General features: G+C 33.1%; 52 protein-coding genes and 1 other RNA gene (1 of these 53 running past the window's edge). 23 read left to right on the top strand and 30 right to left on the bottom strand.

Annotated features, from left to right (window positions below; genetic code table 11):
- The 5 genes in view from AAYQ05_RS21050 to AAYQ05_RS21030 are tightly spaced (at most 28 nt apart) and all read right to left on the bottom strand, a layout consistent with a single transcriptional unit that may run on beyond the window.
- Positions 1-167, bottom strand: the 5' end (the start) of a protein-coding gene (locus AAYQ05_RS21050; protein ID WP_343545231.1) for an ABC transporter ATP-binding protein. The gene continues 577 nt to the left of window position 1, outside the view; the window shows 167 of its 744 coding nt (coding positions 1-167); the start codon lies at positions 165-167; its stop codon lies beyond the left edge, outside the window.
- Entirely contained in the window at positions 157-1,107 is a 951-nt protein-coding gene (locus tag AAYQ05_RS21045; protein ID WP_343545230.1) for an ABC transporter ATP-binding protein, read from the bottom strand. The genes AAYQ05_RS21050 and AAYQ05_RS21045 overlap by 11 nt, the downstream gene beginning before the upstream one ends.
- Before the next feature lie 11 nt (positions 1,108-1,118).
- Positions 1,119-2,021 carry an HlyD family secretion protein gene (locus tag AAYQ05_RS21040; RefSeq protein WP_343545229.1) on the bottom strand — a complete coding sequence of 301 codons (903 nt, stop codon included), beginning with the start codon at positions 2,019-2,021 and terminating at the stop codon, positions 1,119-1,121.
- An 11-nt stretch (positions 2,022-2,032) separates the two neighbouring features.
- Positions 2,033-3,271: a TolC family protein gene (locus tag AAYQ05_RS21035; RefSeq protein WP_343545228.1), complete on the bottom strand. Its 1,239-nt coding sequence runs from the start codon at positions 3,269-3,271 to the stop codon at positions 2,033-2,035.
- A 28-nt stretch (positions 3,272-3,299) separates the two neighbouring features.
- The gene (locus tag AAYQ05_RS21030; protein ID WP_343545227.1) at positions 3,300-3,923 is read right to left on the bottom strand and encodes a TetR/AcrR family transcriptional regulator; all 624 of its coding nucleotides are present in this window, start codon (positions 3,921-3,923) and stop codon (positions 3,300-3,302) included.
- 286 nt (positions 3,924-4,209) lie between these two features.
- Between AAYQ05_RS21030 and AAYQ05_RS21025 the strand changes: the two genes are divergently transcribed.
- Positions 4,210-4,977 (top strand): DUF2490 domain-containing protein, encoded by a 768-nt coding sequence (locus AAYQ05_RS21025; protein WP_343545226.1) that lies wholly within the window; start codon positions 4,210-4,212, stop codon positions 4,975-4,977.
- A gap of 1 nt (position 4,978) precedes the next feature.
- On the opposite strand, the gene AAYQ05_RS21020 is transcribed toward AAYQ05_RS21025, so the two are convergent.
- Entirely contained in the window at positions 4,979-5,968 is a 990-nt protein-coding gene (locus AAYQ05_RS21020; protein WP_343545225.1) for a YheT family hydrolase, read from the bottom strand.
- Between the two features lie 259 nt (positions 5,969-6,227).
- Here AAYQ05_RS21020 and AAYQ05_RS21015 point away from each other — a divergent pair, with 259 nt between their 5' ends.
- The gene (locus AAYQ05_RS21015) at positions 6,228-7,598 is read left to right on the top strand and encodes a sensor histidine kinase (protein WP_343545224.1); all 1,371 of its coding nucleotides are present in this window, start codon (positions 6,228-6,230) and stop codon (positions 7,596-7,598) included.
- Positions 7,599-7,685: 87 nt separating this feature from the next.
- On the opposite strand, the gene AAYQ05_RS21010 is transcribed toward AAYQ05_RS21015, so the two are convergent.
- Together AAYQ05_RS21010 and AAYQ05_RS21005 are read right to left on the bottom strand one after the other, a co-directional pair.
- Positions 7,686-8,378, bottom strand: a complete 693-nt coding sequence (locus AAYQ05_RS21010; RefSeq protein ID WP_343545223.1) for an SIMPL domain-containing protein — start codon at positions 8,376-8,378, stop codon at positions 7,686-7,688.
- Between the two features lie 51 nt (positions 8,379-8,429).
- Positions 8,430-9,068 carry a rhomboid family intramembrane serine protease gene (locus tag AAYQ05_RS21005; protein WP_343545222.1) on the bottom strand — a complete coding sequence of 213 codons (639 nt, stop codon included), beginning with the start codon at positions 9,066-9,068 and terminating at the stop codon, positions 8,430-8,432.
- A gap of 120 nt (positions 9,069-9,188) precedes the next feature.
- Between AAYQ05_RS21005 and AAYQ05_RS21000 the strand changes: the two genes are divergently transcribed.
- The gene (locus AAYQ05_RS21000; protein ID WP_111377205.1) at positions 9,189-10,061 is read left to right on the top strand and encodes a lysophospholipid acyltransferase family protein; all 873 of its coding nucleotides are present in this window, start codon (positions 9,189-9,191) and stop codon (positions 10,059-10,061) included.
- A 222-nt stretch (positions 10,062-10,283) separates the two neighbouring features.
- Here AAYQ05_RS21000 and glmM read toward each other — a convergent pair whose 3' ends face one another.
- Positions 10,284-11,672 carry a phosphoglucosamine mutase gene (gene glmM / locus AAYQ05_RS20995; RefSeq protein ID WP_198856239.1) on the bottom strand — a complete coding sequence of 463 codons (1,389 nt, stop codon included), beginning with the start codon at positions 11,670-11,672 and terminating at the stop codon, positions 10,284-10,286.
- A gap of 206 nt (positions 11,673-11,878) precedes the next feature.
- Here glmM and AAYQ05_RS20990 point away from each other — a divergent pair, with 206 nt between their 5' ends.
- The 9 genes from AAYQ05_RS20990 to AAYQ05_RS20950 all read left to right on the top strand — a co-directional run bounded on the left by AAYQ05_RS20990 (position 11,879) and on the right by AAYQ05_RS20950 (position 27,808).
- Entirely contained in the window at positions 11,879-12,463 is a 585-nt protein-coding gene (locus AAYQ05_RS20990) for an acyl carrier protein phosphodiesterase (RefSeq protein WP_343545220.1), read from the top strand.
- Between the two features lie 21 nt (positions 12,464-12,484).
- Positions 12,485-14,173, top strand: a complete 1,689-nt coding sequence (gene ggt / locus AAYQ05_RS20985; protein ID WP_343545219.1) for a gamma-glutamyltransferase — start codon at positions 12,485-12,487, stop codon at positions 14,171-14,173.
- A gap of 73 nt (positions 14,174-14,246) precedes the next feature.
- Complete coding sequence (locus AAYQ05_RS20980; RefSeq protein ID WP_281633170.1) at positions 14,247-16,031, top strand: chloride channel protein; 1,785 nt, start codon at positions 14,247-14,249, stop codon at positions 16,029-16,031.
- 64 nt (positions 16,032-16,095) lie between these two features.
- Entirely contained in the window at positions 16,096-17,049 is a 954-nt protein-coding gene (locus AAYQ05_RS20975; RefSeq protein ID WP_343545218.1) for a Fic family protein, read from the top strand.
- Between the two features lie 100 nt (positions 17,050-17,149).
- The gene (gene uvrA / locus AAYQ05_RS20970) at positions 17,150-19,981 is read left to right on the top strand and encodes an excinuclease ABC subunit UvrA (RefSeq protein ID WP_343545217.1); all 2,832 of its coding nucleotides are present in this window, start codon (positions 17,150-17,152) and stop codon (positions 19,979-19,981) included.
- Positions 19,982-20,081: 100 nt separating this feature from the next.
- The gene (locus AAYQ05_RS20965) at positions 20,082-20,990 is read left to right on the top strand and encodes a hypothetical protein (RefSeq protein ID WP_343545216.1); all 909 of its coding nucleotides are present in this window, start codon (positions 20,082-20,084) and stop codon (positions 20,988-20,990) included.
- Between the two features lie 445 nt (positions 20,991-21,435).
- Complete coding sequence (locus AAYQ05_RS20960) at positions 21,436-22,164, top strand: LOG family protein (RefSeq protein ID WP_111425481.1); 729 nt, start codon at positions 21,436-21,438, stop codon at positions 22,162-22,164.
- Positions 22,165-22,455: 291 nt separating this feature from the next.
- Entirely contained in the window at positions 22,456-25,203 is a 2,748-nt protein-coding gene (locus AAYQ05_RS20955) for a gluzincin family metallopeptidase (protein ID WP_343545247.1), read from the top strand.
- Positions 25,204-25,393: 190 nt separating this feature from the next.
- Positions 25,394-27,808, top strand: a complete 2,415-nt coding sequence (locus AAYQ05_RS20950; protein WP_343545215.1) for an alpha-ketoacid dehydrogenase subunit alpha/beta — start codon at positions 25,394-25,396, stop codon at positions 27,806-27,808.
- A gap of 179 nt (positions 27,809-27,987) precedes the next feature.
- Here AAYQ05_RS20950 and kdsB read toward each other — a convergent pair whose 3' ends face one another.
- Together kdsB and AAYQ05_RS20940 are read right to left on the bottom strand one after the other, a co-directional pair.
- Complete coding sequence (kdsB, locus tag AAYQ05_RS20945; RefSeq protein ID WP_343545214.1) at positions 27,988-28,722, bottom strand: 3-deoxy-manno-octulosonate cytidylyltransferase; 735 nt, start codon at positions 28,720-28,722, stop codon at positions 27,988-27,990.
- Between the two features lie 212 nt (positions 28,723-28,934).
- A complete protein-coding gene (locus AAYQ05_RS20940; RefSeq protein ID WP_343545213.1) occupies positions 28,935-29,747 on the bottom strand; it encodes a class I SAM-dependent methyltransferase in 813 nt (270 codons plus the stop codon).
- A 425-nt stretch (positions 29,748-30,172) separates the two neighbouring features.
- On the opposite strand from AAYQ05_RS20940, the gene AAYQ05_RS20935 reads away from it, so the two are divergent.
- Complete coding sequence (locus tag AAYQ05_RS20935) at positions 30,173-31,504, top strand: outer membrane protein assembly factor BamB family protein (protein WP_343545212.1); 1,332 nt, start codon at positions 30,173-30,175, stop codon at positions 31,502-31,504.
- A 95-nt stretch (positions 31,505-31,599) separates the two neighbouring features.
- Here AAYQ05_RS20935 and ygiD read toward each other — a convergent pair whose 3' ends face one another.
- On the bottom strand, positions 31,600-32,430 hold the full coding sequence (gene ygiD / locus AAYQ05_RS20930) for a 4,5-DOPA-extradiol-dioxygenase (RefSeq protein WP_281633178.1): 831 nt from the start codon (positions 32,428-32,430) through the stop codon (positions 31,600-31,602).
- Positions 32,431-32,529: 99 nt separating this feature from the next.
- Entirely contained in the window at positions 32,530-33,939 is a 1,410-nt protein-coding gene (locus tag AAYQ05_RS20925) for an ATP-dependent DNA helicase (protein ID WP_343545211.1), read from the bottom strand.
- Positions 33,940-34,233: 294 nt separating this feature from the next.
- Between AAYQ05_RS20925 and AAYQ05_RS20920 the strand changes: the two genes are divergently transcribed.
- Positions 34,234-35,055 carry a DUF3822 family protein gene (locus AAYQ05_RS20920; protein ID WP_343545210.1) on the top strand — a complete coding sequence of 274 codons (822 nt, stop codon included), beginning with the start codon at positions 34,234-34,236 and terminating at the stop codon, positions 35,053-35,055.
- Positions 35,052-35,657 (top strand): RsmD family RNA methyltransferase, encoded by a 606-nt coding sequence (locus AAYQ05_RS20915; protein ID WP_281633181.1) that lies wholly within the window; start codon positions 35,052-35,054, stop codon positions 35,655-35,657. Before AAYQ05_RS20920 ends, AAYQ05_RS20915 begins: the two co-directional genes overlap by 4 nt.
- A 96-nt stretch (positions 35,658-35,753) precedes the next feature.
- On the opposite strand, the gene AAYQ05_RS20910 is transcribed toward AAYQ05_RS20915, so the two are convergent.
- Positions 35,754-37,868, bottom strand: coding sequence for a TonB-dependent receptor domain-containing protein (locus AAYQ05_RS20910; protein ID WP_343545209.1), 2,115 nt, complete (start codon positions 37,866-37,868; stop codon positions 35,754-35,756).
- Positions 37,869-38,007: 139 nt separating this feature from the next.
- Between AAYQ05_RS20910 and AAYQ05_RS20905 the strand changes: the two genes are divergently transcribed.
- Together AAYQ05_RS20905 and AAYQ05_RS20900 are read left to right on the top strand one after the other, a co-directional pair.
- Positions 38,008-39,366, top strand: coding sequence for a sensor histidine kinase (locus AAYQ05_RS20905; RefSeq protein WP_343545208.1), 1,359 nt, complete (start codon positions 38,008-38,010; stop codon positions 39,364-39,366).
- A 10-nt stretch (positions 39,367-39,376) separates the two neighbouring features.
- Positions 39,377-40,066, top strand: a complete 690-nt coding sequence (locus AAYQ05_RS20900) for a response regulator transcription factor (RefSeq protein WP_343545207.1) — start codon at positions 39,377-39,379, stop codon at positions 40,064-40,066.
- 24 nt (positions 40,067-40,090) lie between these two features.
- On the opposite strand, the gene AAYQ05_RS20895 is transcribed toward AAYQ05_RS20900, so the two are convergent.
- Positions 40,091-40,633, bottom strand: a complete 543-nt coding sequence (locus AAYQ05_RS20895) for a hypothetical protein (protein ID WP_343545206.1) — start codon at positions 40,631-40,633, stop codon at positions 40,091-40,093.
- A gap of 179 nt (positions 40,634-40,812) precedes the next feature.
- On the opposite strand from AAYQ05_RS20895, the gene AAYQ05_RS20890 reads away from it, so the two are divergent.
- Positions 40,813-41,007, top strand: coding sequence for a hypothetical protein (locus tag AAYQ05_RS20890; RefSeq protein WP_129747656.1), 195 nt, complete (start codon positions 40,813-40,815; stop codon positions 41,005-41,007).
- A gap of 168 nt (positions 41,008-41,175) precedes the next feature.
- Here AAYQ05_RS20890 and AAYQ05_RS20885 read toward each other — a convergent pair whose 3' ends face one another.
- Complete coding sequence (locus AAYQ05_RS20885; RefSeq protein WP_343545205.1) at positions 41,176-42,423, bottom strand: cation:dicarboxylate symporter family transporter; 1,248 nt, start codon at positions 42,421-42,423, stop codon at positions 41,176-41,178.
- A 30-nt stretch (positions 42,424-42,453) separates the two neighbouring features.
- Positions 42,454-42,794, bottom strand: an RNA gene (gene rnpB, locus AAYQ05_RS20880) — RNase P RNA component class A.
- Between the two features lie 124 nt (positions 42,795-42,918).
- Between rnpB and AAYQ05_RS20875 the strand changes: the two genes are divergently transcribed.
- Positions 42,919-43,212 (top strand): SH3 domain-containing protein, encoded by a 294-nt coding sequence (locus AAYQ05_RS20875; RefSeq protein WP_008467915.1) that lies wholly within the window; start codon positions 42,919-42,921, stop codon positions 43,210-43,212.
- Positions 43,213-43,310: 98 nt separating this feature from the next.
- Here AAYQ05_RS20875 and AAYQ05_RS20870 read toward each other — a convergent pair whose 3' ends face one another.
- The 7 genes from AAYQ05_RS20870 to AAYQ05_RS20840 form a co-directional block, all read right to left on the bottom strand.
- Entirely contained in the window at positions 43,311-43,604 is a 294-nt protein-coding gene (locus AAYQ05_RS20870) for a type II toxin-antitoxin system RelE/ParE family toxin (protein WP_343545204.1), read from the bottom strand.
- The gene (locus AAYQ05_RS20865) at positions 43,597-43,845 is read right to left on the bottom strand and encodes a type II toxin-antitoxin system ParD family antitoxin (protein WP_343545203.1); all 249 of its coding nucleotides are present in this window, start codon (positions 43,843-43,845) and stop codon (positions 43,597-43,599) included. Before AAYQ05_RS20865 ends, AAYQ05_RS20870 begins: the two co-directional genes overlap by 8 nt.
- 131 nt (positions 43,846-43,976) lie before the next feature.
- A complete protein-coding gene (locus tag AAYQ05_RS20860) occupies positions 43,977-44,348 on the bottom strand; it encodes a LysM peptidoglycan-binding domain-containing protein (protein ID WP_343545202.1) in 372 nt (123 codons plus the stop codon).
- A gap of 6 nt (positions 44,349-44,354) precedes the next feature.
- The gene (locus AAYQ05_RS20855) at positions 44,355-44,831 is read right to left on the bottom strand and encodes a BON domain-containing protein (RefSeq protein ID WP_343545201.1); all 477 of its coding nucleotides are present in this window, start codon (positions 44,829-44,831) and stop codon (positions 44,355-44,357) included.
- 110 nt (positions 44,832-44,941) lie between these two features.
- Positions 44,942-45,424 (bottom strand): hypothetical protein, encoded by a 483-nt coding sequence (locus AAYQ05_RS20850; protein WP_343545200.1) that lies wholly within the window; start codon positions 45,422-45,424, stop codon positions 44,942-44,944.
- Between the two features lie 23 nt (positions 45,425-45,447).
- The gene (locus AAYQ05_RS20845) at positions 45,448-45,843 is read right to left on the bottom strand and encodes an NIPSNAP family protein (protein WP_343545199.1); all 396 of its coding nucleotides are present in this window, start codon (positions 45,841-45,843) and stop codon (positions 45,448-45,450) included.
- 13 nt (positions 45,844-45,856) lie between these two features.
- Complete coding sequence (locus tag AAYQ05_RS20840) at positions 45,857-46,654, bottom strand: hypothetical protein (RefSeq protein WP_343545198.1); 798 nt, start codon at positions 46,652-46,654, stop codon at positions 45,857-45,859.
- Positions 46,655-46,796: 142 nt separating this feature from the next.
- Between AAYQ05_RS20840 and AAYQ05_RS20835 the strand changes: the two genes are divergently transcribed.
- From AAYQ05_RS20835 to AAYQ05_RS20825, 3 genes are all read left to right on the top strand, one after another.
- The gene (locus tag AAYQ05_RS20835) at positions 46,797-47,453 is read left to right on the top strand and encodes a hypothetical protein (RefSeq protein ID WP_343545197.1); all 657 of its coding nucleotides are present in this window, start codon (positions 46,797-46,799) and stop codon (positions 47,451-47,453) included.
- Between the two features lie 61 nt (positions 47,454-47,514).
- Positions 47,515-48,600 (top strand): DNA polymerase III subunit gamma/tau, encoded by a 1,086-nt coding sequence (dnaX, locus tag AAYQ05_RS20830; protein ID WP_343545196.1) that lies wholly within the window; start codon positions 47,515-47,517, stop codon positions 48,598-48,600.
- Positions 48,601-48,854: 254 nt separating this feature from the next.
- Positions 48,855-49,271 (top strand): DUF8439 domain-containing protein, encoded by a 417-nt coding sequence (locus AAYQ05_RS20825; protein ID WP_343545195.1) that lies wholly within the window; start codon positions 48,855-48,857, stop codon positions 49,269-49,271.
- Between the two features lie 51 nt (positions 49,272-49,322).
- Here AAYQ05_RS20825 and AAYQ05_RS20820 read toward each other — a convergent pair whose 3' ends face one another.
- The 6 genes from AAYQ05_RS20820 to AAYQ05_RS20795 all read right to left on the bottom strand — a co-directional run bounded on the left by AAYQ05_RS20820 (position 49,323) and on the right by AAYQ05_RS20795 (position 54,741).
- On the bottom strand, positions 49,323-49,901 hold the full coding sequence (locus tag AAYQ05_RS20820; protein ID WP_343545194.1) for an NAD(P)H-dependent oxidoreductase: 579 nt from the start codon (positions 49,899-49,901) through the stop codon (positions 49,323-49,325).
- Positions 49,902-50,081: 180 nt separating this feature from the next.
- On the bottom strand, positions 50,082-50,642 hold the full coding sequence (locus AAYQ05_RS20815; RefSeq protein WP_343545193.1) for a Crp/Fnr family transcriptional regulator: 561 nt from the start codon (positions 50,640-50,642) through the stop codon (positions 50,082-50,084).
- 3 nt (positions 50,643-50,645) lie between these two features.
- Positions 50,646-51,227 (bottom strand): TMEM175 family protein, encoded by a 582-nt coding sequence (locus tag AAYQ05_RS20810; RefSeq protein WP_343545192.1) that lies wholly within the window; start codon positions 51,225-51,227, stop codon positions 50,646-50,648.
- Between the two features lie 20 nt (positions 51,228-51,247).
- A complete protein-coding gene (locus AAYQ05_RS20805; RefSeq protein WP_281633193.1) occupies positions 51,248-52,138 on the bottom strand; it encodes a Ppx/GppA phosphatase family protein in 891 nt (296 codons plus the stop codon).
- Positions 52,139-52,171: 33 nt separating this feature from the next.
- Positions 52,172-54,250, bottom strand: coding sequence for a polyphosphate kinase 1 (gene ppk1, locus AAYQ05_RS20800; protein WP_343545191.1), 2,079 nt, complete (start codon positions 54,248-54,250; stop codon positions 52,172-52,174).
- 5 nt (positions 54,251-54,255) lie between these two features.
- Positions 54,256-54,741, bottom strand: a complete 486-nt coding sequence (locus tag AAYQ05_RS20795) for a SixA phosphatase family protein (protein WP_281633195.1) — start codon at positions 54,739-54,741, stop codon at positions 54,256-54,258.
- A gap of 846 nt (positions 54,742-55,587) precedes the next feature.
- Between AAYQ05_RS20795 and AAYQ05_RS20790 the strand changes: the two genes are divergently transcribed.
- Positions 55,588-57,671 (top strand): choice-of-anchor L domain-containing protein (locus AAYQ05_RS20790; protein WP_343545190.1); only part of this gene is annotated, 2,084 nt, incomplete at its 3' end.

Here is a 57,671-nt window from a genome sequence, read left to right as displayed (position 1 = left end):
AAAGAAAGTCCGCAGAGAATTCGCATAGCCGTAGTTTTTCCTGCACCATTGGCTCCTAAAAAACCAAAAATCTCCCCTTCATTCACTTCAAAACTAATTTTATCAACCGCCTTGAAATCTCCAAATTGTTTGGTCAGATCTTTACAAATTATAGCTTTATTTTCCATCTAACATTTCTTTTGGTTCTTTAGAATTGTCTTGTTCTCGCATTAGACGAATAAAACTGTCCTCAATAGTAGGTTCTGTTTTTTTTACTTCTAAATCTTCTGGATTGTATTTTTGAGCGATAGTTTTAATTTTTTCTTCATCTGCTTTCTCTGAGACTAAAGTAAGATGAAGAAATTCTCCAAAAGCATCACAATTTTCGATTTCTTTTTCAGTTCTAAGATTTTGCAAAAGCTTATAAATATTTTTTGCTTTGACCGCAAAAAGTGTTTTAGGAAAACTTTTTATAATTTGCTGTGGCTCATCGACTGTCATTATTTTTCCGTTTTGAATAAGAGCAATGCGGTCGCATAATTTTGCTTCATCCATGTAAGGAGTTGACACTACAATTGTGATATTTTGCTTTTTAAGTTTTGCCAGCATTTCCCAAAACTCACTTCTTGAAACTACATCAACACCAGTAGTGGGTTCATCTAAAAATAACACTTCAGGTTTATGAATTAGCGCACAGCATAAAGCCAATTTTTGTTTCATTCCTCCCGAAAGTTTTCCAGCACGTCTGTCATTAAAAGGTTTTATCTGATCGTAAATATCTTTAATCAGATCATAATTTTCTTCAATTGTAGTACCGAAAATAGTGGCAAAAAATTCGAGGTTTTCTTTTACTGTCAAATCCTGATATAAAGAAAATTTTCCAGGCATGTAACCTACTTTATTTCTAATTTCCTGAAACTCTTTTACAATATCATGACCTTCAACAGTTGCTGTGCCCCCTTCTGCAAGAAGCAATGTCGTTAAGATTCGAAAGATTGAAGTTTTTCCCGCACCATCTGGGCCAATTAGTCCAAAAAGTTCTCCTTTCTTCACTTCAAAAGACACCTCATCTACAGCGACAAAATCACCATACTTTTTAGTAATATTTTTTAATGTAACTGCAGGCATAAATTATTGTTTTATTTGGACCAAAGGACTTCTCCGTACATACCAATTTTCAAATATCCATCATTTTTCACCCTTACTTTTATAGCATAAACCAAGTTGGCGCGTTCGTCTTTTGTCGGAATTGTTTTTGGAGAAAACTCCGATTTGTCCGAAATCCAGCCAATTGTTCCCTGATATTCTTTGTATTTCTTTTCGCCTTGATCAATACGCACTTTTACCTGCTGTCCCATTTTTATTTGAGGCAATTGTGCTCCTGTAATATAAGCTCTCAAATCAAGTATTTCAAGATTGGCAATTTTATATAACGGTTTTCCAATTACCGCCATTTCGTATTGCTCAGCATATTTTGCCAAAACGGTTCCTTTTATCGGATTCACAATTACACTTTTACTCAATTGATCTTCAATTCCTTTTAACTGAACACCAACCGTATTTCCTTGTTGAGTTAAATTTTCATTTGTAGTTTCCAATGAGCTTTTCTGAGCCTTTATCTGAGCTTGTAGAGCAGCGACTTTAGAATTTATATCATCTAATTGTTTTTGGGAAGCCACTCCGCCTTTTACCAATTTTTCAGTTCTATTTCGGTCTAAAATGGCATTATCAAGCTGTCTTTTTAAACTTTCGGTCTGAATTTGTATTTGCGGCCTTCCGCTAAGAATCGCTTTTTCATTCTGGCGTAATTGCATTTTGTTTATAGCAAGTTGTGTACTATCTATAAAACCTACTTTTTGTCCTGCTTTTAATTGCTGACCTTCTTCTACATTTAATTGTAAAATCTGTCCGTTTGCTTCTGCTGACATAATGGTTTCAACAGCTTCAAAAGATCCTGAAGCATCAAAATCATTTTCTTTATCGTTGCAGGAAAACATGAATATTGCTGGAATAAGAAAATATAAAAGCTTTATCTTTTTCATAATGTATAGTATTAATTTCCTTTGATTGTCTGATACTCGTATTCTGTCATAAGCAATTGAATTTCGTGCAATGCTTTTTCTGCACGTGCATTTCCCTCTTTTTCGGTTGCATTCAGCAAATCGATCAATGGGCCAGCGCCAGTGTCGTATTTCAGCTGATATCCTTCGCGAATAGTCTGACGAAGTTTTACAATTTCATCATCGTCTTTCAAAATGGCTTTTTGTCTTTCGATATCTGCTGTTTTTTGATTCATTTGAAATCTCGTATTAAATAAAAAAGTTTCTTCCTGCAATTCTATTTTTTTCAAATTCTGCTCTTTCAGCTGTTTTTCATTGGAGTTTTTATACAACCCGTTTATGTCCCATCCAATGCTTAATCCGGCAACGCCAACCGTAGAAATTTTATTAGCGCCTAAATTAATCCCTGGTGCCAATGCGATACCCGCTCCTAATAATCCGACTTTGGGCATAAGACTTACTTTCTGCATATCAGATTGTGCAGTTACCAGATTACGCTGATTGGCAAAAAGCTGCTGCTCGGGACGTTTGATTATGGTGTCAATACTGGAAGAATTTAAAGGCTTTCCCAATTTTTCCTGATTGATATTTTTCCCAATCAAATAAGAAAGCATGGTTTGATAGCCCGATTTAGTATACTCAAAGTCTTTTTTCTGTCTGCTGAGATTGAGCTGTTCGGCTTTCATTTCATCAACATCAGTTTTATATGCTAAACCATTTTCATGAAGTTTTTTAACCTTATCAATATTATTGGCAATAATACTGTTTTGTATCTGCAGCTGTTTCAATTGCTCGTCGATAAGCAATATGCCAAAATAAAGCTGATTTACCCGAGAACGTAAATCGTAAAGCGAAACTTCTAGAGAAGCTTTATCAATCTCTGAAGAGGCATTAATTATCTTTTTCTGTGTCTTAGTGGCTCCTCCATCCCAAATAACCTGATTGACTTGCCCGAGACCAATAAACTTAAATTTGCTGTCATTACCAGAACCACCCAAAGTTGGGAAATCTCCAAAAACATATCCTTCAATTGCAGTTAAGCTTATCTGAGGCAAATAGGCTTTATTCGCATTACTCAAAGTATATTCTTTACTTTTTTCTATTAGCTCATATTGTTTGATTAAAGGATAATTTTCAACGGCAAGCTGATAACTCTGATCAATTGTCAAAGTCTGTGCCTGTGAAGTTATAAAGAACAAGATTCCTATATATTTAAAGTATAATTTCCTCATCGTATATAAAATTAACTTCTAGTTAGTATTAGACAGCTGTAAACATCATTTTAATCCATATTGGAATTTTTTTCTTACGCTCTTGCATTAAAGCATGAAACTGAGAAATTTCAAGATTTTTACTTCCCATAATTATTGGTTTTGCTATAAATGGAAAAACCACTAATCCCATTACATTCATTATAAAATGCAACGGATTCGGCTCTGCTATTTCTTTATTTTGAACTGCTTTCTGAAATTGCTGAATAAAAAACGATTCATTCACGATTTCTTTAATTGGCAGTCTCTTTAAAAGTCCTTCTGGATTATTGCGGATTTCAGTTAAAATAAAGGTTGGAATTTCTGGTTCTACGCTGATGAAATCAATATATCGCTCGGCAATAATTTGCACTTTTTGCTCCAAAGAAGTTTTTTCATCATTCAAAATCACTTTCATACTTCCAATAAAACCAGATAAAGTTTCGGTCATTATGATTTCAAAAAGTTTAGCCTTACTTCTAAAATAATAATTAAGCAAAGCAAGATTCAAATCGGCTTCTTCGGCAATATCTCTCGTTCGGGTTGCTGAAAAGCCTTTTTTATAAAAAACAGTTTTGGCCGCCGTTTTTATTTTTTCTTCTGTAGTTGAATCTTTTTTCTCTGAAACACTCATTTCTAATAATTTACATACAAATATAAATTATTTTAAAATACTTTAAACAATAATTTTAATCAAATGATTAAATATTTTGATTAATATATAAAAACAATTAGCTAAAAACATTTTTAAACTCCAAAAATAAAAACACAAAATACTGATTTAAAGAGCATTAAACTTCTTGTTTAATTCAAATATTCTCATTAAAAAACAATATCTTTACTTGTACTAATTGTTTCCATAATTGCCTTAGACTGATTCAAAAGAAATTTATTTTTAACTAATTTCTAGCGTTTTTAATATGAAAAACAATTTTATCAGATTGCTAATTATATTGTTCTCTTTAAGCATATTAGGACAAACTCAAAAAAAAGACATTAACCAACAGCTTCAGACCTGGGTTTCTATCAATACGGTGACCAAATTTGCAGATCATTGGGGTGTGATTGGTGATTTTCATATCAGGCGAAATGATTTTGTTTCCGATCCGAGTTTTTATTTTATAAGAGGCGGTATCAGTTATATACCAAATTCAAACATTTCTCTAAATCTAGGATATGCGCACATGTGGCTTGCTCCATCAAATACCGATTGGAGTACTTTTTCGGATGAAAACAGAATTTATCAGCAGGCTCAGTTAAATACAAAATTTGGAAATGTAAGCATTTTGCAACGTTTGCGAAATGAACAGCGCTGGCAGGAAAAAATCGTCAATGATAAATCCAGTGGCGATTGGCGCTTTACCGATAGAATTCGCTATCTGATGAGTTTCACTTTCCGAATTTCCGATAAAAAATCGTGGCCTCAAATGGTCCTTTCAGATGAAATTTTACTGCATTTTGGAGAAGAAGTTGTTTACAATACTTTTGATCAAAATCGATTTTTTATCGGAATCAAAAAAAATATCAATCCTAAATGGAGTTATGATTTTGGATATATGAATGTCTATCAGCAAAAATATTCTGGCTATCAATATGATATGAATCACACGATACGATTGTTTTTTTATCTGAGTACTAGCATTAGAAAAAAAGCGCCTTCTGAGATTGAGAATTCTGGAGATGAATAAATTAAAGATTCCCTAAATTCAAAGTATCATTAGATTTGAAAGATTCAAAAAACTCAAAAGCTCTTTTCTCGGCATAAGAATATTCAGAATCACGAAGTGGAAAAGCACAATGTCCACCATATTTTGGAGTTTCCAAATAAACAAATGCACTGTTTTTGGCGATAGTTCTCGGATAGCATCTTTCGCCCAAAAAAGGATCGTCTAGCGAATTTATAATCAAAACCGGAGTAGTAATATCTTTAAGTGAAAACTCTGGAGAAACACGTTCGTAATAATCATCACGGCTTGCAAATCCATGCAAGGGAGCCGTAAAATATTGATCTACTTCATCAAAAGTTGAAATATTATCAATTTGATCACGGTTGATAAAATCAGGAAATTGTGCAGCTTTGTATTTCAGTTTCTTCTTAATATCTATTGTAAAATTCTTTAAATACACTCTGTTAAAACCTTGCTTAAGCACTTCTGCGCTTGTCGCAATATGAGTAGGAACAGAAATAGAAACCGCTGCTTTTATACGTTCATCGATTTTTGTCCATCCTAAATAATTAAGAAGCTGAACACCTCCCATTGAATATCCTATTAAATAAATATCTTCAAATCCTTTTTGCAATGCAAACTGAACCACTTCATCAAGATCGTCAATTGCGCCATGATGATACAGTCTCGGAAGACGATTCATTTCTCCGCCACAAGTACGATTGTTCCAAGCAAAAACCGAAAACCCTTTTTGCAGAAAATAGGCTGCACAACTGTTATTATACGTTCTGCGCGAATCTCCTTCTAAGCCGTGGCATAAAATAACTGCTTTCTTAGAGTCATTTAGAATATAGTCGATATTGATAAAATCACCATCATTTAACTCATGCTTATCTCTTGTATATTTTGGAACTTCAAATTTTTTAAACAAAGCAGCATAAATAGTAGAAACATGCCTATTGCGATGAATAATAGAAGGAGAAATATATTCTGATTGTTCAATTAGTGGCATAACAAAGCGTTTTTATGGTACTTATTACAAATCTAAGAAATCAATATGTAAATTAATTCTTAATTTTATTTTTCTCTCTTTTTCAGATAATTTATCTCTATGTAAATTTAAAAAAACCTTAGAATACAAAAACAGATTCAACTGAAAATTAACTGTTAAATATAGAGAAACAGCGCCCTGCGTACGCTCATAGCGGGTTTGAATGTTTACTTTATTCGTATATTTGTAAAATCGATTTCTAAAAAGCAAAATCCAATAAATGTTTGAACTTTTACAAGTAGATCCAAAAACTATTTTTCAACTTTATTTCTGGGGTAATTTTTTTACCTGCATCCTTATTTTTAGTTTTTCTTTTTCGTATGCCACTAGCGATAATAAGAAAATACTAAAATGGTTTGGGTTAGGCAAATTAATACTTACGCTCGCTTGGATAATGGCTCTTTTACGCAATATTATTCCAGATTTTGTTTCTATCAATATTGCCAATTCCATGATTTTTGGAGCCTGCTGCTTTGAAACGATCGCCATGTTATCGCTCATTAAAGCGCAAGCAAAGAGACTTTTTCAGATCCAGATTGCCATTACCTCTGTAGCAATATTATTTTTTAATATTGCTACGCTTTTTGATGCAAGCATGAATACTCGAGTAATAATTGGTGGCGTTGGTATATTTGCCATTTATTTATTGCCTACTATAACTTATTTTACAGAAAAAGAAAAAAGCTTTTTTAAGACTTTCTATGTTATGTGTTATATGGCATTTGAAGTTTTAATCGCAATAAGAGCGGTTCACAGGTATCTTTATCCCCAAAATTTAATTATTTCAAATGACACTCTGGATAGCTTGTACAGCATTTGCCTATTTCTTTTGACTTTAATTGGAATCGTAGGTTTTTTGCTTTTGGTGAAAGAAAGACAGGATAATAAAATCAAAAAGCTTTTAAGCGATAAAAACCAATTTTTCTCTATTATTTCTCACGATTTAAGAGGTCCTTTAGGATCATCGGTTTCATTATCTGAAATTTTGCTTGAAAATATAGATCAATACAGCCGTGAAGAAATTAAGGAAATATCGGAAATGCTGCATGATTCAAATAAGAACATTTACAAATTGCTTGAAAACTTATTGGAATGGTCGCGTGTCCAAACCGGAATGATTACTTTTAATCCTAAAAACATATTGCTAAATGCTTTAATCGAGGAGAATATCGAATTGAGTAAAAATGTGGCTTTAAATAAAAATATTTCAATCTTATTTGAATCGGACGAACTTGTAGAAACGGCAGCTGACCAAAATATGATCAGTACGATTTTACGAAATCTGCTGAGCAATGCCATAAAATTTACGGACAAAAACGGCGAGGTTAAAGTCAAACTGCTGAAAGCAAATCAAAAAGTGGAAATTTCTATTACAGATAACGGAATCGGAGTTCCAGACGCGATAAAAGAAAAGTTATTTAAAATTAACGGAAAGGTATTGCAGAAAGGAACAGAAAATGAACTTGGAAGCGGACTAGGATTGTTGCTTTGTAAAGAGTTCGTAAGTATTCATGAAGGAACCATTTGGGTAGAAAGTGAAATGGGGAAAGGAAGTTCATTTAAATTTACACTTCCACTACTTTTAAATTAAAATCCAAATTTCAATCTTGAACAAAAAAAAATCCAAATCCCAGTTTGAATTGGAATTTGGATTTTTATTATTAGAATTTAGAAAAGTTTAGTCTAATACAAAACTCACACTAACATTTGCTGTAATTTCGATTTCGCCAATTGCTAAAGTTTCGTTTGCAGCTCCTCCCATTGAGTCTGCTTCTTTCATTCTCATAGCTGCGTACATTGGCTGTGGACGGTAAATTTGAGAGTTATCAGAAATTGTAAACGCCTTACCTACTTTTTGCCCTAAAACTGAAACGTACTCTTCTGCTTTTGTTTTAGCATCTTTCATCGCCAATTTTCTAGCTTCAGATTCGTATTGCGCTAATTTAGATGTTTCAAAAGAAACTTTGTCGATTCTGTTGATTCCTTGCTGAACCAAACCTTCCATTAACTCATCATACTTAGCCAAATCTTTTACTACGATTTCTACAGTTTGTGTAGCATTATAAGAAGTTTTCTTTTTCTCGTAATCGTACTGTGGATTTAGAGCTACTTGTTTTGTTTTGAAATCTGCTGTTGGGATATTCATTTTTTTGATGAATTTTAGAACAGCATCCATCTTTTCGTCATTTTGCTTTTTGACGTCTTTAGCATCATTCCCTTTTGTTTCAACCGAAGCTGAAATACAAACCTGATCAGGTGCTACTTTTACTTTTCCTTCCCCGTTAACATTGATTAGAGGAACTTGTTTGATTTCTTGGCCGTAAGACATAGTCATAAACATGATTGTTAAAAATAATACTAGTTTTTTCATTTTTGTTATATTTTAATGTTTAATTGAAACTTTTCAAAAGTTGTGCCAACATTACAATTTCCCCAATTTTGCCATTCCAAAAAGTATCAAAATTGGTATTGCAAGGAGGATCACCATCATTGTATGGTCTGTAATTAATGATGGCATTTTTATCAAAGTGATCAAATACCCACCTATAGCGCCCCCAAAGTGCGCTGTATGCCCAATATTGTCATTTTTGGCTTTCATTCCATAAATTGAGTATAATAAATACAAAATTCCGAAAAGATAAGCAGGCATCGGGATGATAAAAAATATTCCAAGCGTCATGTCAGGTTGCAGCAATATTGCCGAATACAAAACTCCGGTTACAGCGCCAGATGCTCCAACGGCTCTATAGCTATAATCGTTTTTATGGAATAACATAGTAAGAAGGCTTCCGAAAATTAAACTTCCGAAATAGACCAAAACAAAAGAAAAATTTCCGAGCCAGTTTAAAACAACGGGGGCAAAAAAATACAAAGTCAGCATATTAAAAATTAAATGCATCATGTCTACATGCAAAAAGCCCGAAGACAGCATTCTGATCTGTTCTCCAGAGCGAATACTTCCTACATGAAATTCGTATTTTCTAAAAAAATAAAGATCGTTAAATCCCTTGTAACTAATAACAACGTTCGCAACGATAATCGCTATTAAAATAATATTCATAAGTAATAGTATATTGTGAATTCAGAATTGTAAATATAATCATTCTTAAAGATAAGTTAGCACGAAAGCAAAATAGCAGTCGTTAATCATTTTTAATTTATCTTTGTAAAAAAAATTTACATGCAGTTTCTTGTTTATATTTTGGCCTATCCTCTACTTTGGCTTATCTCTATATTACCATTTCCGATATTCTACTTATTCTCAGATTTTGTCTGCTTTTTGGTATACAGAGTTATCGGGTATCGTAAAAAAGTAGTGCGTGAAAACTTGGCACTTACTTTACCTCATTTAAATGATGCTGAAAGAAAAGTGATCGAAAAAAAATTCTACAAACATATGTGTGACCTGTTTCTAGAAATGGTAAAAACCATGAGCATGTCTCCTGAGGAAATGGAAAGAAGATTTCATGTAACAAACATTGATCTTGTACTTGATTATGCTAAAAGAGGAAAAAGCGTGATTCTTGTGGCTTCACATTATGCAAGTTATGAGTGGCTCTTAACCATTAATCCTAAACTTGGATTTCAAGGAGTTGCTGTTTACAAAAGGCTGGCTAACCCTTATTTTGATAGATTAATTCGAAAAATCCGCTCTAAATACAACACCGAGATGATTGAAACCAGAAAAGCAATTCCAACAATGGCAAAAAACCAGCGAGAAGGCATTTTAAGCCTTTATGGTTTAGCAAGCGACCAATCGCCAAAGATGGAAAGGATTTTTCATTCGATGAAATTTATGGGTGTTGAAGTTCCTGTGCATACGGGTGCCGAAACATTAGCCAAAAAATATGATTTGGCTGTACTTTTTGTGGAGGTTAAAAAGGTTAGAAGAGGATATTATGAGGCTACATTTATTCCTCTTGCTGATAATCCTAAAGAATTTGAAAACTTTAAAATCACTGAAATGTATCTTAAAGAAGTAGAAAAACAAATTCTAGAAGCTCCAGAATTTTATTTGTGGACACACAAAAGATGGAAACACAGAATTGAATAAATTTAATTTTAACACATAGAAACATAGAATTTTATTGTTTTGTTTTAAGATTAAAGAAAAAGCTAGCTTTAACACATAGCTCTATGTGTATTTATTCAAAGTGAAACGCCTTTAATAAGTTCCAAAAAGCTATGTTGCTATGTGTTAATATAAATACAATCAAACAGAAAAAGCCTCTTTAGAAATTTCCAAAGAGGCTTTTTTTATTTAAAGACTGAAATATTAAATTCCAGCAATTACTTTAATCTCATCAATAATTCTTAGTGCTAATTTATCTGCTGCATCTTGAGAAGGCGCTTCAGTATAAATACGAATAATTGGTTCTGTGTTTGATTTTCTTAAATGAACCCACTCTGTTGCAAAATCAATTTTTACACCGTCAATTGTCGAGATATCTTCGTTTTTGTATTTCTCTGTCATTTGAGTTAAAATCGCATCAACATCAATTTGCGGAGTCAATTCAATTTTATTCTTACTCATGTAATATTCTGGATAAGAAGCTCTCAAAGCAGAAACCGGCATTTTTTTATTTGCTAAATGCGTTAAAAATAAGGCAACTCCAACCAAGCTATCACGTCCGTAGTGCAACTCAGGATAGATGATTCCGCCATTACCTTCACCACCAATAATCGCATTGTTTTTCTTCATTAATTCTACCACATTCACCTCTCCTACTGCACTTGCTTCGTAGCTTCCGCCATGCGCTTTAGTAACATCTCTTAAAGCACGAGAAGATGACATATTAGAAACTGTATTTCCTGGAGTTTTGCTTAAAACATAATCTGCACAGGCAACCAAAGTATATTCTTCACCAAACATTTCACCGTCTTCACTGATAAAAGCCAAACGATCTACATCTGGATCTACTACTATACCAAAATCAGCTTTTTCTTTTACAACAAGCTCAGAAATATCAGTTAAATGCTCTTTTAAAGGTTCTGGGTTATGAGGAAAATGTCCGTTTGGTTCGCAGTACAATTCAACCACTTCAACTCCCATTAATTTTAGCAGTTTCGGAATAATAATTCCTCCAGAAGAGTTTACACCATCAACCACCACTTTAAATTTAGCTTCTTTAACAGCTTCGATATCAACCAATGGCAAGTTTAAAACTTCATCGATATGAATATCCATGTAAGCGTCATTAGAAATAACTTCACCCAAACTGTCTACATCAGAAAAATCAAAAGCTTCAGCTTCAGCAATTTCAAGGATTTTTGCTCCGTCAGCTCCACTTAAAAACTCACCTTTAGCATTTAATAATTTTAAAGCATTCCATTGCTTTGGATTATGAGATGCTGTTAAGATAATTCCGCCGTCAGCTTTTTCCAAAGGAACAGCCACTTCAACAGTTGGCGTTGTAGAAAGTCCAAGATCGATTACATCGATTCCTAAACCAATTAAAGTATTAACTACTAAATTATGAATCATTGGTCCAGAAATTCTAGCATCACGGCCAATTACAACTGTCAATTTATCTTTAGCAATATTATTTTTTAAGAAAGTTCCGTATGCTGATGCAAATTTTACAGCATCAACAGGAGTTAAATTATCTCCTACTTTTCCTCCGATCGTTCCGCGGATTCCAGAAATAGATTTTATTAGAGTCATTTTAATGAGTTAGGGTTATTTTTTTACAAATATAAAAAAGTTACTGAGTTACTAAAGTGCTAAGTTTCTAAGATTTCAAATTTAACCTGTAAGAACCCACTTGCATCTTGTCGTTTTTATAACAAAATGATTTAAAAAAGTTTTTATACATTTACTAAATAACTTAGAATCTTGACAGCATTTAGATTCTTAGAAACCTTAAAAAAATGAATTTCTTAGCCCATATATATCTTTCTGGAGACAATGATTTAATTAAAATCGGGAATTTTATGGCGGATGGAATTCGCGGTAAACAGTTTGAACATTTTCCTGAAGATGTACAAAAGGGAATTTTACTGCATCGATTCATTGACACTTATACCGATTCTCATGATATCTTTAGAAAAAGCACCAAACGCCTTCATGAGCGATACCATCATTATGCGGGAGTTATTGTAGATATCGTTTACGATCATTTCTTAGCTAAAAACTGGACACAATATTCTGATGAAGAATTAGCGCTTTTTGTGAAACGTTTTTACAATTCCTTACACGATAATTATGATATTTTAACCGAAAAAACGCAAGGTTTAATGCCTTATATGATTGAAAGAAACTGGCTTTTGAGTTATCGAACCACTGAAGGAATCCAGAACATTTTGACCCAAATGGATAGAAGGTCTAAAAATACTTCGCAGATGCAGTATGCCGTTGAAGAGCTTACTGAATTTTATGACGAATTTGAAAAAGAATTCACACTTTTTTTTGAGGAAATGAGAAAGAAGGCTCAAGAAAAACTACTCTTTCTTTAAGTCAATTTAATTTTATTACACATGAAAAAAATTACGATTTTAATCGCTCTTTTATATATAAGCACCAGTAATGCACAACAGACAACTCCAAATCCGACTGGATTGGTAGTTACAAAAGCAATGGTAGTTTCAGCTCGCGAAGAAGCTTCAAAAATTGGTTCTGATATTATGAAAAAAGGCGGAAATGCTTTTGATGCTATGGTTGGAACAGAGCTAGCTCTTGCAGTTGCTTTTCCGTTTGCGGGAAATATAGGCGGTGGCGGATTTATGGTGTATAGAAAAGCTAATGGCGAAGTCGGTTCTTTGGATTATCGCGAAAAAGCGCCGCTAGCTGCTACAAAAGATATGTTTTTAGATAGTGAAGGAAATGTTATAAAAGGAAAAAGCACTCAAACAGCACTTGCCATTGGCGTTCCAGGAACTATTGCAGGTGTTTTTGCTGTACATAAAAAATACGGCACAATGCCTATTTCTAAAATTCTTGAGCCCGTAATTGCTTTAGCAGAAAGAGGTGTTGTAGTGACCAAAAAACAAGAGAAAAGCTTAAAGGATTATCATGAAAGCATTGTAAAAATAAACGGAGAGGATTCTCCAGCATCAAAAGCTTACAAAGAAAACGATACCATCAAATATCCAGCTTTAGCCAAAACTTTAAAAAGAATTCAGAAAAAAGGAAGAAACGAATTTTATAAAGGTGAAACGGCAAAAATCTTAGTCAATTATCTTAAGGAAAAAGGCGGTATTATTACCATGCAAGATTTAGCCAAATATGAAACCAAATGGAGAAAACCTTTACAATTTACTTATAAAGATTTAAAAATCACTTCAATGGCTCCGCCAAGCAGCGGCGGAATCTGTTTAGCTCAAATCTTAAAAATGCTAGAGCCTTATGATTTAGCCAAAATGGGACATAATTCTGCAGAAGCAATTCAGGTAATTGTTGAAGCTGAAAGAAGAGCTTATGCCGATAGAAGCTATTTTTTAGGCGATCCAGATTTTGTCAAAATTCCGATGAAAGAATTATTAAATGAAAACTATCTTCATGAAAGAATGGCCAGTTTTAATCCGGAAAAAGCAACTTTGTCTAGCGAAATAAAAGAAGGAAAAGTAAATTATGCCGAAAGTACAGAAACAACACATTATTCGATTGTAGACCAATTCGGAAATGCTATTGCTGCGACAACAACCTTAAATGATGGTTATGGTTCTAAATATTATTGTGATGAACTTGGTTTCTTTTTAAATAATGAAATGGACGATTTTAGTGCTAAACCTGGTTCTCCAAATATGTTTGGTCTGGTTGGAAATGAAGCCAACAGCATCGCTCCGCAAAAACGAATGCTAAGTTCTATGACGCCAACAATTGTAGAAAAAAACGGAAAACTTTTTATGGTAGTTGGAACACCGGGAGGTTCAACTATTATAACTTCAGTTTTACAGACTATTTTAAACGTTTACGAATATAATTTAAGCATGCAAGAAGCAGTTAATGCTCCTCGTTTTCATCATCAGTGGCTTCCAGATTTAATTACTTTCGAGCCTAATACTTTTGCATCCAAAACCATAGATAACCTTAAAGCTAAAAGTTATATTATCAACGAAAAACCAACTCCAATTATAGGAAAAGTAGATGCTATTTTGGTTTTACCTGACAATAAATTAGAAGGAGGAGCTGACTTTCGAGGCGACGATAAAGCCGTTGGTTTTTAAGAGTTCTCAGTTTTTTATTTTTTTAATCTAACATTATAAACTAATTTTGTAAGAACGATAATTTTAAAACAGAATGCTAAAAAAATATTTCAGAAGACTCGAAAGCATCATTGCTTTGGCACAATCCTTAATGACTCCAAAGCAGTTTCTTTTTTTGTCAAGCGTTCTTATCGGAATATCTTGTTCCCTTGCGGTTATCGTGCTTAAAACTTTCGCACATAGCGTATTCTCTTTTGCCACCTATATTAATGGAATCCTGAAATTGAGTTTCATTAACAGTATTCTGCCTATCATCGGTATTACATTAACGGTTTTTGTAGTAAATAAAGTTCTTAATGGAAGTATTCAAAAAGGAACTTCACAAATCTTATATGCAGTTGCCAAAAAAGCTAGTATTATTCCGAGAAAGCAGATGTATGCCCAAATTGTGACAAGTTCGTTAACGGTAGGTTTAGGAGGTTCTGCAGGTTTAGAGAGTCCAATCGTAATTACTGGAGCAGCATTTGGTTCAAATTATGCCCAGAATTATAAGATGCAGTATAAGGATCGAACTTTATTAATTGGATGCGGAGTTGCGGCTGGAATCGCAGCAGCATTTAACGCCCCAATTGCAGGAGTTCTTTTTGCTATTGAAGTTTTATTGGTAGATGTTAGTATTTCTGCTTTTACTCCAATTATGATTTCTGCCGCAACAGGTGCTTTGGTTTCAGCAATTGTTTTGGATGAAAGCATTCTTTTAAGTTTCAAAAAACAAGAAACATTTGATTATCACAACATTCCATTTTATGTTATTTTAGGTGTGCTTACTGGATTAGCAGCAATTTACTATTCAAGAAATTTCCAGAGAGTAGAGCATTATTTTGCGAAACAGCAAATCAATCCTTACAGAAAAGCTTTAATTGGTTCATCCCTATTAGCTTTATTAATTTTTATTTTTCCGACCCTGTTTGGTGAGGGATACGAAAGCATCAAAACCTTATCTGAAACCGATCCTGGAAAACTATTAGACAACACATTATTTGCTGATTTCAGAAATAATCAGTGGGTCTTACTTTTATTTATTGGAGCCACTATGATGGTTAAAGTATTTGCTTCAGGATTAACCCTAGGAAGCGGTGGAAATGGAGGAAACTTCGCTCCTTCTCTATTCTTAGGATCGTATTTAGGATATTTCTTCTCTAAACTAGTTACGATGATAGGTCTATCAAAACTTCCTATCAGTAATTTCACTATGGTCGGAATGGCTGGAATTTTAAGTGGTTTATTTCACGCGCCTTTAACTGCAATCTTCTTAATTGCAGAAATTACAGGAGGTTACGGATTAATGATTCCGCTAATGATTGTTTCTTCCATAAGTTTTGCCATTTCTAAACGTTTTGAAAAATATTCGCTTGACGTAAAAGGATTAGCAAAAAAAGGCCATGCCTTTACAAGCAATAAAGATTCTAATATTTTATCGACTTTAGACATCGATTCCATTATTCAATGCGATTATCTAACTGTTCATCCAGATGAAAACATGAGCAAATTGGTAGACTTAATTTCGCATTCTAACCAAGTGGTTTTTGCAGTTGTAAACAATGATAAAGATTTGGTCGGAGTAGTTCATTTTAACGATATTCGAGAAATTATATTTAATTCTTACCGCGTAAAATATACTTTCATTAGAGATGTAATGAAAGCGCCAGCTGCTACAATTTCTACACTAGACAGTATGGAAATCGTAATGCGTAAATTTGAAACTACCAAATCTGCTTTTCTACCTGTTCTAAGAGATGGAAAATACCACGGATTCATTTCAAAATCGATAGCACTTGAAGCTTATAGAACAAAACTTCGTTCTATGACGATTGAATAATCTTTAATATCGGATACGTTAAAAATTTCATTTATCCGATATTAAGAAGTATCTTTGTAGGATTATGTTTAATATTGACCTAACATACCGAGAAGAATTTCAATCAACCTTTGATCGATTGTACCAAAAAAGGCAAGAACTGCAAAACAGCAGACCATTGCCCAATATTGCCTTGAATAAAATAAGAGAAAGTCTTTCTCTAGAATGGACTTATAATTCTAATAGCATTGAAGGAAATACACTCAGTCTCAGAGAAACTCAAATGGTTATTCAAGAAGGAATTACTATTAAAGGAAAATCACTTCGTGAACATTTTGAAACCCATAATCATGATAAAGCTATTGATTACCTATACTCTATTGTAGATGAAAATTACAAACTAAGAAGTATAGACATTCTTTCTATTCATGGTTTGGTAATGCGCTCTATCGAAGAAGATTTTGCTGGAAGAATTCGTAACGGAGGAGTTCGCATTTCAGGTGCTAATTTTATGCCTCCAAATGCCAATAAAGTCTCCGATTATCTAGACGAACTAATTGAGTTTATTAATACAAATCCGTTTGGTTTAAATGATATTGAACTCGCAACAATATATCATCACAAATTAGTCTGGATTCATCCTTTTTTTGATGGAAATGGGCGCACAGTTCGATTAAGCATGAATTTATTGTTGATGCGATGTGGTTTTCCGCCAGCCATTATTCTTAAAAATGACAGAAAAAAATATTACGAAGCGCTTAATCAAGCTAATAATGGTAATTATCAGAAGCTAACCCTTTTAATGTGTCAAGCGCTCGAAAGAACACTCAATATTTACCTAGGTGCGATGCCAGGAAGCACATATGACTATCAATCTATTCAAAATATTGTTAGTGAACCAAATACACCTTACGGCCAGGAATATGTAAGTTTATTGGCCAGAACAGGCAAAATTGATGCTTACAAAGAAGGCCGAAACTGGTACACCACCAAAGAAGCAATAGAAAACTACATGGCAACCCGAAAAAGAAAACGCTAGTTTAAACTAGCGTTTTTTGTTACTAATTGTAACATAAAGTTTTGCTATCGAGCACTAAAAGAACAAATCAAAGTGGTAACTTTGCGTTTTGCTCAAAATTATGTTAGATAAAGACAATACTATTGAAGTTCTTGGTGCAAGAGTTCACAATCTAAAAAATATCGATATATCCATTCCGCGTGAAAAACTGGTTGTAATTACTGGTTTATCAGGTTCTGGAAAATCTTCTTTGGCATTTGATACTATTTATGCTGAAGGTCAGCGTCGTTATGTTGAAACTTTTTCAGCATATGCCAGACAATTCCTTGGCGGATTAGAACGTCCTGATGTAGATAAAATAGATGGACTTTCTCCTGTAATCGCGATTGAACAAAAAACAACAAGTAAGAGTCCGCGTTCTACAGTTGGAACTATTACTGAAATTTACGATTTCCTAAGGCTCTTATACGCACGTGGCGCAGATGCCTACAGTTATAACACTGGCGAAAAAATGGTTTCGTATTCTGATGAACAGATTAAAGATCTGATTATTCAGGATTATAATGGAAAACGAATTAATATTCTTGCTCCAGTTATTAAAGCCAGAAAAGGTCATTATGCCGAGCTTTTCCAACAGATTACCAAACAAGGATTCTTAAAAGTTCGTGTAAACGGGGACGTTCAGGATTTAGTAGCCGGAATGAAACTGGATCGTTACAAAACGCACGATATCGAAATTGTGGTGGACAGAATGGTGATTGAGGACAATCCAGATACTCAAAAAAGATTATCTGAAAGTATCAATACAGCGATGCATCACGGTGAAGATGTCTTGATGATTTTAGATCAGGATTCTAATGAGGTTCGTTATTTCAGTAGAAATTTAATGTGTCCTACAACAGGAATTTCATATCAAAATCCAGAACCAAATTTATTTTCGTTCAACTCCCCAAAAGGAGCCTGTCCTCATTGCAACGGATTGGGAACTGTGCACGAAATCAACGTTAAAAAGATTATTCCAAATCCGAAATTATCTATAAAAGCTGGTGGTTTTGCTCCTCTTGGCGAATATAAATCTTCTTGGATCTTTAAACAATTGGAAACCATTGGAGAAAAGTTCGGATTTAAAATAACCGATCCAATCGAGAAAATTCCGGAAGAAGCGATGCAAATGATTTTGTATGGCGGAAAAGATAAATTTTCTATCAATTCAAAAGATCTCGGCGTAACGAGAGAATATAAAATTGATTTTGAGGGAATTTCTAATTTCATTAAAAATCAATACGATGAAAGTGCCACAACCAGCATAAAACGTTGGGCAAAAGATTTTATGGACGAAATTAATTGCCCTGTTTGCGACGGTTCGCGTCTTAAAAAAGAAGCATTATTTTTTAGGGTAAATGAAAAAAATATCACCGAATTGTGTGATATGGATATTTCAGATTTAACAGCTTGGTTTCAAGATTTAAATAGCCATTTGACAGACAAACAGCTTTTAATTGCTTCCGAAGTGGTAAAAGAAATCAAAGACCGTTTGAACTTCCTGATGAATGTTGGTTTGAATTATCTGGCTTTAAGCCGAAGTTCAAAATCCCTTTCTGGTGGTGAAGCACAGCGTATTCGTCTTGCTACTCAAATTGGTTCTCAGCTGGTTGGAGTTCTTTATATTTTGGACGAACCAAGTATTGGTCTACACCAAAGAGATAATGAAAAACTTATTCATTCTCTCGAACAATTACGCGATATCGGAAACTCAGTTATTGTTGTTGAACATGACAAAGACATGATTGAAACGGCTGATTATGTAATTGATATTGGCCCAAAAGCAGGAAAATACGGTGGAGAAATCATCAGTATAGGAACTCCTAAAGAAACTTTAGCTTCAGACACTATAACCGCTCAATATTTGAACGGTAAAATGAAGTTTGATATTCCGAAGAAAAGAAGAAAAGGAAATGGCAAATTCTTGAAACTGACTGGTGCAACAGGAAATAATCTTAAAAACGTTACGATTGAAATTCCGTTAGGGCAATTAACCTGCGTTACGGGAGTTTCTGGAAGCGGAAAATCTACTTTGATTAATGAAACGCTTTATCCTATTTTAAATGCGTATTATTTTAATGGCGTAAAAAAACCGCAACCTTACAAAAAGATTGAAGGTTTAGAACACATTGATAAAGTTATTGATATTGACCAAAGTCCGATTGGAAGAACACCACGTTCGAATCCGGCAACTTATACGGAGGTTTTCACAGAAATCAGAAATCTGTTTACCATGACTTCTGAAAGTATGATTCGTGGTTACAAAGCGGGGCGTTTTAGTTTTAATGTAAAAGGCGGACGTTGCGAAACCTGTGAAGGTTCTGGTGTAAGAACAATAGAAATGAACTTTTTACCAGACGTTTATGTAGAATGCGAAACTTGTCAAGGAAAACGCTTCAACAGAGAGACTTTAGAAATTAGATATAAAGGAAAATCAATTTCTGATGTTTTGGATATGACGGTTGATGAAGCTGTTCCATTCTTTGAAAATATCCCGAAGATTTACAGAAAAATCAAAACCATTCAAGATGTTGGTTTAGGTTATATTACGCTTGGTCAACAAAGCACAACTCTTTCTGGCGGTGAAGCGCAACGTATAAAACTGGCGGGAGAATTGTCTAAAAAAGATACTGGAAATACATTTTATATTCTAGATGAGCCAACAACAGGTTTGCACTTTGAAGACATTCGCGTTTTAATGGAAGTAATCAATAAATTGGTTGATAAAGGAAATACCATTCTAGTGATCGAACACAATATGGATGTTATAAAACTTGCCGATTATATTATTGACATTGGTCCAGAAGGTGGAAAAGGCGGGGGACAATTGGTTGCTAAAGGTACTCCAGAAGAAGTGGCTCAGAACAAAAAGAGTTATACGGCTAAGTTCTTGAAAAAAGAGCTAGAGTAATAAGAATATCTTTGTCAAAGTTTAAAACTTTGACAAAGATTTAAATATTTCAATAATTTAACAATAATTATTTTATATTTTAGCTTTAAAAAAGCGAAATATGAAAACCACCGTATTATTTATTATAATATCGATATTCTCACTTAACTCTTATTCTCAGTCTCAAAAAGACAGCCTCAATAAAGTTGTTCAAGAACGAATTAAAAAAATAAAGGAAGATCAATCCGAAAACCCCTATTACAGCCAGCAAGAACTCGAAGACAATTATAAAAACGAAATTGATACCTTTCTGGCTTTGGCTCAACCAAGTGAAAATAGTGATTTAGCAAATCATTTCAAGATCTATTTGGAAAAAAGACTTCTAAAAAAAATAGATTTTTCGGCAATTAAATGGTCTGCTTTTTATAAAGAAATTTCAAAGAATAAAACAACTCTTAGCGTTCGATTAACTTTTGAATTAAGCAAAACAGGTAAAGCAACAAACTGCCGTATCAATACCAAAGACAAAGAATTAGAAAAAAACATTATCGAAGTTTTCAAAAAATTTCCATTAGAAAAACTGGGAATAAAAGAGAGTGATAAATTAGGAAAAATCAGCGTGCAGCTATTTACTAAAGAAGATAATGAAGTTGTTATAAAAGCTAGTCAATTTGCTGTAGTTGATGTACCTCCAATACTGAAAGGATGTGAAGACGCTTCGTTATACTGGCAATTAAATAAATGTCTTTATGACAGATTATACGATTACATTGTAAAAAACATTTCATTAAAAACCCTTAATGATCAAGAATCAAGAGGTGAAATCATATTCAGACCACGTTTTACAATTAATAGCGAAGGAAAAATTATAAACGTAAATTCTATTGCACCAAACAAAGTGATTAAAGACGAAATTGATCGTGTTATATTATCCTTTAATGAAACAATAGAACCCGGCAAAAGAAATAATGTTCCTAAAAATACCTATTGTGATACGTTCCGTACTATTATAATAGAAAATTTGAAATAGTAATTTTTTTGATATAAAAGGTCAACAATCCAATCATTTATTGAAATTACGAAAGATCATATTTGAAATTATAATTAATTTTGATTCAAATTTAATTCATTGATAATGAAACGAAAACGCCATATTCATCATTATCGCAACATTACTTTTGGATTATAATTCCTGTTTTTTATAACAATTCTAGAAAAAAGCGTTAATTTAGTGTCCGCTTTTTTTGAAAAATTCACGCTTTTTAAAGAAAACATGTTTCGATTAAACCGAATGTTTATTTGAAACCAACTGCCCTAGCCCTGACGGGAGCGGCATCTCCCGATTTAGAAAAACAAGGCTTTTTAGCCGTAGTTTTTGTTTATCGGGAATATAGTGGACAGGCAGTCCCGATAGCTATCGGGAAGCTCCTTCTTCCGTTTACATAAAAACATAATAATAAATTAAAATACCTAAAATGAGATTAGAAGATTTTGATAATGATGAAGATAAAGTAATTCAGGATCGTTTGAAACAAAGAACGTGGAATGAAATTAAAACCAATGACAGCTGGGCAATTTTTAAAATTATGTCTGAGTTTGTAAATGGTTATGAAGCAATGGGACGTATTGGTCCTTGTGTTTCTATTTTTGGATCTGCGAGAACAAAACCAGAAGACAAGTACTATCAATTGGCAGAAAAAATTGCCTACAAAATCAGTAAAGCAGGTTACGGTGTGATTACAGGAGGTGGTCCCGGAATTATGGAAGCTGGAAATAAAGGAGCGCATTTGGGCGGAGGAACTTCGGTTGGCTTAAATATCGAACTACCGTTTGAACAGCATTTTAATCCGTATATTGATCATGATAAAAACCTGAATTTCGACTATTTCTTTGTGAGAAAAGTAATGTTCGTAAAATATTCGCAAGGTTTTGTAGTTATGCCAGGAGGTTTTGGAACTTTAGACGAAATGTTTGAAGCTATCACTTTGATTCAGACTAAGAAAATTGGAAAGTTCCCAATCATCTTGGTTGGAGTAGAATTCTGGTCTGGCTTGATTGAATGGGTTAAGACTGTTTTGGTAGAAAAAATGCATACAGTAAGCCCTGAAGATTTGAATTTATTTAAAATTGTAGATACTGAAGACGAAGTTGTTGAGGCATTAGATAAATTCTACAAAAAGTACGATTTAAGTCCGAATTTCTAATTTTTCCAACCACAATTAGTGATATAAGCACAGCGCTTAAAGCAATCTTTTTAAATGAACTTATATCACTTATAGGGTTAAAATATACTGCAAATACACAAAAATCGAAAGCTGTTTTTTTAAACAGCTTTTTTTATACTATTTTTACAAAAATCCGTAACTTCAATACATCCGTAACATAAGTATGTCTGATAATTTTTAAGCCAATATTTGAAAGCACTTTATAAAATTATTTGCCTCGTTTTGGTTTTATCATTTTCGATAAAACTAACTGCACAACATCAATCTAAGATGGAAGTGGCGGTAAATCTTGAGCTTAAAACACTGAACATAAAACAGGATATTACCTATCATAATAATACAAACGACACTTTGGTTTCGATTGTGCTTAATGATTGGAATAATGCTTATGCAGACAAAAACACGCCATTGGCTAAGCGTTTTTCTGACGAATTTTACAGAGGTTTTCATTTAGCAAAAGCTGCAGACCGAGGAAAAACTACAATTATAAATCTAACTGATACTAATTTTTCGGCTTTAGAATGGGAAAGAAGTGCGGAGAATCCTGATTATATTACTGTCCGACTGAATCGTAAACTTCTTCCAAACGAAAAAATCGATTTACATCTTAATTACATTGTAAAAATACCGAATGACAAATTCACTCATTTTGGTTTTGATCAAAATGGCGGAATGGCATTAAAAAACTGGTTTTTAAGTCCTGCCCGTTTTGAAAATGGTCTTTTTGTAAAGTACAATAATTTCAATTTGGATGATATTGCAAATGCAGTGAGTGATTATGATGTTGAAATCAAAATCCCAAATCAATATTCTATTGCTACCGATTTAAATTCGGTTTCAAAAGATACTACCAATCAGAATTACAGTATTTATTCTTATTCGGGGCAAAATAGAGCCGATTTTAGTCTTTATATTGAAAAGCAAAATAGTTTTAGAGCATACGACAATGGTTCTTTGGTGGTTCTAACGAATTTAAAAAACAAAAAAATAGACGAGTATCAGAAGGCGATTATTATTAATCGCGTAGTTTCTTATGCTGAGAAATTTATAGGTAAATATCCGCATGAAAAAATCACAGTTTCGCAGATAGATTATGATAGAAATCCATTTTATGGCTTAAATCAGCTGCCATCGTTTATCAGTCCGTTTGAAGATGATTTTATTTTTGAGATTCAATTTTTAAAGACTTTTTTAAACAATTATCTCAAAAACAGTTTGCGCTTAGATCCAAGAAAAGACAATTGGATTTATGATGGAATCCAGATTTACACCATGATGAAGTATATGGAAGAACATCATCAGGATGAAAAAATGCTGGGAAAACTTTCAGACATGAAACTCTTTAAAAGCTATAACATTACCAATCTGACTTTTAATGAGCAATACAGTTATTATTACATGCTAATGGCGCGTAAAAATCTGGATCAGCCTCTCGGAGATCCTAAAAACACGCTGATAAAGTTTAATGAACAAATTGCTAGTAAATATCGTGCGGGTTTAAGTTTGAGTTATTTAGACGATTATCTTAATCACGATATTGTTCCTAAAAGTGTAAAGGAGTTCTATAATCTTAACCAGATTGGACAATCCAATAGATATGATTTTGAAAAAATCTTAACTCAAAAAAGTCCAAAAAATATCGATTGGTTCTTTAAAACTATTATCGACTCTAGAGATATAATCGATTATAAATTTACTAATGTTTCGAAAACAGCAGACAGCATTACATTTTCGGTAAAAAATAAAACTGGAATTTACGCTCCTATTCCGATTTACGGAATTAAAAAGAAAGAAGTCGTATTTAAAGAATGGATTGAGCCTGTTAAAAAAGATTCTGTTTATGAGTTCAGCCGAAAAAATGCGGACAAAATCGTTATCAATTACAATAACGAAGTTCCAGAATATAACCAACGAAACAACTGGAGATCTCTAAAAAATGTTTCACTAAATCGTCCAGTAAAATTTAATTTTGCTAAAGATTTAGAAGACCCAGATTACAATCAAATTTTATACATTCCAACATTAAATTATAATTATTATGATGGCTTTACACCTGGAATTCGTTTTCATAATAAAACCATTCTAGACAAACCTTTTAATTTTGATATTAATCCCGCTTATTCAATAAAGGCAGGAACCATTTCTGGCTCATCAGCTTTCTCTTGGAACCAATACTATCGCAACAGCACTTTATTTAATGTTCGATATTCTATCAGTCAAAATTATTACCATTATGCTCCAGATGCTACATATTTGAGATTAAATCCGATGGTAGTGTTTCGTATTCGCGAAAAAGATTTCAGAGACAATAGAAAACAAGCGATCATGTTTCGTGAGATCATCGTAAATCGTGAAGCTAGCAGTTATATAACAGATAATTCAGAACCTAATTATTCGGTATTTAATGCTCGATATTCTAATACAAAAACAGAATTGATTGATCATTTTAGTTTTATGACTGATCTGCAGTTTTCTGGAGGATTCGGAAAAGTTTCTGGTGAAGTCGAATACAGAAGATTATTTGAAAATAACAAAAAGTTAAATTTAAGATTATACGCTGGAAGTTTCCTGTACAATACAACAAACTCAGATTATTTTAGTTTTGGTTTAGACCGTCCGACTGATTATTTATTTGATTATAATTTATTTGGAAGATCAGAAAGCACAGGATTTTTCAGTCAGCAATATGTTATTGCCGAAGGAGGTTTCAAATCGCAAATAGAACCTTCGTATGCCAATCAATGGATGGCCACTCTAAATGCGAGTTATGCAATCTGGAATTGGGTAGAACTTTACGGTGACATTGGTTTTTTGAAAAACAAGCATCAGAGTGAGTTCTTTGCTTACGATTCTGGAGTACGCTTAAACCTTGTTCCTGATTACTTTGAACTCTATTTTCCTGTTTATTCAAATAATGGATGGGAAATATCACAACCTAAATACAATGAAAAAATACGATTTATAATCACCTTTTCGCCAAAAACGTTAGTCACACTTTTTACTAGAAAATGGTTTTAATCAAATAAAAATTAAACAAAAAGTTGAGAAATTATCAATAAAATTAAATTTCACATAAAAATAACATAAATAAAATACATAGTTTTTAGATTTGAATACAAATAATTAAATTATATTTATTTCAAAGAATTATGATTATTGATTGTTTTTAAGTAATTTCGCGACATAAACAACATGACCCTGTAAGATTATGATAAAAGAAAAAAGCAATACTACACTGACATTTGAAGATTTCAAAACTGAGGTATTGAATGACTATAGAATTGCGGTAACAAGCCGTGAATGTAGTCTTTTAGGTCGAAAAGAAGTATTAACCGGAAAAGCTAAGTTTGGTATTTTTGGAGACGGAAAAGAAGTGCCACAGTTGGCAATGGCTAAAGCTTTTAAGAATGGAGACTTCCGTTCTGGATACTATCGCGATCAAACTTTTATGATGGCTATTGGCGAATTGGATGCTAAGCAATTTTTCGCTGGTTTATATGGTCATACTGATTTAGCTTTTGATCCAATGTCTGCGGGAAGACAAATGGGCGGACACTTTGTAACGCACAGTTTAAACGAAGACGGTTCATGGAAAGACTTAACTAAACAAAAAAATTCAAGTTCAGATATATCTCCTACTGCTGGTCAGATGCCAAGATTATTGGGATTGGCACAGGCCTCAAAAATTTACCGAAACGTAGACGGAATTACTATTAAAGACAAATTTTCTGTAAATGGTAATGAAGTTGCTTGGGGAACTATAGGAAACGCAAGTACTTCTGAAGGTTTGTTTTTTGAAACCATAAATGCTGCTGGAGTTCTACAAGTTCCGATGGTAATGAGCGTTTGGGATGATGAATACGGAATTTCTGTTCATGCAAAACATCAGACTACGAAAGAGAATATTTCTGAAATTTTAAAAGGATATCAGCGCGATGAAGATTCTAAAGGTTATGAAATCTTTAGAGTTAAAGGCTGGGATTATGCCGAACTGGTTTCTACTTACGAAAGAGCTGGAGCCATTGCACGCGAAGAACACATACCCGTTTTAATTCACGTAAACGAATTAACACAGCCACAAGGCCACTCTACTTCTGGTTCTCACGAACGTTACAAAAGTTCAGAAAGATTAGCTTGGGAAAGAGATTTTGACTGTATTCGCCAAATGCGTTTGTGGATGATTGCAATTAATATCGCTTCTCCAGAAGAATTAGCAGAACTTGATTTCGAATTAAAGAAAGAAGTTTTAGAAGCTAAAAAAGAAGCTTGGAATAGCTTTATTAATCCAATTATTGATGAACAAAAAAATCTTTTAGCTTTATTGGAGCAAATTGCCGAGGCAAGCATCAATCATAAAGAAAGAATCAAAAAATTAATTTCTGAATTGGCTGCAATTAAAGCACCGCTTAAGAAAGAATTATTGGTTTATGCAAGAAAGATTCTTCGTTTTATTGAAGTTCCAAACAGCAAAGTTCTTTTATCTAACTGGATTACAAAATTCTTAGCCGAAACACAGGAAAAATTCAGCAGTAATCTACATTCTGAGTCTGAACAAAATGTATATTCTGTAGAAAAAGTTCTTCCTAAATATGCTGAAAACGCAAAACCAGATTTAGACGGAAGAATGATTTTGCGCGATAACTTCGATGCTTTATTTGCAAAATATCCTGAAACTTTAATTTTCGGTGAAGATGTTGGAAACATCGGAGACGTAAATCAAGGTCTTGAAGGTATGCAGGAAAAATACGGTGAACTTCGTGTTGCCGATGTCGGAATTCGTGAAGCAACCATTATTGGTCAGGGAATAGGAATGGCTTTGAGAGGTTTACGTCCGATTGCTGAAATTCAGTATTTAGATTATTTATTGTACGCTATTCAAATCATGAGTGACGATTTAGCTACATTACAATATAGAACTGTTGGAAAACAGAAAGCGCCACTAATTATTAGAACTCGTGGACACCGTTTGGAAGGAATCTGGCATTCTGGTTCTCCAATGGGAATGATTATCAATGCTATTCGCGGAATCCATGTTTTGGTTCCTAGAGATATGACACAAGCCGCTGGTTTTTATAATACTTTGCTAGAATGTGACGAGCCTGCTTTGGTTATTGAATGTTTGAATGGATACCGTTTAAAAGAAAAAACACCTTTGAATTTTGGTGAGTTCAAAACACCAATTGGAGTTGTAGAAACTCTAAGAGAAGGTTCTGATATTACTTTAGTTTCTTACGGATCAACTTTAAGATTGGTTATGCAAGCAGCTAATGAATTGGCAGAAAAAGGAATTGACTGTGAAGTTATAGATGTTCAATCTTTACTTCCATTTGATATTAGCAAAGACATTGTAAAAAGTATTGCAAAAACAAACCGTCTTTTAGTAATTGATGAAGATGTTCCTGGAGGAGCTTCAGCTTTCATTTTACAGCAAATTTTAGAAGAGCAAGACGCTTACAAACATTTAGACAGCAAACCGCAAACTTTAGCTGCTAAAGCACACAGACCTGCATACGGAACTGATGGAGATTATTTCTCTAAACCATCTGCAGAAGATATTTACGAGAAGGTGTACGATATGATGCACGAAGTTAATCCTTCTAAATATCCTGCTTTATACCAGTAATTAAGAATTTTAGATATTAAAAAACGCTCCAAGAATTTGGAGCGTTTTTGTTTTTTATACTTTATCAACTTTGTCAAAGTTTAAAACTTTGACAAAGTTCTACACAATCTTTGTAGAGTTACTTGCGGAGATTTCTCCTTCGTCGAAATGACAAAATTGTGGAATGTTATTCAAATTAATTAAATATCCTTCAACATAGCCCTAGCTCTTTCCAAATCCTCGACTGTATCAATACCAATTCCCACATGAGTTGTTTCTACCATTTTAATACGTTTTCCGAATTCTAAATAACGTAATTGTTCTAGTTTCTCAGAAGCTTCTAAAGATTTCATTGGAAGGCTGTAAAAGTCTAATAACGCCTGTTTTCTAAAAGCATAAATTCCGATATGCTGAAAATATCTTACTCCAACATTTTTCTCTCTCGGATACGGAATTACAGAACGTGAAAAGTATAATGCAAACTGTGACTGATCTACCACCACTTTTACATTATTTGGATTATTGATTTCGTCCTCATTGGTGATTTCACGCATTAACGAAGTCAAATCAATTTTTCTATCTGAATCATTCTTAAAAACAGATAATACTTGAGCTAAAGGCTCAGCTTCTGTAAATGGTTCATCGCCTTGCACATTCACTACAATATCAACATCGAGGTCGGCAATGGCTTCAGCAATTCGATCGCTTCCAGATTCATGTTCTTTGATACTCATTATGGCTTTTCCTCCATTGGAAACAATTTCATCAAAAATCAGATCAGAATCAGTTACAACAAAAACATCATCGAATAATTTTGTAGAAACTGCTGCTTCGTAGGTTCTTAAAATTACTGTTTTTCCACCTAAATCCTGCATTAGTTTTGCAGGAAAACGTGTTGAAGCATATCTGGCCGGAATTACTGCTATTATTTTCATTCTTATATTTTACTGAGTTTAAAAACTCAAAAATTAGTAATTTAATTTTCACTTCTTTTAAGTGCTTACAAATATGCAAAAATTACTTTTAAATTTTCTGTTTTTCTATTTCTGTAAGGGATGAAAATCATGTTCACGAATTTTCTGCCTAATAGCAAACAATACATTGATTGTTATTAGAACTTTCTTGTGTTATTTATTAAGACAAAAAATTATAACAAAACTGTAACACGAAGATAAGTTGCGGGAATTAATGTAGAATTTTTGTCATTACTTTTGTTTTGGCTATTGACTAATTCGTCAAGTTTAGCATACAAATCAGAAGTTTTACCATTTTGTTCAGCAGCTTCGAAAGCATTCATGGTTGGGCCATAATAATTTTTCAATCGATCTAGCCACTGCGAAGGTGGGAATGCTGCTTTAAATGTAAAGGTATCTTTCTCAAAAGAAATATTTTCTTTAGGAACACCAGCATTTGTGAATCTTTCAACTACGTTATCCTCAATTCCCCAAAGCATTGGACTTACAAAACCCTCAGGAGGCGGTGGCGTAAATTCTGAGCTAATTTTCAAGATTTGTGCAACCAACGTTGGATCTCCCGGTATCCAATTACCCATAATAACTTTACCTCCAGGTCGTGTAACACGAACCATTTCTTTAGCAACATCAAAAGGTTTTGGAGCAAACATTGCTCCAAAAATACTCATCGTAACATCGTAAGACTGGTTTTTCAATTCATTCAAATCAGTTGCATCACCTTCTTTAAATACAACATTATCTAATCCTTCTTTTTTTGCTCGAAGATTACCCGCTTCAACTAAATTTCTTGCTATATCAACACCTAAAACATTGGCTCCTAATTTTGCCGAAGGTATTGCGGTAGTACCATCGCCACAGCCAAGATCTAAAACGTTGCTATTTTCTTTAATTCCAATTTTGGCAACCAATTCCGCACCGCTTTCTCTCATAGATTCTGCAATACGCGTAAAATCGCCTTTTTCCCATAATGCTTTGTTTGGATTCATCTTAATTTTATCAGTGATTATAGTGCTGATGCCGCACTTTAACTTAATTTATAAATACCTTCTATCGTTTTTTAAATGATCACCAGTTAATCATAAAAGGCATTTAAAAAAACTACTTAAAAAGAAGACATAAATAAAATAATCAACTAACAAACAATTACTTACACAAAAATAAACAAAATTTAGATGAAACATTTTACTATCTCATAAAATTTATTTTTTAAACAAACTGTCTAGATTATAACTTTTAAACCAATACCACATAAATGGAAAAAGATTGGAAAAACTTTGACGAGTTCTTCTCTATTTTCACACAAAAACAAAGACACTATTCACAAAGAGTTTTCTAAAATATTTTTATAACATTTTCATTAAAGCATTGTTATTTAATTTCTTATAATATTTTTATTTTTATATAAAAAACTATGAAAAGAAACTTTACTTCTCTCCTGCTCTATTTCTTTTTAATATTTACCTCGAATGCTTTTTCTCAAAATGAAATCATCAATGCATTTACAAATCGAATTTTTGATGGAAAAGGTTACCAACCATTGACTAATTTAAAATGGAAATTTAAAACAGAAGGAAAAATCTTTTCTTCACCAATCGTTCAAAACGGAACAGTTTATATTGGTAGTGAAGATGGTTATTTTTATGCTGTCGATAAAAAATCTGGAACTCTAAAATGGAAATTTAAAACCAATGGAGCCGTTCACAGTTCTGCAAGTCTTTATAATGATATTGTTTATTTTGGAAGTTTTGATGGCCATTATTATGCTGTAAATGCCAAAACAGGAAAAGAAATATGGCGATTTAAAACCAAAGGCGAACATTGGTATAGTGAAATTGGAATGTGGGGTATGAAACCAAGCGATCTTCTTATGGCTGACTTGTGGGATTTCTATCTTTCAACTCCTGTTGTTTATACAGACCATAATTCTGCATTGGCAATTTTTGGAAGCAGCGACGGAAATCTATATGCTGTTGATGCTAAAACTGGAAGTTTAAAATGGAACTTTCAAACAAAAGCCGCTATACACAGTACTCCGGTTCTAGAAAAAAACACAGTTTATTTCGGCGGATGGGATGGCGTCTTTTATGCTTTGGATTGCAAAACAGGAAAAGAGAAATGGAAATTTTCTACCGAAGTCAAAACGGGCTTCACAGGAATTCAAGCTTCTGCTACTGTTTATAACGGAATGGTTTACTTTGGTGCGAGAGACCCTTATTTGTTTGCATTAGATGCCGAAACAGGAAAAGTAATCTGGAAATACAACGCCGAAAATTCTTGGATTTTGAGTACGGCTGTTGTCAAAGATAATATACTGTATGTTGGAACTTCAGATACTTACGCTTTATTGGCATTGGATGCTAAAACAGGAAAAGAAAAATATCGATTCAAAGGCAATGGTTACGTTTACTCTTCACCTGCAATTGCTGGAAACACAATCTATTTCGGTGATTTTTCTGGAAATTTCTTTGACTTAAATCTGCTTTCTGATGGAAAAGAATCGCATATAATTCCAACAGAAAATAGAACTAAATATGCTGGAAGCATTCTAAACAATAATCTTTTAGATTTTGGTTTCGTAGCCAAACAAACAGATTTATCTAGCTATCCCGAAAACCAAAAAGTTATGAATGAATTTTACAAATTAGGTCCGATTGTTTCTTCTCCATTTATCAATAATAATGTTATTTTTTATGGAAGTGCCGATGGTTATCTTTATGCTTACAACTTGAAAAAAGACAAATAATCTTAGCGAATCTCTGCGTAATTCTTTGTGAGTCTCCGTGTAATAGTTATACCGCAAAGATTCGCAAAGAATTACGCAAAGATTCACAAAATTTACTACATAAGCTTTACTGAAGTCATACTCAGAGATCCAGCCAGTAATTTATCATTAAAGAGGCTTAAATCATCTGTTTTATCTTTCAAACCTAAAGTATATAATAACGGAAGATAATGTTCTGGTGTTGGAACAGCCAATTGAATAGCTTTATTCATTTTTTCGAAATCTATTAAAGGCTGGAAATTTCCATCTAATAAATAATTATTTACCGTTTCGCGTGCTTCTATAGCCCAATCATAACCGTAATTATCTTTATCAAAATTTCTAAAATCTACCATTCTTAGATTGTGGACAATATTCCCGCTTCCGATAATTAAAACGCCTTTGTAACGAAGCGCTTGCAGTTTCTGAGCCAATTCAAAATGATATTGCCCCGATTTTGTGTAATCGATGCTTAGCTGAATTACAGGAACATCGGCATTTGGGTATAAATGTTTAATTACGCTCCAAGCACCATGATCCAATCCCCAATGTTCGTCTAATTCGACCATAACAGGATCTAAGAGCTTTTTAGTTTCAACTGCCAATTCTGGACTTCCTTTTGCTGGATATTGGACATCAAAAAGTGCTTGCGGAAAACCTCCAAAATCATGAATGGTTCTTGGCATTTCCATAGAAGTTACTTTTGTCCCTTTTGTAAACCAATGTGCAGAAACGCATAAAATAGCATTAGGCTGTGGTAATGTTTTTGCCAGATTACGAAAACCAGTTACAAACTGATTTTCTTCAATAGCATTCATTGGGCTGCCGTGTCCTAAAAATAGAACAGGCATTTTATCGGTATTCGAAAACGTAGATGAAATCGAATGTAAATCGTTTAGTGTTGTCATTTGCTAAAACTTTTTTTCTGCCACGAATTTCACGAATTACACTAATTTACTTAGTTTTAAAAAAAATTCGTGCTAATTGGTGAAATTCGTGGCAAACTATTATTCCTCAAAACTCTCGTCTTTAAATCCTATCAAATATAACTTATTTTTGGCACGTGTCATAGCGGTATAAAGCCATCTAATGTAATCAGAATCAATTCCGTTTGGCAAAAAAGGCTGTTCGATAAAAACAGTATTCCATTGCCCACCTTGCGATTTATGACAGGTTATAGCGTACGAAAATTTAACTTGTAATCCGTTAAAATATTCGTTTTCCTTTACCTTTTGAAATCTTTTGTATTTAGTCGGTTCGTCTTCATAATCTTTCATCACTTCTTCATACAAACGATTTGATTCTTCGTAAGTTAAAGAAGGAGATTCGCTTTTTAAAGTATCTAAAATCAAAACGGTTTCAAAAGGTTTCTGATTAGGATAATCGACCATTCTGATCTTTACTTTTGCAAACGTATATCCATATAATTCTTTGATTCCGAAAAGTTCTAGAACTTCAATGATATCTCCATTGGCAATAAATCCCGCTTCGTCGGTTTCTTTTAGCCAGAAATAATTGTTCTTCACTACCATTAAAAAATCACCTACCGAAAGTTCGCTTTCTTTAAACAAAATACGGCTTCTAATCTGTTCATTGTACTGATTTGCTCTTTTATTTGAACGCACAATAAAAGCAGTATCTTCAATGCTATAATTGCTATACGCAGTATTAATCGCATCTTGAATATCATAACCATCTGTCAGTCGAACAATGTCTTTAAACTTCTTTACGTTGAACTTAAATTCAGTTATAAAACTCTCTTTAAGCAATTCACGCAATTCGGTTGCATTGTATAGAATTCCAGAATTTTCTTCCTGACGCATTACTTCGTCCAATTCGATATGATCAATTTCTTTGCTGTAATGAAAACCCAAAGTATCAATATCTAAAGCAGGACTAACATCCAAATTGACTGGTGGAAGCTGAGCTGTATCTCCTAAAAGAATCATTTTACAGTTTTGACCAGAATACACATAATTGATCAAATCGTCTAGAAGTGATCCGCTGTCTAAAGTACTGTCTGAAATCATCGACGCCTCATCGACGATAAAAATTGTGTTTTTATGTTTGTTGACTTGTTTGGTAAAAGCGACTCCGCCACCAGAAGACTTCTTCGGGAAATATATTTTTTTATGAATTGTAAAAGCTGGATTATTCGAATAATTGGCAATTACTTTGGCTGCACGACCAGTTGGCGCAAGCAAAACGTATTTTTTATTAATATCTCCTAAATTATTGACAATAGTAGAAATAACGGTTGTTTTTCCCGTTCCAGCATATCCTTTCAAAACAAAAATGGTGTCGTTTTGAGGTTCAGTCAGGAAAATTGCAATCTTCTGAAAAAAAATATCCTGCTTATATGTTGGAGGAAAAGGAAATCGTTTTTGTAAAATACCGTAAAACTGTGCAGAATTCATAAAATAATATTGAAATACAAAGGTCGACTTTTTTAATGGCAATGACAAAATTCAATTTCAATGTCAATTTCAAATTTCAACACCTCAAATATTCAATAAAAACAATCAAATCGGCACAAATAAAACATAACCACTTTAATTTCAAATAAATACACTTTTTCTTAACCTTATTTTAAACTTAGATTCAAATTGTTTTTTGAAATTGCAATTATAATTGTTCCTTTTTAATTTGTAAGTTTGTGGTCGCTTAAATTCTTTCTTGATTTAAAACAGGTAACGAATTGTAAATCAACTATGTCATTACAAAATACTAACATTACTTCAAAAAATTACAGAAAACTTTCTATTCAGGTTTCCCTGACTGGATTTTCATACTGCTGTTTTGATACTTTAAATAATGTCATTACTTCTTTTAAAGAAATAAAGTTTGACACTAACAACAAAACACCTCGAATTGAAGATTTATTCAGCAACGCTTTCAAACTAAATCCTGAATTAAAAGAGACTTACGACGAAGTAATGGTTATTCACAATAACAATTTTTCGACTTTTGTTCCGACTGCTTTATTTGATGAGAATTATTTAGGAAGCTATCTGCAATACACTACAAAAGTATTTGAAACAGATCACTTTACTTTTGATCAAATTCCGAATTATCAGATGAATTCAGTTTATATTCCTTATGTGAATATCAACAATTTCTTGATTGATAATGTAGGTTCTTTTAATTCTAAGCATGCCAACAGCATTTTGGTCGAAAAAATTCTCGACAATTCTAGAAACAACGACGATAAAAAGATGATTGTGAATTTTAACCCAGGTAATTTTGAAATTATCGTGGTGCAAAATCAGAAGCTTTTATTGTTTAATTCGTTCGAATACAATACCCCAGAAGATTTTATCTACTACATATTATTTACAGCAGAGCAAATGAGCATGAACCCGGAGAGTTTCAAATTAGAATTGTTAGGGACTATTTCAGAAAACGATCCATTTTATGCTATAGCTTACAAATACGTGCGCCATATTTCTTTTATGGATGTATCAAAACTAAAAGAGAAAAACAGCTTTACAACTGCTCAAAATCAAAAACATTATATCTTATTTCAATCATGAGAATCATTTCAGGAAAATACAAAGGACGCCGAATTTTTCCGCCAAAAAATCTACCTGTAAGACCAACGACTGACATGAGTAAAGAAGCATTGTTTAATGTTTTGAATAATCATTTTAATTTTGACAGTTTAAAGGTTTTGGATTTATTTTCGGGAACAGGAAACATCAGTTATGAGTTTGCTTCACGCGGAAGTGCTCCTATCACCTCTGTTGATGGCGATTTTGGATGCGTAAAATTCATTAAGCAAGTTTCATCAGAATATGATTTTGATATTGCTGCGACCAAAAGCGATGTTTTCAAATTTCTAGAAAACTGCAGAACCACTTACGACATTATCTTTGCAGACCCTCCTTACGGATTGGATCAGGCAACTTTTGAGAAAATTGTTCTAACGGTTTTTGAAAGAGATTTATTGGAAGATGACGGAATGATGATTATCGAGCATTCAAAATATACCAAATTGGATCATATGAGTAATTTTTCTTTCCAGAAAAGCTATGGCGGTTCTTTCTTTAGTTTTTTTGAATTGAATTCGACAGACGATGATGAAGAATTACCACATGATGCTTCTAAAAAAGAATCTGAAGAAGACGAAGGATAAATTTTTAAATATTAAAATATCAAATTCCAAATTTCAATTTTGCCTGAAACATCAGGATTGGAATTTGGAATTTTCTTTTTTTTGGATTTTCGAACCTTATCTGATTCTATTTTCACTTTCATTCACACTTTTTTCCTTGAATTCAGAATCTTTTATTTTTCCAAAAGAATAACGAACTGCAATAGAAATCTCGTTTGCATCAACTAAGTATCTTGCTCTAGAACTTATATTGTTAATTGTAAATCGTTCAGTATAAATTGTATTTTTAAAAATATCATTATAATTTAAAGTACAATTCCAGTTTTTACCAAATGATTTTGCCAGAGACAAATCAAAAATCAGTTTTGCATTTCTTTCAAAAACTCCCTCTTTTTGTTTGGTTGCACCCCAAAAAGACAGAACAAAAGTAAAATCCTTTGGCAGTTTGAAACTGTTATTCGAATAATAATACAAATAGGTTTTAGAAGAATTAAACAACGCCGATTCATCCTCAATTTTATTGGTCGCAAAAACTAAAGAATTGGTATTTGTCCAAATTTTATAAGTAAACGGCAACGTAAATTCAATATTATAACCCGATTCTTTCTGAAAATTTTTCTCGGTAAGAGTCAAAACATTATTCTGATTGTCAAATACAAAATCTTGATAAATAGGATTTTTATTTTGATATAAAGTCAGTTTTACAGATTTATCATGATATTGAAAAACCGTTGAAATCACATCCATAAATGTTGGGCCGAGATTGATATTACTGCCATAAATAAAATACGGATTTATATACGTTGCAATCATACTCAAAGACGAATAATTAGGCCTCGAAATACTTTTAGAATAATCTACAGTCAAACTCTTGGTACTATCTATAGAAAACGAAAACTGCGCTTTTGGAAAAAGATTAGTATAGTTTTTATCAACTAAAAACGCGTTATCTGTACTGTATTTACCACTGACATTGGTGTTTTCAATTCTTAAACCAGCAGAGAAACTGAATTTTTTAATTTTTCCCGTAAGTTGTGTATAGGCTGCTAAATTGGCTTCTTTAAAATGATAATCAAAAGAAGTGTTTTCGTTTTTATTATAAGCAAAAACATCATAATCTGATTTGGATTTAGCCGATGAATAAAGTCCGCCGTATTCCCAATTCATATCATTCTTGAACTTTTTCTCTAAATCAATTCTTCCAGAAAAAACATCAACATTAAACTTTTGATTTCGGTTTTGCGACAGCTCCAATTCGGATTCATTATAATTGTTTTCTACCAAACTCCATAAATGTTGATTGAAATTGGAACCTTGAAAACCAACAAACATCTTTGTATCTATAGCTTTTATTTTTTTCGAATAATTTATAAATGAATTAATAAAATTCTTGTCGCTTGAATTATCGCTAAAAGTAAAAACATTATTTATCTGATCTTGATTTTTATTAAAAGTAAAAGTATTGATATCGAAAGTATCGCTTTGCATTTTCCCATTTACATTTACCGAAAAATAATCTTCCTCATTTATTTTATAAAATAAACCTCCACCAAAAATGTACTGATTTCTATACGTAACCGCCGAAACATTATAATCTGAAACAATATTGGCCTCTGGAATTTGATACGCAATACTGTGGCTTTCCCAAGGATTTAGTTTATTATAATTGAAATTGGCTTTCCATTCTAATTTGCCTTTCTTAAAGCTAGAATTAAAACCTAAATAATTATTGTAATTCTTTTTGAAAGAAGCTGTTTCTGAAATTTCGGTTCTAAAACTATCTTTTTTACTGAGTTTCCGTGTAATTAAAATTACAGCACGCCCTTCAGCTTCATATTTAGACGACGGATTCTGAATGATTTCAACAGTTTTGATATCGGCTACAGCTAAAGCATTTAAATCGTTCATTCCGACTTTCTGATTATCAATATAAATTAACGGATTTCCTTTACCCACAATCGAAATACTTTCGCGATTTGAACTTACCTGAACCAAAGGAAGCCTCGAAAGCAAATCAACCGGATTTGAAATTGAATTGTAAACCGAATTAGCAACATCAACTTTTATGTTTCCGTTTGAGTTTGTAAAAGTCTTTTTCTCCTGACTGATTACAATTTCATCCAATTGATTTGAAATAGAATCTTTTGGTGTTTCGTTCTGAGCATTGGCAATAAATGAAAGACAAAAAAGTAAAAGTGTTATTAGAAGTTTTAAAGGCAGATAAAGATTCATTTTAAAATTGAAATTGATTAGTAGTGCTGCAAAAATGCTTTGAAAAAACAGTTCCGTAAGTTAATCGTAGGTTAATGCAAGGTTAATCTGCTATTTGTATGGTAAAAGCCGTATTTTTGAAACAGAATTTTAAAAGAGTATGAAACAAAGAATCAATTTATTAATCACATTTTCTGTCATTGCGTTAATTGTACTCATGACAGTACAATGTTATTTGGTAAAAACAGCCTACGAATATAAAGTGGCACAGTTTCATACGCAGATTAAAAATGAAATTGCCCAGATTTCGAATAATTATAGTGATATTGATTCGGCTTTGGTTGCAAAAAGAGAAATGCTTTACAAAAGCCTTTCGGAAAAATATATAAAAGGAAAAAATACCAAACTGGATCTTAAAATTGGCGTTTTAAAAAATGAATATCAAAATGCTTTAACACAAGATCTTCAACGAAAATTTGAAAGAGATTTACCGAATTTTAAAATTGATTTTGCGATTGTTCTCAACAAGTTTATTTTGTATCAAAGTGCAAAAAAAGCCGATACAATTTTCTCGGAAAAGCCTTTTATCCAGAATAAATTGTACGGAAATCTGGCTTCACTCAATCATGCTTTTTTAGTGCGAAATTATGTTGGAACGACTAACGGAACTTTTGAAAATCAGGAATATCAATTACTGACAGAAGACTCCATGTATGTTTCTGTAATAGATTGGGAAATGATTATTTTAAAGCGAATGACTTTTATTCTCATTCTGTCTCTATTATCAATTCTGACTTTAATTACACTTTTTGTTATTGCCTTAAAAGCTTTAATCAAACAGAAAAAAGTGAGTGATGTAAAAACCGATTTCATCAATAATATTACACACGAACTTAAAACGCCTTTGGCAACTTTAGGGATTTCGACAAAGATTTTGGCACAGAAAAGCATTCGTGACAATGACGAAAATTTTAATGCCATTGTGAGTACAATTTCACGTCAGAATAACCGTCTGCAAAATTTAATCGATCAGGTTATGGCGAATTCTTTAGCAGAAAATGAAATTGAATTGCAAAAGGAAAAAATAGATGCCGAAGATTTCCTGCTTTCTATTGTCAATGATTTTAAAATTGCTTTTCCAAAAATCAATCTTAAAACCGATTTTCAGACAGCGAAAACTATTCTAGTTTTGGATAAATTCCATTTGACAACTGCTTTCTTGAATGTTCTAGAAAATGCTGTGAAATATGGATCGAACACTATAACCGTAAAAACAAGAATTGCAGAAAACCAGTTTTCTATTAGTTTTGAAGATGACGGAATTGGAATTGCCAAAAACAAACAAGCCTTTCTTTTCGAGAAGTTTTACCGTGTCGAACAAGGAAACCTGCACAATACAAAAGGCTTAGGTTTAGGATTATATTATGTTGATCAGATTGTAAAAGCGCATCAAGGCTCTGTTAACGTTATTAGCGAGTTAGGAAAAGGAACTCAATTTACTATTTTATTAAAAGTTTAATTACCTTATTTTGAAAAGATTACTTTTAGCCGAAGACGATTTTGATTTTGCTGCAATTTTAAAACAATATCTAGAACTGCATCAATTTGAAGTAATCTGGGCAGAAAACGGCGAGATAGCTTTAGACTATTTTAAAAGCCAGGCTTTTGATATTTGCATTTTTGATGTCATGATGCCCAAAATGGACGGATTTTCATTGGCTGAAAAAATAATTAACATCAATCCTGAAATTCCTTTTATTTTTCTAACAGCTAGAAAGCTCAAAGAAGATAAAATCATTGGCCTAAAACTTGGTGCAGATGATTATATCGTAAAACCTTTTGAAGTCGACGAACTGGTTCTTCGTTTACAGAATATTCTAAAGAGAATAGAGCAAAAAAGAAGTCTGGAAGGGAATAATATAATTGAAATTGGCTCGTATATTTTTGATAACGAACGTTTGACTCTCAATAATAAAAATCACGTTCAGCAGCTTACAGAGATGGAAGCTTCACTTATTGAGTATCTCTATCTCAACCATAATCAGTTACTAAAGAGAGATCAGATTTTAATGTCGGTTTGGAAAAAAGACGATTATTTCTCAGGACGAAGCATGGATGTTTTTATTAGCAGACTTAGAAAGTATTTTAATTCAGATCCAAAAATCAAAATAGAAAGCGTTCGCAATATCGGATTAGAATTTAAAATAGAAAAACCTTGATTCGTCAAGGTTTTTCTATCTTTTTTATTTGATAACCCAACCTAAGGTAAAGTTTCCAACAGGTATAAATTCTGTATCATATTTATCAAAATTTACTCCTGGCCCAACATTAAATTCGAGATTAAATCTTCCTTTATAAGTTCGCTGCAAACCCCATAATGCTGCAACTGTAAATGATCCTACGTAATTCCCGAATTTATCATTCGTCGAAATCGAAGGAAAACTATAAAGTACATTTGCTGCAATATAATTTCCTGAGTTAAAAGCTGTTCTTTTTCCTTTATTAGCTCTCTTTTCTAAATTATAATAATGACGGAACTGCTCATTAATTAAAGGGAAAAGATAGACATTGCTCTCGTCATAATAACTGTTGTATCGATATCCCAAACCTAAAGCTGCCTCCGAGTAAAGTGTGTTTTTTGCTGACAATGCATGTTCATAGACAAAACCTGGAAATAGCAGATTAATTTTAAATTGATTTTTTACAGAAACTGAAGCTTCGTCTTGTGCTTGAATTGTCGTAAATGAAATAGCAAATAGAAGTAATAAAATGTAATTTTTCTTCATTGTTTTTCAATTGGTTAGTTAGGGCAAAAATAGTATTTAAATGATACGAATCACTGAATATCGAAACTATTTTCTTACAAATACAAGAATTAAAATCATATAATTTTTCTAAACAATTGTATAACAGCAATTAACTAGTTGAATTTAACTTTGTTAGAGAACTTTTAAATCTAACAATCATGAACCTAAAAAGATTTTTCGGCGGATTACTTACAATCCTCGGAATTGTAGGACTTATTTATACTGCGGTTATTTTTGCCGGCACATCTGGAGAAACTAGAGATATAAAATCGCTTATTATTTACGGAATACTCGGAATCGTATTTTTTACATCGGGCATAAGTCTAGTGCGAACAACAAAAGACGAATCTTAGTTTTTTTTGCCACGAAGACACAAAGGCACGAAGTTTTTTAATCTCGCAAAGGCGCAGAGTCGCAAAGTTTTAAAAATTAATAAAACTCTTTACGACTCTGCGCCTTTGCAAGCAATTTTAAGCTCAAAGAAAAACAAAAGCGTCGCGACTTAGCGCCTTTGTGGCAAATCATTCCGAAACAGGATCCAGATTCAACTCTGTAAAATCTCTTTCTGTTTTAGAAATTATTATGGTTGCAACTGTGTTTCCTATTAGGTTCGTAATCGCCCTTGCTTCGCTCATAAATTTATCTACCCCCAGTAAAAAGGCCAAACCTTCAACTGGAATTTTATGCAAGGCTGTTAAGGTTGATGCTAAAACAATAAATCCGCTTCCAGTTACGCCCGCTGCTCCTTTTGAAGTAATCATCAAAATTCCGATAACGGTCATGATTTCAAAAAAGGTTAAGTGCACGTCATACAGCTGTGCTATAAAAAGAACGGACATTGAAAGATAAATCGAAGTTCCGTCAAGATTAAAAGAATAACCAGTCGGAATCACCAAACCCACAACCGATTTACTGCAGCCCATTCTTTCCAGTTTTACCATAATACTTGGCAAAGCAGCCTCAGAAGAGGAAGTTCCAAGAACCAGTAAAAGTTCTTCTTTAATATATTTTAAAATCGAAAGAATACTTATTTTATAATATCGTAATATGCTTCCTAAAACCAAAAAGACAAATAATGCCATTGTTAGATAAACACATAACATCAGTTTTCCAAGCGGAATCAAAGTGGCAAGACCAAACTTCCCTATTGTATAGGCCATTCCGCCAAAAGCACCAACTGGGGCAAGATACATTACATATTTTAAAGCAGTAAAAACGACTTTTGAAAATCGTTCCAAAACCAAAATTGTTTGTTCTCTTTTCTGATAAAAGTTCAGCGCGATTCCGCATATAATGGCAGCCAATAAAACCTGTAATGTAAAGTTAGACAAGAAGAATTGCAACCACGAAAAATCCTTTGCTGCTCCGTTTGTATATTGGCTTGCATCGCCAAAAGTAAGTCCCGATTTATCAATTTTTCCAGGTTTAAATATATAAGCAACAGTTACACCAATTGCCAAAGCAACGGTCGAAACCACTTCAAAATACGTTAAAGCTTTAACGCCAATTCGACCTACTTTTTTTAGATTTCCCATTCCCGAAATTCCCAGAACGATCGTCAGGAAGATAATTGGCCCAATAAAGAGTGAGATTAACTGAATAAACTTTTTACCCAGAAATTCCATTTTCACACCATTTTCTGGAGAAAAATGTCCAAGTAAAATACCCGAAATAATAGCTATTAAAACCCAAAAAGTAAGATTGGTTACAATGGCTCTAAAAAGGCTTTTTTTAGATTTTGGCGAAGGATTTGGAGTAGTAATATTCATGAGAATAAGTTAGATAGTTCACAAATATATAAAAAATGCAGACCTGTAAGCCGGATTCTGTTCTTGTCTCATTTTGCAATGATACAATACCTTATCATTTATCTAGATCCCGAATTACTTCGGGACTCAATCTACCTACCCTTCGACAACGAACGAGAAGCCCTTAAATGCCGATATACTTGGTATTTCACCGCATAGAGTTTACCTGGTTTCACTACAGCATTACCTGTACATACTTTCTGCTGCACTTGTCCTAATCCCTTTCGGAACCGACGGGCGTTACCCGCTATGCTTCTCTGTGGTGTCCGGACTTTCCTCCCTCCCGATCCCGATAGCTATCGGGACGAAACGACGATAAGGCGGTCTGCGCTGCAAAAGTAGCGATTTAAGAACTAACAATAATGATTTTAAATTTCAGATTTTATGAATTTTATCATAACTTTTTAATTTTAAAATAGTTATCTTTAAAAATCTATAATTTAAATTCGGTTTATCATGAAAAGAATGTATCATTACGCAACTGTTTCAAAGGCTTTAGATCAATTGAATGAAAAAGGATTTACGTGCGACTTTAATCGTAATGCAGACGCGATTAAAAAAAATCCTGAGAAATTTGAAATTGTTCATGTGTATCGATACGAGGGTGAGTCAGACCCAGCAGATGAAGCAGTTGTATACGGAATTAAATCAACTTCGGGCAAAAAGGGAGTTTATGTCGCTGGTTTTTCAGCCGATTCAGATCAGGAAACAGCGAAGTTTTTATTTGATTTAAGCATTCGAGGACGTTAGAAAATCAAATAAAAAAATGAGAACAAAAAAATATTAAATAATCTATGTCATTCCTAGAAACGGAATTTAAACCTTTCTAGGAATGGCATATAACATTATCAAAATTTACTTTTCAAATCCATTCTTCCATGAAGAATTCTTATAATTTCAATTTCTCCCTCTGAAATAATGTGATAAAATAAAATGTGTTCATTAGATTTATAACCCAATAATTTTTCTGTAACATTCTCGTATTTCTTTCCAAGATTAGGATTTTCAGCAACTTCCTGACAAGAATCCAAAAGTAACCAATAATACTTATCAGCTTGTTTTTCTGACCATTCATCAAAAGTATAATTCCAAATATCAGCTAAATCTTCAACAGCTTTATTGGTCAAATAATATTTAGCCATTTTTTCTTTTCGCTTTTAAACTTTTCAGTTGCTCTTTCGGGTCAAAATTTTCAGCACGTCCACTATTAGCTCCATCCTGAATTGCTTTTTTTAAAACAATTAATTTACTTTCTTCTTCTTCCAAAAGTCTTAATCCTGCCCTAACAACCTCACTAGCATTCTTATACCTTCCCTCTGAAAGACTGCTTTCTATGAAGTTTTCAAAATGGTTTCCAAGCGATATAGAGGTATTTCTTCCCATAGTATTTATATAAGACTACAAAGTTACCTAAAATTGGTAATTATTAGAATGAATATTCTATCAAATTTTAAAATCGTACATAAAAAGTCTATCACGAAGACATTTTTTTTTAAAACAACAGTAAATTTAAATTATACTGTCGGTATTTTCAATTTCCATCCTGGCTTAATTAAATCAGGATTCGAAATAATATCTTTATTCGCTTCAAAAATATCCTGCCAAGAAACTCCGTATGCTTTTCCAATCTTCGAAAGTGAATCTCCCATTTCAACTGTATATTCTCTCGAAACGCCTTCCTCAACTTCAATATTCATAATCAAATCGGCCGATCTAAAATCGGGATCTATAGTGTTATAAGCATTCCAAAGCTTTTCTTTGTCTGCTGCAGATTTTGCTGTTCCGTCAATATAAAGCACATTATCCTGCTCTCTTACTTGCAAATTTTCAATTCCTAATTCGGATGCCAAATCTGTCACTTCTCTATATTTATCTTGTAAACTCATAACAACTTATTTTATAATTAATTTGTTATCTACTTTTTTAGGTTTCAATTCCTGAATACTTTGCATAAGAGGCTGTAGTTTGTCTCTTTTAATTTCTCCCGAAAGTGTTACAACGCCTCCCACAACAGTAGCACTAACACCATCATAAGCATCTACAACTTTACTAACGGACTTGTCTAAATCGGCATCTGAATTAATAACAACAGTAGCCGCAGCTGGTTCCTGATTGGCTTTTTCAATTTCGCAGGTATTAACTACAGATTTAACACCTGTGGTTGCTTTTACGCTTTTTCCAATATTTTTTTTGAACATTTCATCATCACAAACACCTGTAATTGTAGCCACACCTTCATGCACTGTAACGTGGATGTCTGGATCATTTAATTTTTCATTAATTGCTTTTTCAATATCGACATCACTGGGTTTGCACGACACCAAAAAAACACTGAGACTCATTCCTAATAAAATTGATCTAATTTTCATAATGATAGGTTTTAATAATTAACTCCTTAAAGTTAAACAAATTAAATATCAACAAGTTATATGATATTAGAATAAATTTTATAAGTTTTGCAGTAAAAGAAAATAGAAAATTACTTTTTAGAATTTTGCAAAAGTGCCGTTAATTCCTCCAATTGAATCATTCCTATCTTCACAACCGATTCAACTTTAGCATCATCACAACCAATAATTAAAACACCTTCATTATCTTCCTCGTAACCGGCCGACACAACATAAAAATTAGGATTTGAAACTAATAATTCCTTCTTCCCATCTTTGAACCACCCATAATTAGCTTCATAAATAACTTTATCGTCTAAAATCTGAATGGTTTCATTTCCATAAGTATTCCAAAGGGCAACTCGTAGAGTATAAAATCCAATTAGAGAACAAAATCCGATTCCGATAAAATAACCGATATGTAAACCGTTTCCAAGAGCAATCCCAAAAATTGCTCCTACAACTGGAAAAATAAAAAGCACAAAAGCAATCACGAATAAGATTGCTCTCACTAAAAACGGTGTCTTTTTTACTTGTAAGTTTAGAATGTTGTTTTGGAGATGATATTGTTTCATAAAAAATATTTACAGTAATTTTCCTAATTAGGCGAATAATCAAGTTTACCTAAAACGCGATCTTCAATGTTGCCTATTACGTCACCATATTTTGCAGTATATAGTTTTTTAATATCAATCCATTCCTGATCTTTTCTAAAATCTTCCCAAGCTTTTTTCATTGCAGCTTCATCTGGCCATTCCAGAAAATATACAAACTCGGTTTTCTTATCTGATTTTGATTCGTAAATCGAAATAATCTTAAAGTTGTATTTCTTCATAATACGCATCGCATGATCACCAAAACGTTCATGAAATTCTTTTTTATTATTTTCGAAAATCTCATAGATTCGCAATTGATAAATTGGACTCGTTCGAATTTTCTGTGCTTTTACAATAAATACCGCAAGCAAAACTATTACTAGAAAATATTTCTTCATCACTTATAATTTATCAGCTTCCTAACTTGCCATATCGCTGCTGTTCAGAAAAATAAATAATGATCGTTTTTCCGTTCTTTTTATACGGATAAAACAATTCATAATTTCCATTTCTAGAGCTGTACCTTAACTCATCACTGTTTTTATTAAAAACTTCGTTAAGATAAACTCTTTCTTCTTTAGTAGTCTGATAAATATAATTTACTTTTTGAGGCTGTATGGTATCGCTATCCAAACCTTCATTATAATAAGCACTAAAACCAAGAAAAACAGGCGAATCTTTAATAGAATCTTTCACAATTAAGGTTACACTAGGAAAGTTTTTATCTGTTTCTGATAAAATTCTTAAAATACCAGTTGTTTCTTTGATATATGCTTTAGAAAAAGTATAATTCAGAAGTTTATCGCTATTTAATTTGTTCGATTCTATAATAGATTTTGCAGAACTAATTAGCATTTTTTCTTTTTTGGCAGAAGTTAAATAATCACCACCAAAAAGTATAATCAGGATTAATGGAAAAATTAATAGCAGAACAGCAAACTTGCGTCTATTTGATTTAGTGTTAACTTCATCTTCATTTTTTCTTTCGGCAATTCTGGTCAAATTAAACATGAGATTCACTATAAGAGATCCAGCCATAAGAGCAAGAATTCCGAGAATACTTAAATAAAAGCTTTCAGTCATGTTTTCTCTAAAAACCTTTAGCCCGAAAACCTGAATTACAATAAATGTAAAGACCCAATACACTAATAATAGTATAGAGGCGATCCCAATAATATTACTTAGTTTAACTATTTGTTTTGCGTTCATGAATTATAAAAAATTATATTTTTTTTAAATAAAGCTAATTTACTATCGGATTAAAAATAGTACATTTTTTATTACAAAAATTCAATTTAGAGATGAAAAAATAAACGCAAAAAAGTTTATTATTGTATCCTAAACTGACCTTATGAAATTAAAAAACCTAATACTTATTGCAACCTTATTAATCATTAATTATTCTTTTTCATGTGAGTGCAAAACAATTGACAGAGAAAAAATGATAGAAATAGGGCTAAAATATGAAATTGTGTTTTACGGAGAAGTTATAAAAGTAGATTCCATAAAGAAAATTTATACTTTTAGAATCATAGAACTCTTTAAGGGAAAGTACAATTCTCAGTTCATCACACAAAAATATTCTGGCAATTGTTCTATTATTCCTTCCATAAAACAACTTTGGATTGTTTATGCTTATTTTAATAACGATAAAACTATCGAAGTGAGCGCTTGCTCTCCAAGTACTGGTTTTAAACCTTATGGAAGTGACTCCATCCCTTCTCCACCAGAAATTAAAATATCTCAAAAGATAGATGATCAAATAAAATCATTATCTTTTTATGTTTGGGATTTGAAATTTGAAAATCGAAATTTACAAGATTGGATCTATCAATTAGAGAAACTAAGAATCTATAAAAATTCTCAAAAAGAAATTTCTGATAAAGAAAAAACAGCAACAAAACTTGAATCTTATGGCAGATACATCATCATTTCTTTGATTGTCAACATCGTATTATTTCTGACTTTACTCTTTGTTATTTTGAAGAAAAAGAATTTCGCTAAATAACTAAAATCGGTTTTAAACAACGAAACAAAAGTCATATATTTGCTATCGAATAAAAAAGAATATGGAACAATTTGTAGTATCGGCACGTAAATATCGCCCGCAGACCTTTAAGGATGTTGTGGGGCAAAAAGCCATTACCAACACTTTGTTAAATGCTATAGAAACCAATCACTTGGCTTCTGCTCTTTTATTCACAGGACCACGTGGAGTTGGTAAAACAACCTGCGCTCGTATCTTGGCTCGAAAAATAAATCAGCCTGGATATGATGATCCTACCGAAGATTTCGCATTTAACGTTTTTGAGCTGGATGCTGCTTCAAACAACTCGGTTGATGATATTCGTAATCTTATCGATCAGGTTAGAATTCCGCCACAAACAGGACAATACAAAGTATATATTATTGACGAGGTTCATATGCTGTCTTCGGCCGCTTTTAATGCTTTTCTTAAAACATTAGAAGAACCACCAAAACACGCTATTTTTATTTTAGCAACAACAGAGAAACACAAAATCCTTCCAACGATTTTATCTCGTTGTCAGATTTTTGATTTTAAAAGAATTACGGTAAAAGACGCTAAAGAACATTTAGCAGATGTTGCCGAAAGTCAAGGAATCGTTTTTGAAGACGATGCATTGCACATTATTGCCCAAAAAGCAGATGGTGCTATGCGTGATGCTTTGTCTATTTTTGACCGTGTGGTTTCGTATTGCGGAGCAAATTTGACTCGTCAAGCCGTAACCGAGAACCTAAATGTTTTAGATTACGAAACCTATATTTCGATTACTGATTTACTTTTGGAAAATGAAATTCCGAAACTTTTATTAGCATACAATGATATCTTAGCAAAAGGTTTTGATGGACATCATTTTATTGCAGGTTTAGCTTCACATTTCAGAGATTTATTAGTGAGCAAAACGCCTTCGACTATTGCTTTATTAGAAGTTGGCGAGCAAGCGCAGCAAATGTATGCCGTTCAATCGCAGAAATGTTCTCAGGAATTTTTACTTAAAGGGATTGACATTGCAAACGACTGCGATTTAAAATACAAATTAAGTCAGAATCAACGCCTTTTAGTTGAACTATGCTTGATGCAATTGGCCTCTATCAACTTTGATGGAGAAAAAAAAAAGCTGAGCAATTCATAATTCCACCCGTTTACTTTAAAAATGGAGGCTATTCTATAGTTGAAGTCCAAAGTCCAAAACCGAAAGTTGAAAATTCTGTTGCAACTGAGAATCAAACTTCTCAAGCTGTAACTGAAACTAAAACTGCCATTTCTCAACCGCAACAAGCTACTGAAACTCCAAAAATTCAAACTCCGGAAGCTCCAAAAACAGAGGCAAACGGTGCTCCTAAAGTTTCTGCTTTTTCTCTAGCCAGTATTCGCAAGAAAAAAGAAATGGAAGCTAGCGGCAAGACGTATGTTAAACCTACTACTGCTTATTTAACTGAAGAATTTAACGAAACCGATATGCGTTTGCACTGGAACAAATATGCAGAACGTTTAGGCCAAAAAGGTCTTAAGATTATGGAATCGATTCTATTGATTAGCGATCCTGTTCTGAATGGCACAACAATCTCTTATGAATTGCCAAATGAAGGTTCCAAATTGGATTTTGAAGGTCAAATGAATGGTTTATTAGGATACTTAAAAGGTCACTTACATAATCATGATATTACAATTGAAGTAATTGTAAACGAAGAGATTAAAGCAGTAAGAGCTCTTAACGATCAAGATCGATACAATCGTTTCTTAGAAATCAATCCAAGCATTGAACTTTTACGCACTACATTTGGATTGGATATAAATCTTTAATCTCTTGTTTCTACCACGAATCAATTCATTCTGGTAATTTATAACAAAGTTTTATTTGTTTTTGAGTCCGAGATTGTAGACTTTCTCAAGCCATTTTTTTCTTTGCTCTTCCTTAGAACCTTTTATAATTCCGATGTAACTTACTCCGACAGGTTTTACACCACAAAATTCTAAAGTCGATTTCTTTAGCTGATTTACGCTTGGCCTTCCAAAAAACAAGCGATAATACCAGCCTGGCTGATCTAAAGTTGTGATAATATGAGCTGTTTTACCTTTTAGCAATTTATCCCACCAAACTGAATCTTCGCGATACTGAAATGCCATTCCTGGCAAAAACAAACGATCTATAAATCCTTTAGTTATCGCTGGGAGTCCACCCCACCAAACGGGATGAATCCAAACCAGATGATCTGCTCTTTTTATTTTTTCCCACGATTCTAATAAATCTGGTTCTAAATCGGTACGTTTTTGATAACCGAATTTGAGATTCGGATTGAAGTTTAAATTGGCAATTGTAATAGTTTCAACTTGTGCACCAGAATCAATTGCCCCATTTTTATAAGATTCGGCAATTCCAAAATTGAAACTTTCGGAATTTGGGTGTCCGTTTATTATTAGTATTTTTTTCATATTTATGTTTTTTTTTAAAAAATACTATTAGTACATTTTCTTTTACTGGACAAATGTCCTAAAAAATTGTTTAGTTTTATTTCTCTCGCAGATTTTGCAGATTAAGCAGATTTATTTTAAACTTATTAATTAAGAAGAAAGAATCTCCTTAATCTGCAAAATCTGCGGGAAACATAAATATCAAACTATAGCCTTTCTAATTCGGCTTAAATGTCTTGGAGTAATTCCTAAATACAAAGCCAAATATTGCAACGGGATTAACTGAATATAGTTTTGATGATTTGTGCAAAGTTCTTCGTAACGTTCTGCGCCTGATAATTTTTGAAACGAAATCATTCTTTTATGCAGGTTTACAAATTCTAATTCAGTCAATTTCCTGCCTGTTTCCTGCCAATTAAAACCTGATTGATAGAGCTTTTCTAAACCTTTTCGGTCTAAAATCTGTAATTCTGTATCGGTTAAGGCTTGTATGTTTTCTTCTGCTTTTTCTTCGGTAATAAAACTGGCAAAAGAAGCCATAAATTCATTTTCAAAAGCAAAACAATTGGTAATTTCATCTCCTTTATGATTGACAAAAAAAGAACGGAGAATTCCTTTTTCGATAAAAACTATTTCATTGCAAACCTGATTTTCAGTCAAAAGAAGTTCTCCTTTTTTTAATGTCCGAAATTTAATCAAACTATCTAAAAGGCTTAATTCATCATCAGAAAAATCTTGAATGGACTGGAAAACAGTTTTCATAAATTAATCCTCAGAAGCAAAAACGCGTTCAATTCTTTTGTCTGGAATAAGCCACAGCATAGCCACAATAAAATAAGCTCCTCCAGAAATCCACTGATTGTAAAATGCAGCAACAATTCCGATTACATATAAAACTAAGGAAATTTTACCTTTAAAATCCTTTTTAAGCACTTTTCTCAAAGCCGAATCATTTCCTTCACTGCACATAATAGTATATTGCAGAATAACATACGAAATTGCAGAAAGCAGCAAAATAGTTCCATATAAACTCATTGCGGCTTTTTCAAAATTATGCTCTCCCATCCATGCGGTAGAAACAGGAATTAAGGAAAGCCAAAACAAAAAGTGTAGATTACTCCACAATACTTTTCCGTTTACTTTTGACAAGCCGTGAAGTAAATAATGATGATTATTCCAGTATATTCCAACGTAAATAAAACTCAAAATATAGCTTAAAAACTTCGGGATAAGCGGTTTTAAATCTGAAAACTCATGCCCTTCGGGCGCTTTGATTTCCAAGATCATAATCGTAATAATGATTGCCAAAACGCCATCACTAAAAGCTTCAAGTCTGCCTTTATTCATTTACAAAGAAAATATAAATATTAAATTTTACCGAAATACATTGCTTTTACGATTCCATCAGAAAGTCCGATTTTAGGAACATAAATCTGACGTGCACCACTCCATTTCATTGCATTAAGATAAATACGAGTTGCATGGATAATTACGTCGGCACGGTCAGAATTTAGACCTAATTCGGCAATTCTCTGTTCGTAAGTCAATGAATTTAAAAATGCGTATTGTGAGTTAACATAAATGTACGAAAGCGGTTTTTCCTGCTGTTTTCCAGACATTTTAAACAACTTATTGATATTTCCTCCAGAACCTATAAGTGTTACTTCATCGTAATCTGCCGTATTGGTTTTAATCCATTTTTCGATCTCATCCCAAACTGAATCATGAACCATATTATTCAGTAAACGTACAGTTCCCGCTTTGAAAGATCTTGAAGTAATCATTTTTCCGTCAGAGAATAAAGTAAACTCGGTACTTCCACCTCCAACATCCACAAATAAATAGGTTTCGTCTGATTTGATTAAATGATGTAAATCTGTAGAAGCAATAATTGCTGCTTCTTTTTTACCGTCGATAATCTCTATTTTAATATCGGCTTTTTTCTTAATTAAAGCCACAACTTCTTTTGCATTATATGCCTCGCGCATTGCAGAAGTTGCAAACGCCATGTAGCGTTCTACTTTATGTACTTTCATCAAAAGATTGAATGCTTTCATCGCATCAACCATTCGATCTATATTTTCTGGTGAAATTTCGCCAACCGTGAAGGCATCTTGCCCTAAACGAATTGGCACACGAACAAGGGAACTTTTATTAAACTGCGGTTCTTTACCTTCTTGTTCCACAACGTTAGCAATCAAAAGCCTCATGGCATTTGAACCGATATCTATCGCTGCAAACTTCCTAATATTAATCATGCTCACTTTATGATTTGAAATTGGTATTTATTATTAATTTATTTTTTGAGGAACCTCATCTAGTATCGCTACTTTATTCTGATAATATTTATAGGTCTCAAACTGTGCTCTAAATGGGGCATGATGGTTTTTGGGCTTATATTTATTATCTAATTTATAAGAATGATATCTCACTTTTACATTTCCTTTCCAGGCAATATTGAAGTTGTCAATCAATTCTTTCTTAATTTCAAGGTCATAAATCGGACAGGTTACTTCGACTCTTCCATCAAGATTTCTGGTCATAAAATCGGCAGACGAAATATAAACTTCGGTTAAACCGGCATTCCCAAAAATATAAACTCTCGAATGTTCTAAGTAATTATCTACAATACTTATAGCCTCGATATTTTCACTCATTCCAGGAATCCCAGGAATCAAAGAACATATTCCTCTAACTTGCAACTGGATTTTTACTCCTGCATTGCTCGCTTCGTACAATTTATCGATCATTTTAAAATCGGATAAACTATTCATTTTTAACTTTATATGAGTTTTTCTACCTGCCAAAGCATGCAGAATTTCGCGATCAATCAGTTTTATAAATTTGCTTCTCGTATAATGAGGCGATACGATTAAATGTTTGTATCTGTGAACTCTATAATTGATATCAAAAAACTCAAATATTTTTGATGTGTCTTTTAAAATTCCTTGATGACAAGTAAAAAGTGTTACATCGGTATAGATTTTTGCTGTCGATTCGTTGAAGTTTCCAGTTGAAATAAATCCGTAACGACGGTTTTTACCTTCTTCCATTCTTTCAATTACACAAATCTTGCTGTGTACTTTCAATCCTTTTATACCAAAAATAAGTTCGATGCCTTCTGTCTGCATTTGTTCTGCATACGAAATATTCGATGCTTCATCAAAACGTGCCTGAAGCTCGATTTGCACTACTACCCTTTTACCATTTTTAGCAGCATTTATCAACGAACTAATAATCTGCGAATTCTTTGCTAAACGATACAAGGTAATTTTAATGCTTGTTACTTTTGGATCTAAAGCAGCTTCACGCAAAAATTTAGTCAGATACGAAAATGACTGATATGGGGCATGAACCAAATAATCTTTCTTAGAGATTTTTTCCAGAATACTTCCTTCCAAACTCAAACCTGGAACAGGTAATGGTTCGTTTGGTTTATACAATAAATCGTATCTTCCTAGATTTGGAAAACTCATATAATCACGACGATTATGATATCTTCCTCCCGGAATTATACTATCTGTTTCTACAATTTTCATTTTATCCAAGAAAAATTGCAGAGTATCTTCTTCAATTAAATTATCATAAATAAAACGAACTGGCTCTCCAATTCGGCGATCTTTTACAGAATTCGAAATTTTTTCAAGCATACTTTTGCTCAAATCGCTATCGATATCCAACTGCGCATCACGGGTAATTTTAATCATGTGAGCAGAAACGCTCTTATAATCAAATATATTAAAGATGTTTTTTAGCTTGAAACGAATTACATCGTCAATTAAAATGACATATTGCTTTTCGTCTTCAGAAGGAAGAACAACAAACCTGTTGATATTTTTAGGAATCTCAATTAAGGCATAGCGAACCTCATCATTTGCCAATTCTAAACGAACGGCCAAATACCCTAAGGTGTCTTTTAGAATTGGAAAAACAGCTAAATCATTCAAAATGATGGTTACCAATTCTGGACTTAACTTTTGGGTATAAAAATCCTTTAAAAAACATTCTTGTTTTGGTGAAATCTGTGTTTCGTTTATAATAAAAATATTTTCAGATTCAAGCTCTGCTTCAATATTTCCAAGTATACGTAAACTTTCAGATTGCTGCTGAATTACGATTTCGGTAATGTCTTTAATTAATTGATGGGCAGAAATACCGCCCAAATATTTTTCGCCAGAAATACCAGAGAGGCTTAATCGTCGAATTGCCGCATATCGAACTCTAAAAAATTCGTCTAAATTGTTTGAAAAAATTCCAACAAAACGCAGTCTGTCTAAAAGTGGTACTGTATTGTCTGCTGCTTCCTGAAGCACTCTTGCATTAAACGCTAGCCAGCTTTTTTCTCTATCGATATATTTCTGTTCGTACACTGTAATTATTTTAAATCTTTGGGGAAAATAGTTTTATGTGTTTTGCCCTTATGGATCGTATCCCAGCTGTCGGCATCAAATTGTAAAGATACAAAGCCTGAAGTTGGAACATTTTCTATAAAAACATCCCCAAATTTATTAACAAAATTTGTAATAGCCTCGTTATGTCCGAAAAGAATAACGCTTTCAAAACTATTATCACATGATTTAATAACTTTTTCGAGTTGCCTTTCATCAAAAGTGTATAAATCATCTCTAAAAATGATACTCTCTAAAGGATAGGATAAGTTTTGCGCAAAAATTAATGCAGTTTCTGAGGCTCTTGCAGCAGTACTGCTCCACATTATATATGTCTTAGGAAGATACCCTGAAATATTTAATGAAACATCATGCGCATCTAAAATTCCCCTTTTCATTAACGGACGATCAAAATCTTTTAAAGGTGCTTCCCAGCTAGATTTGGCATGACGAATTAAAATAAGATTTTTCATAAACAGCAGAATTTAAAAACCTGATGTACAGGTTGTTTTTAATTAAGTTCTAATTTACAAAAGATATTTTAAACCTTCTCCTTTTTTTATTTCTGTTAACATTATAACGAAATTTTAACAAGAATAAGCAATTCTCAAAATGTTAACAATTGGAAAATCATAGAAAAACAAAAATTGCATTTTATGCACTTCATCTATAAAATTAGTATTTAGTCGATAATGTGACAGTTCGCAATATTTTAACTAATTATTTGATTATTAGTTATTTATAATATTTCAAATAAACCAATTACCGCTAATAAAGCAAAAAAATGTACGAAAAAATTTCACTTTTTAGAGTTAAAAAAAAGCGTTTTTGAGTCAATTTTGGATAAAAAAACAACACTTCAACGAGTTTTTTGGTTAGTTACAGATAAAAAAATAATATTAGAAAAACTCTAATATAACTTTGATTCTGTTAAAATTTCATAAATACTTTAAAACTAAATCTTAAGTTATGAAAACAAAATCTACTCTTGAAAAAGCAGTAAAATTTGTAAGCAATTGTAAGTTTATTTTTTTCTCGAAGAAAAACATTTTTACTAAAAACATTTTTTGCGCACTATCATTTTTAACCATAACACTTTTTCATGCTAGAGCTGAAAATGTCGATTCGCACCTAAGCAATTTAGATAATTCTAACCAAGCATCTAAAATGATTTACTTAAATGATAGCCATCTTTTGCTGAATTAAAAACCTCCCTTTTGATTTTACCGAGCCCTAATGTCATTTTATAGTTTAATAAAAAGGCAATCCAAAAACACAATCTGATTTAAAATATCAATAAACCGATAAAAGCTATCAATATGAAAAAATTCTACTATCAATATTTAACATTTTGTTATTTATTTTTACTGCTACTAAGTGGGACTTTCATTGGAAATGCACAAGAAATACCTACACGAATTGGGAATACATTGTCTCCAAGTAAAGCTACCGCAAAGACGGCTGCAGTTAGTGCTCTTGCCGCTGCTGGTTCCATCGATGTTGCAAATGCTTCATATGGCTACAATGGCTATACCCCCGACCAATTGGTCCGCAACATTTTAACTTCTGGCTGTCTTAGTATTAGCAATGTTCGTTTTGGTTATTACAAAAGAAGCAATAATAACTGGAATTGGGTAAACCACAGCTGGTCTACAACAGCTGGGGACAGACAATTAGGCTATTACAATAAAGCAACTTCAACATTTCCTATAGACGAAGGTATTCTCTTATCTACTGGGAAAATCAGCTCTGCTATGGGACCGAATAGTTATACCAATAGATCAGACGAACTTGTCAATGAAGCTAGTGATCCCGATTTGACCAATATATCTGGTGAAACCATGCACGACGCAGCAATACTTGAATTTAATTTTATTCCCGACGGAAATTTAGTTGAGTTTAAATTTGTATTTGCTTCCGAAGAATATTTAGAATATGTGCATACAGATTATAATGATGCTTTTGGATTTTTCTTAAGCGGATCTGGAATTAATGGCCCCTATACGAACAATGCCATAAACTTGGCTCAGTTACCAAATGGCGATGCAGTTACAATTAATAATATACATTCGTCAGGAACAAATGTCAACAATGTATCTTTCCCAAATCATAACGTTGCATATTATGCTAATAATCCTGCTGGTTCTGCCACAATGGAGTATGATGGATCTACTGTGGTATTAACTGCTACTTATGCCGTTACACCAGGACAGAATTATAAAATAAAAATGGCAATTGCAGATGCATCTGACCAAAAATGGGATGCTGGAGTATTTTTAAAAGCAAAAAGTTTTGCAACAAATACGTTGGTTATTACAAACCCTGCCCCAGTATGTGCAAATGGTACCGCAAACTTGACATTGCCTGCTATTACTGCAGGAAGTACTGCCGGCTTAACCTATACTTATTGGACAAATTCGACAGCAACTACTCCTCTTGCTACGCCAAGTGCTGCGCCAGTTGGAACATACTACATTAAAGGAACCAATACCGAATCAGGCTGTTCTGACATCAAACCTGTGGTGGTAAGTCAAACCAATATCGTGATAACTGAAACCGCTGCTTCGCATCTTGATGTTAAATGTAAAGGATCTGCAACTGGTTCAGCCACTGTAACTGCATCAGGCGGTACTGCAAATTATACCTATTCTTGGAATACTTCTCCCGTTCAAACTAATGCAACAGCAACAAACTTGTCTGCTGGCACATATACTGTGACTGTAACTGATTCAAAAGGTTGCAGTAACACTAAACAAATAAGCATTACTGAACCTACAACTAGTTTAGCTGCGTCTACAACTCAAGTTAATTTAACTTGTAATGGAGGAACAAATGGTTCTGCAACCGTTACTGCAACAGGAGGAACGGGGACTTACACTTATTCTTGGAACACAACTCCAGTTCAAACCTCAGCTACAGCCTCTAATTTAGCTGCTGGAACCTACACTGTAATAGTAAAAGATGCAAATCTTTGCCAAGTTACAAAAACTGTAACCATAACTGGACCTACTGCAGCTTTAGCTTTAGGGGCATCTTCTAAAACCGATGCTTCATGCTTCGGAAAAAGCACCGGAAGCGTAACGGCCGGAACCGTGACAAGTGCGGTCGGAACTGTAAACTACTCTTGGAAAAACAGCTTGAATGCAGTGGTTGGAACAGCAGCAACTGTTTCAAACCTTCCTGCCGGAGCTTATACCCTAACCGTTACAGATGCCTGCTCTTCACAGTCTAATTCGGTTACAATCGGACAGCCTGCTGCGGCTTTAGCTTTAGGGGCATCTTCTAAAACTGATGCTTCCTGCTTCGGAAAAAGCACTGGTTCTGTAACAGCGGGGACTGTAACAAATGCGGTTGGAACTGTTTCTTATTCTTGGACAAACAGCTTGAATGCAGTGGTTGGAAC

The sequence above is a fragment of the Flavobacterium movens genome (assembly GCF_039581425.1).
Classification (GTDB): Bacteria; Bacteroidota; Bacteroidia; order Flavobacteriales; family Flavobacteriaceae; genus Flavobacterium; species Flavobacterium luteolum.
Note: the sequence above shows the minus strand (reverse complement) of the source record. Positions and strands in the feature narration are given on the sequence as shown.

Excerpts from the sequence above, each read along its gene's own strand:
- AAYQ05_RS21035 (WP_343545228.1), bottom strand. The coding sequence starts at position 3,271 with ATGAGGAAATTATACTTTAAATATATAGGAATCTTGTTCTTTATAACT.
- AAYQ05_RS21015 (WP_343545224.1), top strand. The coding sequence starts at position 6,228 with ATGTTTGAACTTTTACAAGTAGATCCAAAAACTATTTTTCAACTTTAT.
- AAYQ05_RS20825 (WP_343545195.1), top strand. The coding sequence starts at position 48,855 with ATGGAAGCTAGCGGCAAGACGTATGTTAAACCTACTACTGCTTATTTA.
- AAYQ05_RS20955 (WP_343545247.1), top strand. The coding sequence starts at position 22,456 with ATGGAAGTGGCGGTAAATCTTGAGCTTAAAACACTGAACATAAAACAG.
- AAYQ05_RS20810 (WP_343545192.1), bottom strand. The coding sequence starts at position 51,227 with ATGAATAAAGGCAGACTTGAAGCTTTTAGTGATGGCGTTTTGGCAATC.
- AAYQ05_RS20865 (WP_343545203.1), bottom strand. The coding sequence starts at position 43,845 with ATGGGAAGAAATACCTCTATATCGCTTGGAAACCATTTTGAAAACTTC.
- AAYQ05_RS21025 (WP_343545226.1), top strand. The coding sequence starts at position 4,210 with ATGAAAAACAATTTTATCAGATTGCTAATTATATTGTTCTCTTTAAGC.
- ggt (WP_343545219.1), top strand. The coding sequence starts at position 12,485 with ATGAAAAAAATTACGATTTTAATCGCTCTTTTATATATAAGCACCAGT.
- AAYQ05_RS21005 (WP_343545222.1), bottom strand. The coding sequence starts at position 9,068 with ATGAATATTATTTTAATAGCGATTATCGTTGCGAACGTTGTTATTAGT.
- AAYQ05_RS20905 (WP_343545208.1), top strand. The coding sequence starts at position 38,008 with ATGAAACAAAGAATCAATTTATTAATCACATTTTCTGTCATTGCGTTA.
- AAYQ05_RS20805 (WP_281633193.1), bottom strand. The coding sequence starts at position 52,138 with ATGATTAATATTAGGAAGTTTGCAGCGATAGATATCGGTTCAAATGCC.
- AAYQ05_RS20915 (WP_281633181.1), top strand. The coding sequence starts at position 35,052 with ATGAGAATCATTTCAGGAAAATACAAAGGACGCCGAATTTTTCCGCCA.
- AAYQ05_RS20845 (WP_343545199.1), bottom strand. The coding sequence starts at position 45,843 with ATGAAGAAATATTTTCTAGTAATAGTTTTGCTTGCGGTATTTATTGTA.
- AAYQ05_RS20890 (WP_129747656.1), top strand. The coding sequence starts at position 40,813 with ATGAACCTAAAAAGATTTTTCGGCGGATTACTTACAATCCTCGGAATT.
- AAYQ05_RS20950 (WP_343545215.1), top strand. The coding sequence starts at position 25,394 with ATGATAAAAGAAAAAAGCAATACTACACTGACATTTGAAGATTTCAAA.
- AAYQ05_RS21045 (WP_343545230.1), bottom strand. The coding sequence starts at position 1,107 with ATGCCTGCAGTTACATTAAAAAATATTACTAAAAAGTATGGTGATTTT.
- ygiD (WP_281633178.1), bottom strand. The coding sequence starts at position 32,430 with ATGACAACACTAAACGATTTACATTCGATTTCATCTACGTTTTCGAAT.
- kdsB (WP_343545214.1), bottom strand. The coding sequence starts at position 28,722 with ATGAAAATAATAGCAGTAATTCCGGCCAGATATGCTTCAACACGTTTT.
- glmM (WP_198856239.1), bottom strand. The coding sequence starts at position 11,672 with ATGACTCTAATAAAATCTATTTCTGGAATCCGCGGAACGATCGGAGGA.
- AAYQ05_RS21000 (WP_111377205.1), top strand. The coding sequence starts at position 9,189 with ATGCAGTTTCTTGTTTATATTTTGGCCTATCCTCTACTTTGGCTTATC.
- AAYQ05_RS20875 (WP_008467915.1), top strand. The coding sequence starts at position 42,919 with ATGAAAAGAATGTATCATTACGCAACTGTTTCAAAGGCTTTAGATCAA.
- AAYQ05_RS21040 (WP_343545229.1), bottom strand. The coding sequence starts at position 2,021 with ATGAAAAAGATAAAGCTTTTATATTTTCTTATTCCAGCAATATTCATG.
- AAYQ05_RS20910 (WP_343545209.1), bottom strand. The coding sequence starts at position 37,868 with ATGAATCTTTATCTGCCTTTAAAACTTCTAATAACACTTTTACTTTTT.
- AAYQ05_RS20855 (WP_343545201.1), bottom strand. The coding sequence starts at position 44,831 with ATGAAAATTAGATCAATTTTATTAGGAATGAGTCTCAGTGTTTTTTTG.
- AAYQ05_RS20980 (WP_281633170.1), top strand. The coding sequence starts at position 14,247 with ATGCTAAAAAAATATTTCAGAAGACTCGAAAGCATCATTGCTTTGGCA.
- AAYQ05_RS20885 (WP_343545205.1), bottom strand. The coding sequence starts at position 42,423 with ATGAATATTACTACTCCAAATCCTTCGCCAAAATCTAAAAAAAGCCTT.
- AAYQ05_RS20960 (WP_111425481.1), top strand. The coding sequence starts at position 21,436 with ATGAGATTAGAAGATTTTGATAATGATGAAGATAAAGTAATTCAGGAT.
- AAYQ05_RS20965 (WP_343545216.1), top strand. The coding sequence starts at position 20,082 with ATGAAAACCACCGTATTATTTATTATAATATCGATATTCTCACTTAAC.
- uvrA (WP_343545217.1), top strand. The coding sequence starts at position 17,150 with ATGTTAGATAAAGACAATACTATTGAAGTTCTTGGTGCAAGAGTTCAC.
- AAYQ05_RS20840 (WP_343545198.1), bottom strand. The coding sequence starts at position 46,654 with ATGAACGCAAAACAAATAGTTAAACTAAGTAATATTATTGGGATCGCC.
- AAYQ05_RS20895 (WP_343545206.1), bottom strand. The coding sequence starts at position 40,633 with ATGAAGAAAAATTACATTTTATTACTTCTATTTGCTATTTCATTTACG.
- AAYQ05_RS20920 (WP_343545210.1), top strand. The coding sequence starts at position 34,234 with ATGTCATTACAAAATACTAACATTACTTCAAAAAATTACAGAAAACTT.
- AAYQ05_RS20935 (WP_343545212.1), top strand. The coding sequence starts at position 30,173 with ATGAAAAGAAACTTTACTTCTCTCCTGCTCTATTTCTTTTTAATATTT.
- AAYQ05_RS20815 (WP_343545193.1), bottom strand. The coding sequence starts at position 50,642 with ATGAAAACTGTTTTCCAGTCCATTCAAGATTTTTCTGATGATGAATTA.
- AAYQ05_RS20975 (WP_343545218.1), top strand. The coding sequence starts at position 16,096 with ATGTTTAATATTGACCTAACATACCGAGAAGAATTTCAATCAACCTTT.
- AAYQ05_RS21030 (WP_343545227.1), bottom strand. The coding sequence starts at position 3,923 with ATGAGTGTTTCAGAGAAAAAAGATTCAACTACAGAAGAAAAAATAAAA.
- AAYQ05_RS20940 (WP_343545213.1), bottom strand. The coding sequence starts at position 29,747 with ATGAATCCAAACAAAGCATTATGGGAAAAAGGCGATTTTACGCGTATT.
- AAYQ05_RS20925 (WP_343545211.1), bottom strand. The coding sequence starts at position 33,939 with ATGAATTCTGCACAGTTTTACGGTATTTTACAAAAACGATTTCCTTTT.
- AAYQ05_RS20850 (WP_343545200.1), bottom strand. The coding sequence starts at position 45,424 with ATGAAACAATATCATCTCCAAAACAACATTCTAAACTTACAAGTAAAA.
- AAYQ05_RS20870 (WP_343545204.1), bottom strand. The coding sequence starts at position 43,604 with ATGGCTAAATATTATTTGACCAATAAAGCTGTTGAAGATTTAGCTGAT.
- dnaX (WP_343545196.1), top strand. The coding sequence starts at position 47,515 with ATGGAACAATTTGTAGTATCGGCACGTAAATATCGCCCGCAGACCTTT.
- AAYQ05_RS20860 (WP_343545202.1), bottom strand. The coding sequence starts at position 44,348 with ATGAGTTTACAAGATAAATATAGAGAAGTGACAGATTTGGCATCCGAA.
- AAYQ05_RS20820 (WP_343545194.1), bottom strand. The coding sequence starts at position 49,901 with ATGAAAAAAATACTAATAATAAACGGACACCCAAATTCCGAAAGTTTC.
- AAYQ05_RS20990 (WP_343545220.1), top strand. The coding sequence starts at position 11,879 with ATGAATTTCTTAGCCCATATATATCTTTCTGGAGACAATGATTTAATT.
- AAYQ05_RS20835 (WP_343545197.1), top strand. The coding sequence starts at position 46,797 with ATGAAATTAAAAAACCTAATACTTATTGCAACCTTATTAATCATTAAT.
- AAYQ05_RS21010 (WP_343545223.1), bottom strand. The coding sequence starts at position 8,378 with ATGAAAAAACTAGTATTATTTTTAACAATCATGTTTATGACTATGTCT.
- AAYQ05_RS21020 (WP_343545225.1), bottom strand. The coding sequence starts at position 5,968 with ATGCCACTAATTGAACAATCAGAATATATTTCTCCTTCTATTATTCAT.
- AAYQ05_RS20795 (WP_281633195.1), bottom strand. The coding sequence starts at position 54,741 with ATGAAAAATCTTATTTTAATTCGTCATGCCAAATCTAGCTGGGAAGCA.